Source organism: Arthrobacter sp. 'calajunan' (assembly GCF_046940185.1).
GTDB lineage: Bacteria > Actinomycetota > Actinomycetes > Actinomycetales > Micrococcaceae > Glutamicibacter > Glutamicibacter soli.
Genome location: NZ_JBKZDY010000005.1, coordinates 1 through 57,671 on the forward strand (window position 1 = coordinate 1; position 57,671 = coordinate 57,671).

45 protein-coding genes and 3 tRNA genes (1 of these 48 running past the window's edge) are annotated in these 57,671 nt (G+C 66.2%); 19 read left to right on the plus strand and 29 right to left on the minus strand.

Annotated elements, in window-relative coordinates; genetic code table 11:
* Nucleotides 1–68: 68 nt before the first annotated feature.
* From mnmA to RF641_RS09135, 3 genes are read right to left on the minus strand one after another with little or no spacing between them, the layout of a single operon-like run.
* On the minus strand, nucleotides 69–1,205 hold the full coding sequence (gene mnmA, locus RF641_RS09125; protein ID WP_113606479.1) for a tRNA 2-thiouridine(34) synthase MnmA: 1,137 nt from the start codon (nucleotides 1,203–1,205) through the stop codon (nucleotides 69–71).
* The gene (locus RF641_RS09130; RefSeq protein ID WP_424573024.1) at nucleotides 1,202–2,437 is read right to left on the minus strand and encodes a cysteine desulfurase family protein; all 1,236 of its coding nucleotides are present in this window, start codon (nucleotides 2,435–2,437) and stop codon (nucleotides 1,202–1,204) included. The genes mnmA and RF641_RS09130 overlap by 4 nt, the downstream gene beginning before the upstream one ends.
* Before the next feature lie 29 nt (nucleotides 2,438–2,466).
* On the minus strand, nucleotides 2,467–3,273 hold the full coding sequence (locus RF641_RS09135) for a hypothetical protein (protein ID WP_424573025.1): 807 nt from the start codon (nucleotides 3,271–3,273) through the stop codon (nucleotides 2,467–2,469).
* A gap of 115 nt (nucleotides 3,274–3,388) precedes the next feature.
* On the opposite strand from RF641_RS09135, the gene folP reads away from it, so the two are divergent.
* Both folP and RF641_RS09145 read left to right on the plus strand, forming a co-directional pair.
* Nucleotides 3,389–4,315 carry a dihydropteroate synthase gene (gene folP, locus RF641_RS09140; RefSeq protein ID WP_053798425.1) on the plus strand — a complete coding sequence of 309 codons (927 nt, stop codon included), beginning with the start codon at nucleotides 3,389–3,391 and terminating at the stop codon, nucleotides 4,313–4,315.
* 17 nt (nucleotides 4,316–4,332) lie between these two features.
* Nucleotides 4,333–5,070: a dihydrofolate reductase family protein gene (locus RF641_RS09145; protein WP_053798426.1), complete on the plus strand. Its 738-nt coding sequence runs from the start codon at nucleotides 4,333–4,335 to the stop codon at nucleotides 5,068–5,070.
* On the opposite strand, the gene RF641_RS09150 is transcribed toward RF641_RS09145, so the two are convergent.
* A complete protein-coding gene (locus RF641_RS09150; protein WP_424573026.1) occupies nucleotides 5,067–5,966 on the minus strand; it encodes a diacylglycerol/lipid kinase family protein in 900 nt (299 codons plus the stop codon). The two genes, RF641_RS09145 and RF641_RS09150, sit on opposite strands and share 4 nt — an antisense overlap.
* 115 nt (nucleotides 5,967–6,081) lie before the next feature.
* Between RF641_RS09150 and RF641_RS09155 the strand changes: the two genes are divergently transcribed.
* From RF641_RS09155 to RF641_RS09165, 3 genes are all read left to right on the plus strand, one after another.
* Nucleotides 6,082–6,981, plus strand: a complete 900-nt coding sequence (locus tag RF641_RS09155) for a J domain-containing protein (RefSeq protein WP_160309085.1) — start codon at nucleotides 6,082–6,084, stop codon at nucleotides 6,979–6,981.
* A gap of 42 nt (nucleotides 6,982–7,023) precedes the next feature.
* On the plus strand, nucleotides 7,024–7,485 hold the full coding sequence (locus RF641_RS09160; protein WP_424573027.1) for a tRNA (cytidine(34)-2'-O)-methyltransferase: 462 nt from the start codon (nucleotides 7,024–7,026) through the stop codon (nucleotides 7,483–7,485).
* A gap of 121 nt (nucleotides 7,486–7,606) precedes the next feature.
* On the plus strand, nucleotides 7,607–8,212 hold the full coding sequence (locus RF641_RS09165) for an anti-sigma factor domain-containing protein (RefSeq protein ID WP_424573028.1): 606 nt from the start codon (nucleotides 7,607–7,609) through the stop codon (nucleotides 8,210–8,212).
* Between the two features lie 82 nt (nucleotides 8,213–8,294).
* On the opposite strand, the gene RF641_RS09170 is transcribed toward RF641_RS09165, so the two are convergent.
* From RF641_RS09170 to RF641_RS09185, 4 genes are all read right to left on the minus strand, one after another.
* Entirely contained in the window at nucleotides 8,295–9,056 is a 762-nt protein-coding gene (locus RF641_RS09170) for a PIG-L deacetylase family protein (RefSeq protein WP_047119528.1), read from the minus strand.
* Nucleotides 9,053–9,997, minus strand: a complete 945-nt coding sequence (locus RF641_RS09175) for an electron transfer flavoprotein subunit alpha/FixB family protein (RefSeq protein ID WP_047119529.1) — start codon at nucleotides 9,995–9,997, stop codon at nucleotides 9,053–9,055. Before RF641_RS09175 ends, RF641_RS09170 begins: the two co-directional genes overlap by 4 nt.
* Before the next feature lie 13 nt (nucleotides 9,998–10,010).
* Nucleotides 10,011–10,832, minus strand: coding sequence for an electron transfer flavoprotein subunit beta/FixA family protein (locus tag RF641_RS09180; RefSeq protein WP_424573029.1), 822 nt, complete (start codon nucleotides 10,830–10,832; stop codon nucleotides 10,011–10,013).
* Nucleotides 10,833–11,031: 199 nt separating this feature from the next.
* The gene (locus tag RF641_RS09185) at nucleotides 11,032–12,579 is read right to left on the minus strand and encodes a S1C family serine protease (protein ID WP_047119530.1); all 1,548 of its coding nucleotides are present in this window, start codon (nucleotides 12,577–12,579) and stop codon (nucleotides 11,032–11,034) included.
* 240 nt (nucleotides 12,580–12,819) lie between these two features.
* On the opposite strand from RF641_RS09185, the gene RF641_RS09190 reads away from it, so the two are divergent.
* On the plus strand, nucleotides 12,820–14,877 hold the full coding sequence (locus RF641_RS09190) for a TPM domain-containing protein (RefSeq protein ID WP_424573030.1): 2,058 nt from the start codon (nucleotides 12,820–12,822) through the stop codon (nucleotides 14,875–14,877).
* Between the two features lie 74 nt (nucleotides 14,878–14,951).
* Nucleotides 14,952–15,683, plus strand: coding sequence for a PspA/IM30 family protein (locus tag RF641_RS09195; RefSeq protein ID WP_047119532.1), 732 nt, complete (start codon nucleotides 14,952–14,954; stop codon nucleotides 15,681–15,683).
* Nucleotides 15,684–15,864: 181 nt separating this feature from the next.
* Here RF641_RS09195 and RF641_RS09200 read toward each other — a convergent pair.
* The 5 genes from RF641_RS09200 to RF641_RS09220 form a co-directional block, all read right to left on the minus strand.
* Nucleotides 15,865–15,941 (minus strand) — tRNA-Met (locus tag RF641_RS09200).
* A 184-nt stretch (nucleotides 15,942–16,125) separates the two neighbouring features.
* Nucleotides 16,126–16,202, minus strand: a tRNA-Met gene (locus tag RF641_RS09205).
* A gap of 843 nt (nucleotides 16,203–17,045) precedes the next feature.
* A tRNA-Met gene (locus tag RF641_RS09210) sits at nucleotides 17,046–17,119 on the minus strand.
* Between the two features lie 64 nt (nucleotides 17,120–17,183).
* Nucleotides 17,184–20,144 carry a UPF0182 family protein gene (locus RF641_RS09215; protein ID WP_424573031.1) on the minus strand — a complete coding sequence of 987 codons (2,961 nt, stop codon included), beginning with the start codon at nucleotides 20,142–20,144 and terminating at the stop codon, nucleotides 17,184–17,186.
* A 212-nt stretch (nucleotides 20,145–20,356) separates the two neighbouring features.
* Nucleotides 20,357–21,472: a YlbL family protein gene (locus RF641_RS09220; RefSeq protein ID WP_120989207.1), complete on the minus strand. Its 1,116-nt coding sequence runs from the start codon at nucleotides 21,470–21,472 to the stop codon at nucleotides 20,357–20,359.
* 177 nt (nucleotides 21,473–21,649) lie between these two features.
* Between RF641_RS09220 and RF641_RS09225 the strand changes: the two genes are divergently transcribed.
* On the plus strand, nucleotides 21,650–23,092 hold the full coding sequence (locus tag RF641_RS09225) for a zinc-dependent metalloprotease (RefSeq protein ID WP_424573032.1): 1,443 nt from the start codon (nucleotides 21,650–21,652) through the stop codon (nucleotides 23,090–23,092).
* A gap of 107 nt (nucleotides 23,093–23,199) precedes the next feature.
* Here the strand turns inward: RF641_RS09225 and RF641_RS09230 are convergent, their stop codons facing one another.
* The 3 genes from RF641_RS09230 to nudC form a co-directional block, all read right to left on the minus strand.
* On the minus strand, nucleotides 23,200–23,811 hold the full coding sequence (locus tag RF641_RS09230) for a M48 family metallopeptidase (protein WP_424573033.1): 612 nt from the start codon (nucleotides 23,809–23,811) through the stop codon (nucleotides 23,200–23,202).
* Between the two features lie 121 nt (nucleotides 23,812–23,932).
* Nucleotides 23,933–26,056: an ATP-dependent DNA helicase UvrD2 gene (locus RF641_RS09235; protein WP_113606487.1), complete on the minus strand. Its 2,124-nt coding sequence runs from the start codon at nucleotides 26,054–26,056 to the stop codon at nucleotides 23,933–23,935.
* On the minus strand, nucleotides 26,056–26,910 hold the full coding sequence (gene nudC, locus RF641_RS09240) for an NAD(+) diphosphatase (protein ID WP_052772419.1): 855 nt from the start codon (nucleotides 26,908–26,910) through the stop codon (nucleotides 26,056–26,058). Before nudC ends, RF641_RS09235 begins: the two co-directional genes overlap by 1 nt.
* 228 nt (nucleotides 26,911–27,138) lie before the next feature.
* Between nudC and RF641_RS09245 the strand changes: the two genes are divergently transcribed.
* Nucleotides 27,139–28,491 (plus strand): phosphotransferase, encoded by a 1,353-nt coding sequence (locus RF641_RS09245; protein WP_368733662.1) that lies wholly within the window; start codon nucleotides 27,139–27,141, stop codon nucleotides 28,489–28,491.
* Between the two features lie 3 nt (nucleotides 28,492–28,494).
* Here the strand turns inward: RF641_RS09245 and RF641_RS09250 are convergent, their stop codons facing one another.
* The 3 genes from RF641_RS09250 to RF641_RS09260 are packed head-to-tail and all read right to left on the minus strand — an operon-like array spanning nucleotide 28,495 to nucleotide 35,422.
* Nucleotides 28,495–31,839 (minus strand): ATP-dependent helicase, encoded by a 3,345-nt coding sequence (locus tag RF641_RS09250; protein ID WP_113606488.1) that lies wholly within the window; start codon nucleotides 31,837–31,839, stop codon nucleotides 28,495–28,497.
* Nucleotides 31,836–35,030 carry an ATP-dependent helicase gene (locus tag RF641_RS09255; protein ID WP_424573034.1) on the minus strand — a complete coding sequence of 1,065 codons (3,195 nt, stop codon included), beginning with the start codon at nucleotides 35,028–35,030 and terminating at the stop codon, nucleotides 31,836–31,838. Before RF641_RS09255 ends, RF641_RS09250 begins: the two co-directional genes overlap by 4 nt.
* A gap of 2 nt (nucleotides 35,031–35,032) precedes the next feature.
* Nucleotides 35,033–35,422, minus strand: coding sequence for an MGMT family protein (locus tag RF641_RS09260; RefSeq protein ID WP_047119539.1), 390 nt, complete (start codon nucleotides 35,420–35,422; stop codon nucleotides 35,033–35,035).
* 87 nt (nucleotides 35,423–35,509) lie between these two features.
* On the opposite strand from RF641_RS09260, the gene RF641_RS09265 reads away from it, so the two are divergent.
* The 4 genes from RF641_RS09265 (at nucleotide 35,510) to RF641_RS09280 (ending at nucleotide 39,075) form a co-directional block, all read left to right on the plus strand.
* Complete coding sequence (locus RF641_RS09265; protein WP_047119540.1) at nucleotides 35,510–36,193, plus strand: 3'-5' exonuclease; 684 nt, start codon at nucleotides 35,510–35,512, stop codon at nucleotides 36,191–36,193.
* Nucleotides 36,194–36,451: 258 nt separating this feature from the next.
* Nucleotides 36,452–37,444: a methionine ABC transporter ATP-binding protein gene (locus tag RF641_RS09270; protein WP_424573035.1), complete on the plus strand. Its 993-nt coding sequence runs from the start codon at nucleotides 36,452–36,454 to the stop codon at nucleotides 37,442–37,444.
* A gap of 4 nt (nucleotides 37,445–37,448) precedes the next feature.
* Nucleotides 37,449–38,114, plus strand: a complete 666-nt coding sequence (locus RF641_RS09275) for a methionine ABC transporter permease (protein WP_047119542.1) — start codon at nucleotides 37,449–37,451, stop codon at nucleotides 38,112–38,114.
* A gap of 106 nt (nucleotides 38,115–38,220) precedes the next feature.
* Complete coding sequence (locus RF641_RS09280; RefSeq protein WP_047119543.1) at nucleotides 38,221–39,075, plus strand: MetQ/NlpA family ABC transporter substrate-binding protein; 855 nt, start codon at nucleotides 38,221–38,223, stop codon at nucleotides 39,073–39,075.
* Nucleotides 39,076–39,422: 347 nt separating this feature from the next.
* On the opposite strand, the gene RF641_RS09285 is transcribed toward RF641_RS09280, so the two are convergent.
* The 9 genes from RF641_RS09285 to hemE form a co-directional block, all read right to left on the minus strand.
* Nucleotides 39,423–40,967, minus strand: coding sequence for an amino acid permease (locus RF641_RS09285; protein ID WP_424573036.1), 1,545 nt, complete (start codon nucleotides 40,965–40,967; stop codon nucleotides 39,423–39,425).
* A gap of 390 nt (nucleotides 40,968–41,357) precedes the next feature.
* The gene (hemL, locus tag RF641_RS09290) at nucleotides 41,358–42,665 is read right to left on the minus strand and encodes a glutamate-1-semialdehyde 2,1-aminomutase (protein WP_053798441.1); all 1,308 of its coding nucleotides are present in this window, start codon (nucleotides 42,663–42,665) and stop codon (nucleotides 41,358–41,360) included.
* Between the two features lie 5 nt (nucleotides 42,666–42,670).
* Nucleotides 42,671–43,654, minus strand: a complete 984-nt coding sequence (gene hemB / locus RF641_RS09295) for a porphobilinogen synthase (protein WP_047119546.1) — start codon at nucleotides 43,652–43,654, stop codon at nucleotides 42,671–42,673.
* A gap of 66 nt (nucleotides 43,655–43,720) precedes the next feature.
* A complete protein-coding gene (locus RF641_RS09300) occupies nucleotides 43,721–44,512 on the minus strand; it encodes a uroporphyrinogen-III synthase (protein WP_424573037.1) in 792 nt (263 codons plus the stop codon).
* A gap of 7 nt (nucleotides 44,513–44,519) precedes the next feature.
* Nucleotides 44,520–45,494: a hydroxymethylbilane synthase gene (hemC, locus tag RF641_RS09305; RefSeq protein WP_424573038.1), complete on the minus strand. Its 975-nt coding sequence runs from the start codon at nucleotides 45,492–45,494 to the stop codon at nucleotides 44,520–44,522.
* Nucleotides 45,491–46,696 (minus strand): ferrochelatase, encoded by a 1,206-nt coding sequence (locus RF641_RS09310; protein ID WP_424573039.1) that lies wholly within the window; start codon nucleotides 46,694–46,696, stop codon nucleotides 45,491–45,493. Before RF641_RS09310 ends, hemC begins: the two co-directional genes overlap by 4 nt.
* Complete coding sequence (gene hemQ, locus RF641_RS09315) at nucleotides 46,693–47,379, minus strand: hydrogen peroxide-dependent heme synthase (protein ID WP_047120809.1); 687 nt, start codon at nucleotides 47,377–47,379, stop codon at nucleotides 46,693–46,695. The genes RF641_RS09310 and hemQ overlap by 4 nt, the downstream gene beginning before the upstream one ends.
* A gap of 133 nt (nucleotides 47,380–47,512) precedes the next feature.
* The gene (gene hemG, locus RF641_RS09320) at nucleotides 47,513–49,099 is read right to left on the minus strand and encodes a protoporphyrinogen oxidase (protein ID WP_181728015.1); all 1,587 of its coding nucleotides are present in this window, start codon (nucleotides 49,097–49,099) and stop codon (nucleotides 47,513–47,515) included.
* A gap of 116 nt (nucleotides 49,100–49,215) precedes the next feature.
* Nucleotides 49,216–50,271 carry a uroporphyrinogen decarboxylase gene (hemE, locus tag RF641_RS09325; RefSeq protein ID WP_047119549.1) on the minus strand — a complete coding sequence of 352 codons (1,056 nt, stop codon included), beginning with the start codon at nucleotides 50,269–50,271 and terminating at the stop codon, nucleotides 49,216–49,218.
* Between the two features lie 145 nt (nucleotides 50,272–50,416).
* Here hemE and RF641_RS09330 point away from each other — a divergent pair, with 145 nt between their 5' ends.
* The 6 genes from RF641_RS09330 to RF641_RS09355 all read left to right on the plus strand — a co-directional run bounded on the left by RF641_RS09330 (nucleotide 50,417) and on the right by RF641_RS09355 (nucleotide 57,319).
* On the plus strand, nucleotides 50,417–51,730 hold the full coding sequence (locus tag RF641_RS09330; RefSeq protein WP_047119550.1) for a glutamyl-tRNA reductase: 1,314 nt from the start codon (nucleotides 50,417–50,419) through the stop codon (nucleotides 51,728–51,730).
* A 182-nt stretch (nucleotides 51,731–51,912) separates the two neighbouring features.
* Complete coding sequence (locus tag RF641_RS09335) at nucleotides 51,913–52,494, plus strand: TetR/AcrR family transcriptional regulator (protein WP_235359926.1); 582 nt, start codon at nucleotides 51,913–51,915, stop codon at nucleotides 52,492–52,494.
* A gap of 66 nt (nucleotides 52,495–52,560) precedes the next feature.
* Complete coding sequence (locus RF641_RS09340; protein WP_053798445.1) at nucleotides 52,561–52,782, plus strand: DUF3107 domain-containing protein; 222 nt, start codon at nucleotides 52,561–52,563, stop codon at nucleotides 52,780–52,782.
* A 172-nt stretch (nucleotides 52,783–52,954) separates the two neighbouring features.
* On the plus strand, nucleotides 52,955–54,421 hold the full coding sequence (locus RF641_RS09345) for an RNB domain-containing ribonuclease (RefSeq protein WP_424573040.1): 1,467 nt from the start codon (nucleotides 52,955–52,957) through the stop codon (nucleotides 54,419–54,421).
* A 259-nt stretch (nucleotides 54,422–54,680) separates the two neighbouring features.
* A complete protein-coding gene (locus tag RF641_RS09350; RefSeq protein WP_424573041.1) occupies nucleotides 54,681–56,324 on the plus strand; it encodes a DEAD/DEAH box helicase in 1,644 nt (547 codons plus the stop codon).
* 152 nt (nucleotides 56,325–56,476) lie between these two features.
* On the plus strand, nucleotides 56,477–57,319 hold the full coding sequence (locus RF641_RS09355) for a DNA-methyltransferase (RefSeq protein ID WP_424573139.1): 843 nt from the start codon (nucleotides 56,477–56,479) through the stop codon (nucleotides 57,317–57,319).
* On the opposite strand, the gene RF641_RS09360 is transcribed toward RF641_RS09355, so the two are convergent.
* Nucleotides 57,316–57,671: the final stretch of a PHP domain-containing protein gene (locus tag RF641_RS09360; RefSeq protein WP_424573042.1), read on the minus strand. 496 nt of this gene lie beyond the right edge of the window; the window shows 356 of its 852 coding nt (coding positions 497–852); the start codon falls outside the window, past its right edge; its stop codon occupies nucleotides 57,316–57,318. The two genes, RF641_RS09355 and RF641_RS09360, sit on opposite strands and share 4 nt — an antisense overlap.

Sequence of the window (57,671 nt, forward strand, 5' to 3'; positions counted from 1 at the left end):
GCGCGAAACCCGTTGAGGTTTCGCGCAGGCCGGGGCCATCGCTCGTGAAGCGCAATCCTTGGGGCGCGTTATCCGACCTTCGCCGGATCCCAGGCGCTGGAGCGGGCGGAGTCGATGGTCGCCTGGCCCAGCACTCGGCTGCCCTGGTAGACGACCATGGTCTGGCCCGGGGCGACGCCGCGCATTCCTTCGGGCAGGTTGACCACCAGTTCGTCGCGGCCCTCGGCCGAGCGTTCCATGTGGGCCACCGCGGCGACCGGGTCGCCGTGGGCGCGCACCTGCACCATGCAGTCGAATTCGGCGCCGCTGGCCACTTCCCCGATGGGCAGTCCGGCCCAGGAGATGCGGATGCCGCGCAGCTGGTCCACGGCCAGCAGGGCCTCCGGGCCGACGATGACCTTGTTTTCCTTCGGGCGGATCTCCAGCACGAAGCGCGGCTTGCCGTCCGCAGCCGGGCGGCCCAGGCGCAGCCCCTTGCGCTGCCCGACGGTGAAGGCCTGGGCTCCGGCGTGCTCGCCGAGCTCGTTGCCCTCGTGGTCGACGATCGCGCCGGGCTTCATCTCGATGCGTTCGGCCAGCCAGCCGCGGGTGTCGCCGTCGGGGATGAAGCAGATGTCGTAGCTGTCCGGCTTGTTCGCCACGGTCAGGCCGCGGGCGGCCGCCTCGGCGCGCACCTCGGCCTTGGACGGGGTTTCGGCCAGCGGGAACATGCAGTGCTCCAGCTGCTCGTGGGTCAGCACACCCAGCACATAGGACTGGTCCTTGGCCCAGTCGGCGGCGCGGTGCAGTTCCGGATTGCCCTGCTCGTCGCGCAGCACCTTGGCGTAGTGGCCGGTGCAGACCGCGTCGAAGCCCAGGGCCAGCGCCTTTTCCAGCAGGGCGGCGAACTTGATCTTCTCATTGCAGCGCATGCACGGGTTCGGGGTGCGGCCTGCCTCGTACTCCGAAACGAAGTCGTCCACCACGTCCTCGGCGAAACGGTCGGAGAAATCCCACACGTAGAACGGGATGCCCAGCTTGTCGCAGGCGCGCCAGGCGTCGTTGGAGTCCTCCACCGTGCAGCAGCCGCGCGAGCCGGTGCGCAGGGTTCCGGGCATGCGCGAGAGGGCCAGGTGCACGCCGACCACGTCGTGGCCGGCCTCGACCGCACGGGCCGCGGCGACCGCCGAGTCCACGCCGCCGGACATTGCTGCTAGTACCTTCATCGCGTAAAACCCGTTCCTGCCGTGTGGATGCTGCTTTCATCGGCTGCCATTCCAGCCTTCCTCGCCCGCTCATAGGCCTGCGGCAAGGCTTCCAATAATGCGTCAACGTCTGCCCGGGTGGATCTATGCCCCAGTGTGAAACGTTGCACACTGCGCGCCGACCGGGCATCCCGGCCCATGGCCAGCAGCACATGGGAGGGCTGCGGGACCCCGGCTGTGCACGCCGATCCGGTGGAGGAGGCGATCCCCAGCATGTCCAGCACGAACAGCAGTGAATCCCCCTCGCATTCGGGGAAGGTGAAGTGCAGGTTCCCCGGTAGCCGGGCGCCCCGGTTCTCCGCGTCGCGCGGGCCGTTGAGCACCGCCTCGGGGACCAGCTGCGAAATCCGCTGCACCGCGTATTCGCGCAACCCGCTCAGCCGCGCGGCTTCCTCGGCGAGGTGCTCCGCGACTTCCGTGGCGGCCGCGGCGAAGCCTGCCGCGGCGGCCGCGTTCAGCGTTCCCGAACGCATTTTCCGTTCATGTCCTCCGCCATGCTGGACCGGCATCAGGGTCACGTCGCGGCGCACCAGCAGTCCGCCGATGCCCACCGGGCCTCCGATCTTGTGGGCGCTGATGGACATGGCCGCCAGCTTCGAGGCCGCGAAGTCGGTGGGCACCGCGCCGAAAGCCTGCACCGCGTCGCTGTGCGCGGGGATCCCGTACCCGGCCAGCAGGGCCGCGAATTCAGGGACCGGCTGCACGGTGCCGACCTCGTTGTTGGCCCACATGATGGTGCCCAGCGCGATGCGTTCGTGGTGCTCATCGAGCAGGGCGCGCACGCCGTCCAGGTCCAGCACGCCGTCGGCGTCCACCGGCATCCAGCACAGTTCGGCCTGCTCGTGCTCTGCCAGCCAGGTGACGGTGTCCAGCACCGCATGGTGCTCGATCCCGGATACCAGGATCATCCGCGCCGCGGGGGTGGAGTCCACGCGGTTCCAGAACAGGCCCTTGATCGCCAGGTTGTCTGATTCGGTGCCGCCGGAGGTGAAGATCAGCTCGCTGGAATGCGCGCCGGCCGCGGCCGCGATCGCGATGCGCGCATCATCGACCACGCGGTTGGCGCGACGGCCAGCCGCATGCAGGGACGAGGGGTTGCCGGTGGCAGCAAACTGGGCGGTGATGGCGGCCAGCGCCGCCGGGGTCATGTCCGTGGTTGCCGCGTGGTCCAGGTATACGGCGGAAGTATTCATATCCCTTCCATGGTACGAGCTTCGCGCACCTAGTTTGAATGGCCGATCCGTGTGAATTGCCCGACCTCGATGGCTTCGAGGCCCGGATCCTTCAAGATCGCCTCGATCAGCGCGGTGGGCCCGCCGACCAACGTGCAGTCATCATAGGGCTCGGTGGACAGCATCCACGAACGGTCCTCGGGGAACACCAGCGCGGGGCGCTGGCGCTGCTCCCCCGCCGCGGTTTTCGCCCACAGCGGGTCGCTCAGGAACGCCGCGTCGGCCTGGAAGAGGTGGTAGTTGCGGTAGCCGCCGCCCAGGTCCAGCGGACCGGGGGCCAGATCCTGAGCCGCGAAGGCGGGCTTCTGCGCCTCGGCGAGCGCGGCGGCATGGGCCGCGGCATTCTGCTCGTCGTTCAGCGCAGGATCCGGTTCCATCTCGATCTGGATGCGTTCCCCGCCCTCGATGAAGGCATAGCCCGCCCAGAGGCCCAGCACGAAGTCCTGCTTCCCGCTGGCCTGGATCAGCTGCAGGGCCAGGTCCTTCCACTGGTTCGCCGGCAGTTCGTCCAGCGGCAGGTCGGTGTCGACCCAGGCGTCCTCGGCAACCGGGTTGCCCTGGGCGTCCAGTCCGGCCACGGTTTCAAACAGGTCCGCAGCGGTCAGCACGTGGTGGCGGCTGGCGGCCACGGTGGACCAGCGCACCTGCCGGTCCTCCTCGTCCAGCGCCGGATGCAGGATGCGGGCATAGCGTTCATAGCCGACCGGCACCTGGGCGGTGACCGTCAGCGGGTCGGCATCGGCGCAGGCGTCGATGATCCATTGGCCGTATTCAGCGGATACATGGGAAAACTGCATGTCCTAAGACTACCGAGCCGAACGCCTGCCACCACGGGTTTTGCCCGGTGCAGTGATATGAATGATGAAGTAGGTCCGAACCCGTCAGCCAGCCACTTCAAGGGAGCCGCCACCGATGTACTTGCCAGATCTGCTGGTCCCGGTTCACCAGTTCGCCCGCCGGAGCATCGATTTCTCGCGCCGGATCGCGGTGATGGCGGTGATTAACCGCACTCCGGATTCCTTCTACGACGCCGGGTCGACGTTCGGGCTGGACGAGGCGGTGGCGGCGGCGCTGCGCGCGGTGGAGGCCGGGGCGGACTGGGTGGACATCGGCGGGGTGCCGTTTTCCCCGGGACCGGAACTGCCCTGGCGGGAGGAGGCGGAGCGCGTGGTCCCGGTCATCCGCGAGGTGCGCCGCCACAGCGACGTGGTGATTTCCGCCGACACCTTCCACCCTCTGGTCGCGCAGGCGGCCATCGACGCCGGCGCCGACGTCATCAACGACACCACCGGCCTGGCCTACCCCGAGCTGGCCAAGGTGGTGGCCGAGAACGACGTGCACCTGGTGCTGACCCATTCGCTGGCCAAGCCCCGCACCACCTACCCCCGCCCGCACTACGACGACGTGCTAGCCGAGGTGCGCCGCTACCTGCAGGACAAGGTTCAGCTGGCCAAGGACGTCGGCATCAAGGATTCGAAGCTCATCGTCGACCCCGGGCACGACCTGAACAAGAACACCCGCCATACTCTCGATCTGACCGCCGGTTTCCAGGCCATCGCCGAACTGGGCTACCCGGCTCTGGCGGCGGTGTCCAACAAGGACTTCATCGGGGAGACCCTGGACCTGCCGAAGTCCGAGCGCATGCTCGGTTCCATGGTCGCGGCCACGATGTGCGCCATGGGCGGGGCGCGGATCCTGCGGATGCACAACATCCCGGAATCCGTGCAGACCGTGCGCCTGATCGAAGCCGCCCAGGGCTGGCGCCAGCCGGTGCGGCAGATCCACAATATGGGAGACGTCAATCCCCCGGCGCATCCCGAACGCAAAGCCAGCGCCTAGAGCATCCGAGGAGATCCATGCGAGCCCTGCTGCCCCAGCCCATTGACCACGTCGACGACGAGTATCTGCTCTCCCGCTACGCCAGCACCCGGCGGCCGTTCGTCCGCTTCAACTTCGTCTCCAGCGTCGACGGCAGCGCGCAGCTCGGCGGGCTGTCGGCAGCGCTCGGCTCCGACGGGGACCAAAGGATCTTCAACCTCCTGCGCCGTCCGGCGCAGGTGGTGCTGGTCGGCTCCGGCACGGTCCACGCCGAGGGGTACGCCGGCCCGCTGGTCTCCGACGCGGACCAGGCCTGGCGCACCGCCCGCGGGCTGGGCGCCCACCCGGTGCTCGCCATCGTGTCCTACCATCTGTCCATCGCCCCGGACGCCGAGGTGCTGACGTCCTCGCCCGGGCCGGTGCTGCTCTACACCTGCGAGCAGGTCACCGGGCAGCAGCGCGACAGCTATCCGGAGCATGTCCAGCTGGTCCAGGTCGCGGACAACGGCCAGGGCCCGGACCCGGCGCAGATCGTCGCCGACCTCGATTCGCGGGGCCTGCAGGCCATCCATGCCGAGGGCGGACCACACATCTTCGGGCAATTCGTCGCCGCCGGCCAGGTCGATTCCCTGTGCGTGAGCTACTCCCCGGTCCTGGCCGCCGGCGCGGGGTCGCGCATCGCCCGCTCGCAGAGCGAGCAGCAGCGCAGCCTGACGCTGCATACCCTGCTGGAGGAAGACTCGATGCTGTTCGCGGAGTACCGCGCCGACCGCTAGCGCATCAGGTGCAGTGCGCCGGGAGCAACCCGCACGCTGAATGCTCCGCGGCCCAGCAGTTCACCGTCGGCGTAGCAGTCTTCCGAGGTCTCCACGCGGAATGCCTTCGCCCTGACGGCGACCCGGAACGGATGGTTTCTCCCGGCAAGTATCCGCGGTACATGCCTGAGCACCGGGGCGATCCGCTCGCCGCGCACCAGCGACAGGTCCGCCAGCCCGTCGTCGAATTCGGCCGAAGCGAACAACGTGATGCCGCCGCCCAGCGAACGGATATTGGCGATGCTCGCGGCCAACGCCGGTCCCCGGTACTCCAGCCCGCCGGTGTCGACCTCGGTGCAGAAGGCCTTGAGCTTCGGGATGCATAGCAGCAGCGCGGCGACATAGCGCAGCGAACCCAGCCGGCGCGGCAGCCGGTTGGCGCGGGCGTTGACCGTTGCCTCGAATCCCCAGGAGATCGCTCCGACAGTCAGCCGCACGATCTGCGGGGCCTCGTCGAATTCGACTTCCAACAGGTCGACCGGGTGCGCTGCAGCGCTCCCGGCGATGAATGCGGCGACCCGGTCCATCGACTGCGCCGGATTGGCGTCCCGGAGCATGCGCCAGGTATCGTTGCCGCTGCCCGCCGGGATGATCCCGAGCGGAATCCCGGTTCGTGCCAGGACCTGCACCACGTGGTGGATCAGCCCGTCACCGCCCACGACCACCACTGCGTCCGCGGACTTCAGCTGCGCGGCGATCCGCGCCGTCGGCTGGGAGGAGACGTCGAGCAGGTGCGCCACGGTGCCCGCATCCGCCAGCCGTCCGGCCAACTGCCTGGCGCGGCGCCATCCCAGTCCCCTGCCCGAGACGGAGTGGAAAACGATCTGAAGGCGCTCGAAGCGTTGCTGGGTGGCCATGCCTATAGACAATACTCAGCGAACGTACAGTTTCGAAAAGCATTGGCCACAGGTCTTTCGATACCATAGAGAGGGTCGGCGACAATGCGCCGCCTCGAAAGGAACTTGCCTGACTATGAGCTCGCCGAGCCCCCATGAAATCCTTGGCGTATCCCGCACGGCAAGCATGGAAGAAATCAAGGTTGCCTACCGCAGGGCTGCCCGTGCCACGCATCCGGACTTGGGCGGGAGCGAAGACGCCTTCAAGGAAGTCCAGCGCGCGTTCCAGCAACTCAGCGACCAGCAGTCCGATGACTCCTTCGAGCGCAGCTTCCAGGCGCCGGGCCAGGCGCCGCGGGCAGGCTTCAGCGCCCGCCAGTACGACGAGCGGCTGCGCACCACGCCGCAGCAGCCCAAGGCCCAGCTGCCCACCGAGTACGTTCCGCCGCTGGACGATGTCAACTTCACCACCCTGGACTCCAAGCGATCCGCGCAGCGGATGCACGGGGAACCGCGCAAGCGTGGACTGTTCAGTTCCCGTTCGAGGCTGCAACGCGAAGCCACGACCATCAGTCTGCTGAGCAGAAACGTGCTCAACGTGCTCCCGGCGGCACGCCTGGTCAACGGGCTGCGCTCCCCCAACGGCGGCCACTACGACCACGTGCTGACCGCCGGATACCGGATGGCAGTGATCAACACGATGACCCTGCCTGAGGGCTACTACGCCTTCGACGGCTCGGTGCTGCGGCACGGCAACAAGATGACCCAGCCCCCGGAAATCCAGATCTCAGGCATGCAGCGGGCCTTCATGCAGATGAACGTCGCCGCCTACACGCTGGTCCTGGCTTCCAACGGGAACCACCACGAACCGGTGATCGAGTACCACCGCAATGCCCAGCCTTCGCTCGCCAGCTCCGCCAACGTGCTCAATGCGGCGGGTCTGGTGCGCGAGCTCAAGCTGTTCCTCGGCTCCGGGCCCTCTCCGAATGTCGTGGACCGCGAAGTCCTCGCCCGGCTGATCGGCGGCATGTACTAGGCCGATGAATCGATCTGCGCTCGCACCCCTTAAACTGGAAGTGTGTTTCGTATCGTTTTCAATGCCCCAGAAATTCCCGGCAACTCGGGCAATGCCATCCGACTATCTGCCATCACCGGTGCAGAACTGCATCTGGTCAAACCCCTAGGATTCAACTTCGAGGACGCGAACCTGCGTCGCGCCGGCCTGGACTACCACGATCTGGCGTTCGTGACCGTGCACGAAAATCTCGAGGCCGTCTTCGAAGCTCTCGGGGAAGGCAGGGTCTTCGCTTACACCTCCGAAGGCCAGACCATCTACAGCGATATCAGCTACGAGCCGAGCGACATCCTGCTCTTCGGCAAGGAATCGGTGGGCCTGAGCGCCGAGGACAAGAAGCATCCCCGCGTCACCGACCTGGTCAAGCTTCCCATGCTCCCGGGCCGCCGCTCGCTGAATCTGGCTAATGCTGCGTCCATCGTGGCCTTCGAGGCGTGGCGCCAGCACGGCTTTGCCGGAGCATAAAGTACCAGCGAAGTACGGCCACGTATACAGGTTTACCCAATCTTTATAAAGTAGGCTCGATATGTGCCTGCGGATCAGCAGGTATTGAACTTTGACCACAACCCCGGGAGAAACCAAGACAATGAACGGTAGCCATTCCCAGCACCGCGACGAGCCCCAGGACGACGACCTGGGTCTAGACCTGGTTGACCAAGTGGCCAGCAGTTCACGCGCCGAGAGGAGCTCCAAGCCGAAGCGCTGGATCCTCGGTGTTGTCGGCGTCGTGATCGTTGCGGTTCTCGCTCTCGTGGTCTTCTCGCTGCTCAGCGGCGGCCCCAAGGCGTCCAAGGCTGCGAAGGCCGACGACGCGGTGACGCAGACCATCCAGCTCAAGAACGGCGGCCAGGCCGTCCTCAGCTCCTCCGAATCGGAAGACGCCATCGGCGTGGAACTGACCAGCCTGCCGGGTCTTGCCGACGGCCAGCAGTATGTCGTGTGGGCCGTCCATGAGGAAACCGGTGTTTCCGTTGTCGCCTCGTCCACCGGAGACGACGTCGATGCGGGATTGACCCCGGCCAGCGATGTCCTGGCCATACACATCACTGTCGAAGGATCCGCGATTCCTTCGGCTCCGTCGGAGGACACCGAGGCTTCGGTGGACCTGCCGCTGGATCCGGCCGCCTCCGAGGTTCCGGACGCCCAGGACAACGGCGCCGGCGGCGCCAACGCCCCGGGCGCGGACGACTAGACGCCGTCCAAGACCGCAAAACGCGAGGCGCGTTCCCTTTCGGGAACGCGCCTCGCGTTTTGTGCTTTGATGATCTCCGACGCTAGAAGCCCGAAATCGTGTCGTCCGCGTTCACGGCGACCAGGTGGAAGGATTCGGCCAGCGCTTCGGCTGGCAGCCCCCCGCGTTCGGCATTCGTCCGGCACTGGTGCTCCACGAAGCGTTCCATGGAGGCGACGTCGGGATGCTGGGTGAAATGAGCCCGCAGCGCATCCATCTTCTGCTCGAAGAACTTCGTGATGTCCACGAAACCGTTTTCCCTCTCGCGCGGAGCCCCGTAGAGCCACAGCCAAGGCACCTTGTACGCGTTCAGGCCCTCGTCGCTCACCAGTTCCGGGTAGGCGAAGGGGTTCTCCACAGCCGGGTAGATCGCCCGGGTGACCGCTTCGCCGCAGGCCAGGTGATCCGGATGCGAGCGCTGGATGCGGTCCCAGTTGCGTTCGGGGTGCATGGCCATCACGATGGTGGGGCGCACCTGGCGGATCAGGCGCACCACCTTGCGGATGACCTCATGGGTGGGCTCCAGAAAGCCGTCGCGCTCACCGAGGAAGTGCACGGTGCTCACGCCGACCTTCGAGGCTGCCACGGTCTGCTCCAGGTGGCGCAGGCGCGCGGTCTCCTGCGGGTCGCGTTCGTCGAATCCGCCAGCGTCCCCGTCGGTCATGATGCAGTACTGCACCTCGACACCGGCCGCAGTGAGCGCGGCGATGGTTCCGGCCGCGCCGAAGTCCAGGTCGTCCGGGTGGGCGGCGAAGGCCAGAACCCGTTCGGTTTGGGCAGTGATGAATTGGGTTGTATCGATCATGCTCGGCGGCGCCTGATCTCCGCGGCGGCCTGCGGCAGCACCTTGGCCAGATCCCCGACGATCCCCAGATCCGCGATGTCGAAGACCGGCGCGTCGACGTCCTTGTTCACTGCGATGATGTACTTGCTAGTCTGCATTCCGGCCTTCTGCTGGATCGCCCCGGAGATTCCGGCAGAGATATACAGCTGCGGCGACACGGTGACGCCCGTCTGGCCCACCTGCGCGTCATGGGAAATCCACCCGGCGTCGGTCGCGGCGCGCGAAGCGCCGATGGCGGCGCCCAGCGCGTCGGCAAGGTCTTCCAGGGGACCGAAGTCGCCGTCGACGCCGCGCCCGCCGGCAACCACCACGCGGGCTTCGCTCAGCGACGGACGTTCCGAGGCGACCTTCTCCTCCACGGCCACGATGCTCACCTTCGGCGCTGCCGCGTCGCCGAGGACCAGATCCGTGACCTGCACGGTGCCTGCGGAGCCTGCCGGTGCGTCCTCAATGCTGTTGGGCTTGACGGCGGCGATCAGCACGCCGGTGGTGGACTTCGCGCTGGCGGTGTAGCTTCCGGCGAGCTCATCCTTGGTGGCGATCAGTTCGGCGGATACGTCGATCACGTCGGTGACGATGGCGGCATTGCGGCGTACCGCGATGCGTGCGCCGAGTTCGCGGCTGAAGCTGTCGTTGCCCAGCAGCACCAGGTCCGCATCGGTGTGCTGCAGTGCGGCATCCAGCACTGCCAGCTCATGCTCGCCGAATCCCCGCCCCGGATTGGCCGCCTGCAAGGCGGTGCCGATGCCGTAGCCCGCGATGGCCTCGCGGGCCTCGGCGGAAATCTCGGTGGCGGCGGCCACCACAGCGGTCCCGAAGCGCGAGGCCAAGGTCAGCAGCTCGCGCTGCGCCTTGCCGGGTGCGGCGCTGAGGTCGGTGAAAAATACAAGTGCAGAAGACATGTTCAATAGGTCCTTAGATCAGCTTCTGTGCGGCCAGGAAGTCGACCAGGGCAATGCCTGCTTCGCCGCTGTCATGGATAATGGTGCCGGCTGGCCGGGCCGGGCGCTGCTCGGCGGCCAGCACCGAGGTGGTGGAGCCCTCAGCCCCGACTTCCTGCGCAGCCAGGCCGATACCGGCCAAATCGACTTCCTCGATGCTTTTCTTCTTCGCGGCCATGATGCCCTTGAAGTTCGGGTAGCGCGGGTCGTTGGCCTGATCGGTGACCGACAGTACGGCAGGAAGGCCTGCCTTGAGGGTCACACGCTGATTCAGGTGCTCGCGGTCGACGGTCAGCTCGCGGGCCGAGGCATCGAAGGCCACCGAGGCGGCATGGGTCAGCTGGGCGAAGCCGAGCAGTTCGGCGAGCTGCGCCGGAACCACCGAGGTTTCGGCGTCGGTGGATGCCATGCCGGTGACCACGAGATCCACATTGGGCACGTGGCGCACCAACGCCGCCAGGGCTTTGGAGGTAGCCACGGCGTCCGAACCGCGGAGCGCTGCGTCATTCAGGTGGAGCCCCGAGGAGGCGCCCATCTGCAGCGCCTTCTTGACCGAATTCACCGAGCTGCCTGCTCCCATGGTCGCCGCGATGACCTGGTGACCCGCCGCGAACCCTCCGTTGTCCTCTACGAGGGCCAGCGCCGCCTCCACGGCGTACTCGTCCAGTTCCGAAAGAACCGACTCCGACCGGTCCAGCCGCAGGGATTCCTGGTCGATATGCCGGTCAAACTGGACATCTGGGACATGTTTGACCAAGACCACGATGGTCAGTGGCGTAGTGCTCGCGTCGCTCATTCGCGCCTTCCTCGAAGTATAAGGAATCCGGCCGCGCAGGGCATCTGGCGCCGGAAGTTTTCATCTGCCTCTATCGTATCCACCAACGGCCACCCCGTTGCCGTTTATCGCTCAGAGAACAACACGTGACGCGGTTGGTTAATCACCAGACCGCGTCACGTGTCTCACAATGACAATATGACGACTCTTGGAGTCATATTTAGTTGCTGCTCAACGAACCCACAGTGGCCGTTGCGGTATTCTCCTGCCCGTTGCGCAGGTACGTGATCTTCGCTTCGCCACCGGCCGGCACCTCGCGGACCGCTGCCGTGACGGTCTGCGAGTCGCGGACCGCTCGGCCGTTGACCGAGGTGATCACGTCCCCGGACTTCAGCCCGGCCTTGTCCGCAGCCGAACCCTTGGTGACATCGACGATGGTCGCGCCTACCGAAAAGGAGGTGGTCGCGGCGCCGGATGAATCCTTGGCTCCTGCCGTAGCCTGGACGGTGGCCCCCAGCAAACCGTGGGTGGCGGTGCCGTTGGCGATCAGGTCGTTCGCAATGCGCTTGGCGTAATCGATCGGAATGGCGAAGCCCACGCCGATGGAACCGGAGTCCTCGGTGCCGCCGGCCGAGGCGATGGCGACATTGACGCCGATGATTTCGCCCTTGGAGTTGACCAGCGCACCACCCGAGTTGCCGTGGTTGATGGCCGCGTCGGTCTGGATGACGTTGACGTAGATGGTGCCGGCCGAGCGCTGCTGCTGTTCTTCGCCGGGGAACTGGAAGTTGAATTGGCTTCCGTTGTCGCCGTTGCTTTCAGGCGCGGTGTTCTCAGGCACTGCCGAGGATGCGATGGAAATCGTGCGGTTCAGTGTCGAGATGATGCCGTCGGTCACCGTGCCGCTCAATCCCAGAGGTGCGCCGATGGCCACCGAGGTGTCGCCGACGTTCAGGTCCGCGGAACTACCGAGGGTTGCCGGTACCAGGTTGCTGGCATCGATCTTGATCACAGCCAGATCCGACATCGGGTCGGTGCCGACGACCTTCGCGCTGTAGACCTGTCCGTCATTGGTCTGCACCGAAATGTCGGGGTCAGCCACCTTGCCGCCCAGCGTCACCACGTGGGTGTTCGTGAGGATGTGGCCTTCATTGTCCAGGATGATGCCCGAACCCGATCCGCTGGAACCGCCACCGGAAACTTCGATGGTCACCACGCTGGGGCTGGCCTTGGCGGCTGCCGCAGTGACTTCGGTGACGGAGTTGGGATTGTTGATCACGACCCCCGCCTGCGGGGCTGGGGTGGTGGTGCCGTTGCCGCTTCCCGTGTCCGAGAGGAAGTAGGTCGTTCCCGCAGCGGCCAGGCCGCCGACCAGGGCCGCGGCGACCATGCCGGAAACCAGAGTGGTGCCGGCGAAGGTCTTCTTGCCCGATGGCTTGCGTTCAGGCGGCACCGGGTAGTTCACGTGCTGCGAGTCCGAGGCGGAGTACCCCGAACCATAGGCGGCGCTCGACGTGTTCTCCGAGGCATTCGAGTAGTTGTATGAGCTTCCTGCCCCGGCGTGCTGGTACTCCGAAGTTGCGTCCTCGCTGTGGTTGGAGCGCGGGTAGGCGGCGGTCGGCTGATCGGTGCCCTGGGGGTTCTGGCCGACCCGGGGAAGGTTGACTGTCGGCTCAGACGATGCCGGCACATTGACATCGGGATTGCTTCCCGAGTGTGCAGAGCCACCAGCAGTGTTGTCGCGTGGCTCGTTCGGGTTCTGGCTCATTGTTCCGTCTCTTTCGACTCTAGGATCTCTTGAATTCGATTATTCCGTTGCGTTCTGTGGCATGAAACTGCGCAAACTTAGCACGCCCTGTGAGTAACTATTCTGGAAGCGGAATGTCGTAGACGTGCTTCACTGGGGCAAATAGAATCAAATCGAAGTGTGAATACGGCTTCCTGTATTTACCAAATCGGGGTTTCACCCTTGGTTTTAGTTCGACATAGCAGTTCAGGTGGGGAAAGCATGAGTAGCAAAGCTCGGCGCATAGTGGCCGGAGCACTATTGGCCTCGGTGGCCGCGGTGGGTTTGACATCGCCGGCCATGGCGGAATCTCCGGTCACGATACCTCCCGGCGACTTCGTTGTTGACAATTCAAACGTACTTGGTTCAGATGTGTCGCAGCTGGAAGACCAGATTTCGCAGCTGCGCAAGGACACTGGTTACAGCCTATTCGCTATCTATGTCGATGAGTTCACTAATCCAGAGAATCCCCAAGACTGGGCTAAGGAAGTCTTCAACAAGAAGAACATGGGCACGAACGATGTCATCTTGGTGGTCGGCACCGAGTCACGCCAAGCATTCCTGGGTAGTTCCAACAACAGCCCGGTGAACGAGTACCGGCAAGAGATCTTCTCGAATGACGTTCTGCCTGCCTTGAGCGACGACGATTGGCTGGGTGTTGCAGAGGGCGCCATTGCGGGTATTGAGAATGTCGACAGCGGAGCCATCGCCGGAAGCGGTTCTTCCAATTCTTCCTCCGGCTTCAGCTTCTTCTGGGTCATGATCGTCATCGCCGGTGGCGCTGTCGTCGCCTTCATGGTGTTGAGCCGCCGCGGAAAGTCGAAGTCAGCGCAGCTACCAACAGGACAGCGCCCCGGATCCTCCGGCGTACCGCAACAGCAGCTGGTTCCACTGGATCAGCTGCGCCGGCAAGCTGACCAGCTGCTCGTCGCTGCAGATGACTCAATCCGCTCCTCCGAACAGGAGCTGGGATTCGCCGAAGCCCAATACGGCAAAGAGTCCATCGAGGTGTTCACCCAGGACCTGGCCCAAGCCAAGCAGCACCTGTCCGAATCGTTCCGTCTTCAGCAGCAGCTGGATGACGACATCCCGGACACCGAACAAGACCAGCGTTCATGGCTCGGCGAAATTATCAATCGCTGCGGGCAGGTCAATGAGACGCTGCAGAAGCATGCCGAGGATTTCAAGAAACTGCGCCAGTTGGAGCAGAACGCAGAAACCCGGATCACCGAAGTTGCCGCCGAGCAGGAACCGCTGAATCAGCAGCTCTCTGCCCGGGTTGCGATCCTCGAACAGCTCACCGACAAGTACGACCAGTCCGCGGTTTCGCAAATCCTGGACAATGCCAAGCAGGCCTCTGACCGTTTGAGCTTCGCCGCCTCGGCGCTGAAACAGGCTTCCGAGCAGCTGGGCAGCGACCGCGCGAACGCCGCGCTGCTGATCCAGAACGCCGAGGAAGCTCAGGACCAGGCAGAAGTCCTGCTTGAAGCCATCAACAAGTCGGCGACGGCTCTAAGCCAGGCAGAATCGGATTTGGAATCCGCGGTAGCGCTCGCCTCGCGGGATGTAGCCCAGGCGCAGGCGTTGGTGAACAACGGTTCCCAGCCTGCTTTGGCCGGTCCCGTTGCCGGCGTGCTCAGCGCCTTGAACAACATCAAGCAGTCGATAGGTAGCAAGCACAACCCACTGGCCCTCATTGCCCAGCTTGATCAGGCAAGCAAGCCGCTGGCGACGTCGCTGGCCAATCTGCGCAACCAGGCAGAGCAGGAGCAAGCCGCACGCGAGCAGCTGCAGAGCCTGCTGCATACGGCCGAATCGCGGATCAACGGCACCGAGGACTACATTCGTGCCCGCCGCGGCGGCGTCCGCTCCTCGGCGCGCACCCGGCTTTCCGAAGCGCAGCGCGCCTACGACGACGCTCGTTCGCAGGCCAACCGTAATCCGTCCGCGGCAGTTGCGTCAGCACAGCGCGCGATCCAGCTGGCCGACCAGGCCGCAAGCATGGCTGAACAGGACGTCAACGGTTTCGGCGGCGGGGACGTCTTCGGCGGCGGCTACGGAGGCCGTGGCCGCGGACGCGGCGGAATGTTCGACGGCATCGGCGGTGCCGTGCTCGGTGGCATCCTCATTGATTCGATCCTCCACGGCGGCCACGGCGGCGGCAACAACGGCGACGGCGGCATGTTCGGTGGCGGTGGTTTCGGCGGCTTCGGTGGAGGCGGCGGAGGCTTCGGCGGAGGGGACGGCGGCGGCTTCGGCGGAAGCGGCGGCAGCTTCTAGCCCGTCGGCCAAGTGTTTTTCAAAGTGTGCACGACCCGATTTCATAATCATCAATCAGACAGGACGAGGCAACCATGACCAAACAGTCAATCTTCGGACGTATCTCCCAGCTGGCGAAGGCCAACATCAATGCACTGCTTGATTCCGCAGAAGATCCCCAGAAGATGATGGATCAGATGGTTCGGGACTATAACGACAACATCGCCGAAGCCGAACAGGCGATTGCCCAGACCATCGGCAACCTGCGGATGATCGAAGACGATTACAAGGAAGACCAGCAAGCCGCAGCAGACTGGGGCAACAAGGCCTTAGCTGCTTCCAACAAGGCTGATGAGTTCCGCAGCGCAGGAAACGCCGCCGATGCGGCCAAGTTCGACAACTTGGCCAAGGTGGCCATCCAGCGCCAGATGCAGTCTGAATCGGAGATGAAGACTGCTGAGCCGACGATCTCTTCCCAGCGTGAAATCGTCGAGAAGCTGAAGACCGGCCTGAACCAGATGAAGGAAAAGCGTACCGAGCTCTCCAGCAAGCGCGATGAGCTGGTCGCCCGTTCCAAGGCCGCTCACGCCCAGAACCAGGTCAATGAGGCGGTCAAGGCCGTCAACATCATGGATCCGTCCAGCGAGATCGGTCGCTTCGAAGAAAAGGTCCGTCGCGAAGAGGCTCGGGTCCGCGGTGCGGCAGAGCTAGCGTCCTCCAGCCTGGATGCACAGTTTGAGTCCTTGGAGGATCTCGGTGAGCAGACCGAGGTCGAGGCCCGCTTGGCAGCGTTGAAGGCCAAGCAGACCGGCCAGCTGGAAGGCTAGACGCCTGCCGGCGTGATCGCCGGAAAGGGGCTCGAGCCCTGGCAAGACATTTTCATTGTCTTGCCAGGCTCGAGCCCCTTTCCCGTTTTAGCCAACCGGCGCAGTGCGACCCTGCCGGCACGTGTCCGGTGAACTTTGCCGGGAAAACAAAATGGAGACCCTTTCGGATCTCCATTCGCCTTGGTGGCGGGGAGAGGATTTGAACCTCTGACCTCCGGGTTATGAGCCCGGCGAGCTACCGAACTGCTCCACCCCGCGTCGGTAAATACAACATTACCAATGCGTAACCATTTACGCGAATCCGGGACCCGTGTCGTCCATCACCATGCAACTCGGAGGACACTCCCCTGTGGAATATTCCAGGACATCGACTTCGGCCGGGTTCGATACCGCCAGCCCGGAAATGAAAAAAGACGGAAGCTTTCGCTTCCGTCTTTTGCCTTGGTGGCGGGGAGAGGATTTGAACCTCTGACCTCCGGGTTATGAGCCCGGCGAGCTACCGAACTGCTCCACCCCGCGTCGGTAAATACAACATTACCAACAGGGAAACCGAATCGCGAATCGAGCGACGGTGGCTTTCATCACCCGACAGCCTTCAGGTGTCCATCGGGCTCACGCCGGCAATATGATGTCGCAGATTCTGGCGGAAAAGTGTGCGGCGATACAACCAGTGACCCGGCCGCCGGCGGCCACTGTCCCTCCCGTCCATCATGGAAAACAGCCGGAGCGAGGCCATGAGTCGAGTCAACCGAAACCGTATGGCAAGGGCCGCTGTTGACAGAAGTCCTCGAAAAGGGCCTCAGGGCAACTGTGAGCAGGACGTCGGGGCGCATTCCTCTGGTGGGCCTGATCACCCCTACGCCTCCGACCCCCTGACGCTGCTCCTTCGCCCTGCAGAACGGCGCCGGGGAGCCTCACGGCCGCCTCCGCACCCCGTAGCGCGCAGTCGGCCAAAGGCTGCGCTTGTGCGCTGCCAGTAAGTGATACCGCTACTCCCCTGCATTCCGGATGGAATTCATTGCGGAGTTCTTCCAGCTAGCCTCGGCCGCTCAATGGCTCGGCGGATAACAGCGTCTTACGTGGGAAATGAGCAGGGCGCGATTCGCGGTATGGATTGATTTGCTGAACCTTGCGCAGACTACTGAAAGCCGAAGCCGCATTGAACCCGATCCTAACCCGCCCGCCCTGGAGATGCACCGGGCCGGAAGACTGCGCTCCATTGGTATTGAGCTGCGCGAAGCGCCCCGAGCACGGCCACCGGCACCTCGGAAAAATCCGCCTCCTTGACGTGGGCATCGCGCGAACCCACCGCTCGGAAATGCAAAAAGACGGAAGCTTAAGCTTCCGTCTTTTTGGCTTTCGTGGCGGGGAGAGGATTTGAACCTCTGACCTCCGGGTTATGAGCCCGGCGAGCTACCGAACTGCTCCACCCCGCGATGACTAGTCAATTATTGCATCATCGCGGAGTGAAACGCAAATCGGGCATTCGTGCCAACTGGATTAACCGTTGTTCCCGTCGGTAGGGGCAGGCGATTCAGTTCCCTGTTCGCTGCCCTGTTCCGGGGCCGGGGTCTCGGATTTCTCAGGGGTTCCGTTGATAGCTGCATCGGCCTCGATGGCCTTCTGCAGTGCGGCTTCCAGATCCTTCTGCGACTTGCCGTAGGCGGCGAAGTCGTTCTTGGCCAAGGCTTCTTGTCCGGCCTTGATCGCAGCGTTCGCGGCGTTCAGAGCATCAGAGAGCTTCTGGGCGTCGGTCTGCGTCGGCTTCGATCCATTGTCGCCGTCACTTGGCTTCTCACCAGGCTTGGCGCCGGTTTCACCGGTCACAGCGCCCGAGTCGCCACCGAACACCTGGTCAAGTGCTTCGGCAAGCGTATCGGCGAAGCCGACCTGGTCACCGAAGGCCACCAGCACCTTGCGCAGCGTCGGGTAACTCGTGGCACCCGAGGACTGGACGTAGACCGGCTGCACGTAGAGGATACCGCCGCCAACAGGCAGCGACAGCAGGTTGCCGTTCTTGACTTCCGAGGCACCCTGGCGAAGCAGGTTGAGCTCCTGGGTCACCTTGGTGTTCGTGTCGAAGTTCTGCTGGGCCTGGCCCGGACCCGGCACTGCCGTGTCCGTCGGAAGTTCCAGCAGCCTGAGCTTGCCGTAGTCCTCGGCCTTGACGCCCGCCTTGGTTCCAGCATCCGCATTGGCTGCGAGGAAGCCGAACATCACGTTGCGCTGCTGGCCGCTGGCCGAGCTGGCCGGGATGAACGTCGAAGTCAGCGAGAACGATGCCTCGTCCTGCGTTGGCATCTTCAGCGACATGTAGAACGGAGGCTGCTTGACCTTTGTGTTCGCGGTCGTCGGGTCGTCCGGGACGGCCCAGGCATCGTTGGCCTCGTAGAAGGTTCCGGGATCGTCAACGTGGTAGGTCGAAAGGACCTCGCGCTGCACCTTGAACATGTCCTCCGGATAGCGAACGTGCTCCATCAGTTCCGCAGACATGTCCGACATCGGGCTGATGGTGTTCGGGAAGACGCTCTGCCAGGACTTCAACAGCGGATCCTCGTCATCCCAGGCGTACAGCTTCACCGAGCCGTCGTAGGCGTCAACCGTGGCCTTGACCGAGTTGCGCAGGTAGTTCACGCGTCCGTTGAGCGCATCGATGTCCTGGGCGTTGGTCAGGGAATCCGTGACCGCGGAGGACAGCTGCTGCTGCTGGGAGTACGGGAAGTTGTTCGACGTGGTGTAGCCGTCGATGATCCACTGCACGCGACCGTCGACGATCGCCGGGTAGGCGTTCGAATCCAAGGTCAGGTACGGTGCGACCTTGCTGACGCGCTCACGCGGATCGCGGTCGTAGAGGATCTGCGAATCGGCGTTAACGTCCTGCGAAAGCAACAGGTCGGTGGAGGCGAACTTCAGCGAGTAGACGATGCGATTGAACATGTTGCCCACGTTCGGTCCGCCGTCGCCGGTGAAGGTGTAGCGGGTGTCTTGGGAGTCGCCGCTGGTGCTCGGACGGTCCAGCTCGCGGTCGTCCCAGCCCTCGTCCGGGCCGCCGACGATCGAGTACTGCGGCGAGTTCTCGCCGAAGTAGATGCGGGGCTCGTAGTCCTTGTCGCTGGCCAGGGTGCCGCTGGTCGGGATGCCACCAAGCATGAAGTCCGGGCGGCCGCCGGCCGCGACGCGGTTGCCGTAGGCGGCCACCAGGCCGTAGCCGTGGGTGTAGGAGATGTGCTGGTTGACCCAGGTGTCGGTCGGCGAAACATTCACTTCGCGGGCCGCAATCACGGTGTCCTCCACCTTGCCGTCGACCTTGTAGCGGTCCACGTTCAGGGTGTCGGCGAAGGTGTAGTAGCCGCGGAACTGCTGCAGCTGCGCGAAGGCGGCGGACACCAGGTTCGGATCCAGCAGGCGGATATTCGCGGTGGTCGCGGTTTCCTCGGCCAGCGCGTTCTTCTCGGTGGTCACGGTCGCGTCGTACTGGGTGACCTCGATGTCGTCCAGGCCGTAGGCCTGTCGGGTCATCTCGATGTTGCGCTCGATGTACGGGCTTTCCAGCGCACGCTGGGAAGGCACGACCTGGAACTGCTGCACCATGTACGGGTAGACGCCGCTGGCGACGATCATGGTGATCACCAGCATGGCGGTGCCGATCAGCGGCAGGCGCCAGCGGCCGGTGATGGCGGCGATCACGAAGGTAATGGCAATCAGCACGGCGACGATCGCCAGGATCATCTGGGCCGGGATCACCGCATGCACGTCGCGGTACAGTGCACCGGCCACGCGGCCGGACTGGTCGGTCAGGGTTTCGTACTGCCCGATCCAGAAGTTCACGGCTTGCAGCAGCAGGAAGATCGCCACCACGATCGCGGTGTGCACACGCGCGGCCTTGCCGATGGTGATGCCGCCGCGTTCCTCAACGCGGATGCCGCCGTACAGGTAGTGGGTCAGCAGACCGGCCACACCGCTGAGCAGGACTACCGAAATCAGGAATCCGTTGAGCAGCGCGATGAACGGCAGCGAGAACATGAAGAAAGACAGATCCATGTTGAACTGCGGATCGGTGCTGCCCCACGGGGTGCGGTTGAGGAACAGCAGGATGGTCTTCCACTGGCCGGCGACAGCCACGGCGGCGAAGATGCCGACCACCAGCGGGATGCCGATCATCAGGAAACGGCGCACCGGCTCCAGCTGGCTCTGGTAGCGCGACATCGAGTCTGCGCGCCCGCCGTCCGGCGCGTACACCGGACGGTGCTTGTAGGCGCTGCGCATGGAGAACCACATCGGGACGGCCATGAGGAGCAGAGCGATCAGGAAGATCACCACCTTGGCGATGCGTTCGGTCCAATAGACCTCGGAGTAGCCCAGCTGATTGAACCACAGGATATCTGCGTAGAAATTGGACAGGAAAACGAACACCGCGACCAGGATGACCACCGCGAAGATGGTCAGAGTCAGCGGCGACACCTTCTTGCCAGAGGGCCTGGACGGTTGCTGCGGTTGGCGGGGCCGCGGTGGGCCCCCGGACGGTGTATCCGATCCGTATGACACTATTTATTCCTTACCTTGTGTCCCAGACGCTGCTTTCACGTCAGAACTCATGTACCTAATCCACGTGCGAGCGATACGCACCAGTCTTGCTGCCTACACCACATTCTTCCCGTGATGCGCAGCTAAATCTATTCGCAGGTCGCCATGCTGGCCGGATCTGCGCCGCCGGCGACCTTTTCAAGGACTTCGCGAGCTTCGTGCAACGTCGATACCTTGACAACATCTAAGCCGTCGGGAACTCGCCCGACGACTTCCGAGCAGTTCTCCGCCGGGGCCAGGAACACCGTCGCCCCTTCTTTCTTGGCGGAGACCATTTTCTGGGCGATGCCGCCGATGGGACCGACGTTGCCGGCCTGGTCGATGCTTCCCGTTCCGGAAATATGGTGGTCCCCGGCCAGGGATCCCTCGGTGAGCCGGTCGATGATCGCCAAGGCGAACATCATGCCGGCACTGGGGCCGCCGATGTTCTCGACTCCGAACTTCACGTCGATCGGGAAATCATGGGTGGTGTTCAGCAGCACGCCCAGCTGCCGGTTGCCCGTGTCCCCCAGCGTCGTGGAAACTTCCACGTCCATCTGCCTGGCATTGTCCTTGCCGCCGGGGCGCTGGATGGTCATCGTTGCCGGCGCCTCGCCGTGCTTGTCCAGGTCAGCCTTCAGCTGCTCAAGCGACGTGATGTCCTTGCCCTCGAACTTCAGCAGCCGGTCCCCTTCCTTGAGGACCGACTGGTTCGTCTCGGTGGCGAAGCCTGCAACATCCAGCCACGTCTTGAAGTCGTAGCCCAGCTCGGTCAGCGCAGCGGCCACCGACTGGTCCTGCGAGGAAACCATCTGCATGTCGTTCTGCTCAGACTGCTCATCGGTAGTCACGCCGCGCGGGATGACGGTTTCCTCGGGGGCGATGTCTTTCGTCGGGTTGAACAGCGCCTCAAGCACCACCGGGATGGTCACCCGGTTGGTGCCGCCGCCCTGGACGAACACCGTGAGCATGTCCAGTGTGCTTTCGGACTCATAGGACTTGGCGCCCTCGATGGTGATCAGTTCGGTGCCGTCGACTTCGCCAAGGGTGTTGAGCACCGGCCCCGGCGAGCGGATCACGAAGTTCGTGGGCAGGAACATCATCACGCCGATGAGCAGCAGGGCTACCATTCCGGCGCTGGTGCGTCGCACTCCCGGGGAACCCTTGCCAGGCGCGCCGGTGGGAGCCGGGTCGCTGGCTGAAATGACTGGTTCCTGTTCGTACACGTACCCTGCTCCTGACCGAAGTTTGATGCAGCAATGCCAAGAATGGCAAGGCTACTGTTAACCCTACTGAAGCGATGCTGTGAAATTCATGAGGAAGCGTGCATAATCTATGTGCCGAAAGCGAACTGGGGCCGTTCCGACTGCGAGCTCCCAGCCGCAGGCGGTAGCTTTAAGTACATGGCACAGAACCCCCCGAATAACCGCCCCGACGGTAACGACGACGAAAACAACCCGCAGGATCCATTCTCTGCGATGTTTGGTCAGCTCTTCGGCAGCGGATTCGACCCAAACAATCTTCCACCTCAGTTGAGGGACGCGCTGGGAGCCCAGGGCGACCCTGCGGCAATGCAGAAAATGATGCAGCAGGCGCAAGCCATGATGTCGGCCATGATGAGCAGCAATGCCTCATCCGGTCCGGTGAACTGGAAACTCGCCTCGGACACTGCCCTGCAGGCCTATGCCAGCGACGACCCCGAGGTGTCGGTCGCACGCCAGAGCGCGATCACCGATGCCTCCTACTTGGCAGACCTCTGGCTGAACAACGCCACCGCCTTCGAGACGGGTTCCGCCCCGATCGAGTCCTGGACCCGCAAGCGCTGGTACGACAAGACGCTGGGCACCTGGAAGAAGATCACCGAGCCGGTGGCGGAATCCGTGGCGCAGGCGATCACCAGCGCCATGAAGGACCAGATCCCCGAGGAGATGAAGGGCATGCTCGGCAACGCCGACGGCATGTTCCGCAACCTCGGCGCCAGCATGTTCGGCATGCAGCTCGGCTCCGCTCTGGGCGAGCTGGCCAAGGACGTGCTCGGCGGCACCGATATCGGCCTGCCGCTGGCCGGCACCACCCCGGGCATCGTGGCAACCAATGTCGCCGCGTTCGGCGACGGCTTGGAAATTCCAGAGCAGGAAGTGCTGCTCTACGCAGTGCTGCGCGAAAGCGCCCACGCCCGGTTGTTCAACCGCGTGCCCTGGCTGAGCTCCAAGCTCATCGGCGCAGTGGAGTCCTACGCCCGCGGCATCCACATCGACATGTCGCGTATCGAAGAAGCCGTTCGCGGCATCGACCCGTCGAACCCCGAGGCCCTGCAGTCCATGCTCGGCGAGGGTCTGTTCACCCCGCAGCGCACCCAGGCCCAGGACAAGGCCCTGGAAAACCTGGAGCTCACCTTGGCCCTGATCGAAGGCTGGGTCGACCATGTAGTCTCCGAAGCGGCCCAGAACCTGCCGTTCGCAGGCCACCTGCGCGAGACCATGCGCCGCCGCCGCGCTTCGGGCGGCCCGGCAGAGTCCACGTTCGCCGCACTGGTCGGCTTGGAACTGCGCCCGCGCAAGCTGCGCGAGGCAGCCGCTTTGTGGGAGCACCTGTTCGAGGAACGCGGCATCGAAGGACGCGACGCGATCTGGGACCATCCTGACCTGATGCCTACCCAGACGGACCTGAGCGATCCCGCCGGATTCACCAAGCGCCGCGAAGAGGCAGCTGATGAATTCGACGAGTTCGACGTGGCCTTGGGCAAGCTGCTCGACGGCGAATTCGACGGCATCGGCCCGCTCGCCGAGACGCCGAAGGACGAGAAGGACAAGAACGACGAAGATCCGCAGGATCCCAAGGCATAACCGCCTGGCGGAGACCAGCTGACAGGCGCGGGCACCGAACTTCCCGGTTCGGTGCCCGCACTCTTTTTAGTGAGCCCCGGATTCGACGAGCGATCGTGCGGGAACGACTATTCGTCCTCGTCGCCGTCGAATCCCCCGGCCTCGGCTGCGCCCTGCCCGTTTTCTGCTGCGTGTGCCCGGAACCCTGCGCTGAATCCTGCCAGGAACTGGTCCGCCTCGGCGCGGCGCTCGAACCTGTCCAGCAGCGCCTGGAACTTGGCCCCGTGCCCGTCCTTGGGCGCCATCAGGTGCGCGAGTTCGTGCACCAGCACGTAGTCCTGCACCCACTGCGGGGTGTGGAGCAGCTTCGAGGACAGCCGAACTGTCTTTTGATACACGCTGGCCGAACCCCAGCGCTTGTTCTGGTTGTTTACCCAGCGCACCGAGACGGGCTGGGCCAAGCCGCCGAAATAGCGCCGATCCAGCTGCTCAGCCCGGGCTTCGAGACTCGCATCGCTGGTGGCTTCGGCCCGCTGCACACGATTCCGGCGATATTTCTTGACCATCTCATCGACCAGCATCTGTTCGGAGCGTTCATCCAGCGCCGCAGGCACCTGGACGACAAGACGGTCCTCCCTCCACTGGGACGAGATCGTCTTCCGTCGTTTGGCCGAACGCACGATGCGCACCGGAATCTCGTCCGGGGCGAGGAAGTCCACGGTTTTTGGCAAGGCTGGCATGGGTGCGTTCCCTTCAGAGCTGGGGCAGGAAACCGGGGCCCGGAATCGGGCCCCGGACTGCGGTTCAGGACAGGCTGCGGGTATCACGGCTGCGCCGTCGCCGGCGCGGGCTGTGCAGAGCCTAGCCGAGGTGGTCGGAGAGCACTTCCAGCACTGCCTGGCCGTAGCGCTCCAGCTTGGTGCGGCCCACGCCGGAGATCTTGCCCAGCGCCTGCTCGGAGGTCGGCCGGTGCTCGGAGATCGCCATCAGCGTCGCATCGGTGAAGATCACGAAGGCGGGAACCGAGTTCGTGCTGGCGACCTGCGAGCGCCACGCCCGAAGCGCTTCGAAGAGGGCTTCGTCGTAGGTGGCCGGGCACGAGGAGCAGCGCTTGAGCTTGCGCTCCTTGGCGCTGGTGAGGAATGAACCGCAGGTGCTGCACACCGCCGGGGTCACTTTCTGCTCGCGGCGCTTGACCGGGGCCTGCTGCCGGCTACTGGCCTGGCGGACCGACTTGATGCCGTCCAGGAACCTCGACGGGTAGCGGTGGGCCCGGCCGCCGGGGGTCCGGGCCAGCGACCAGGACAGGTACAAGCGGATCCGTGCACGGGTGATGCCGACATACAGCAACCGGCGCTCTTCGTCGTATCCGGCCTGGTCCTTGGCATAGGTGATCGGGACCAGTCCGTCGCTCAGACCGGCCAGGAACACCACGTCCCATTCCAGGCCCTTGGCGGCATGGAAGGACGCAAGCGTCACGCCGTCAAGGGTCGGTGCGTGCTGGATCGCCGCCCGTTCTTCGAGCTCGCGGACCACATCGTGCAAGGTCGCCTTCTCCCCCTGCGCCTTGCGGCCCTCGACGAGTTCATCGGCCAGGCGCACCAGGGCCGACAGGGATTCCCAGCGCTGCCGCACGGCGCCGGTGCCGCCGCTGGGCGCGTTGGCTGAATAACCGTGGGAGGAAAGCACGTCGCGGACCAGCTGTGCCACGTCGTCACCCTGCGAGACGTTCAGCGCGGCGCGCAGGGCGAGCATTCCCTCCTTGACCTCGCGGCGTGAGAAGAAGCGTTCGGCTCCGCGCATGACGTACGGAATCGAGTGGGCGGTCAGCGCCTGCTCGAAGGCCTGCGACTGCCCGTTGGTGCGGTAGAGCACCGCGATCTCTGAGATGTCCTGGCCCTGCTTGACCAGCATCTTGATCCGCTGGGCGACCTCGTCGGCTTCGTTCTCGTCGTCGGTGGCCTCGAAGAACTCGGGTTCTGGCCCGTGGTCGCGCTGGGCAATGAGTTCTAGCGGCTCCGGCCAGGTGACGGTGCGGTCGGGCACCGCGGTCTCGATGCGGCGGGTGGCAAGCACCTTGTTGGCCAGGGACACGATTTCAGGGGTGGAACGGTAGTCGCGCACGAGCTTGACGACCTTGGCTTCCGGGAAGCGGGTGCCGAAGTTCAGCAGGTAGTCCGGGCGCGCTCCGGTGAAGGAGTAGATGGTCTGCGAGGCATCGCCGACCACGCACAGCTCGTCGCGCGCGCCGAGCCACAGGTCAAGCAGCCGTTGCTGCAGCGGCGAGACGTCCTGGTACTCGTCGACCACAAAGTGGCGGTATTGCAGGCGCACGCTCGCCGCGACTTTTTCGTCTTCTTCAAGGATGGCGCTGGTCAGCAGCAGCACGTCTTCGAAGTCGATGACGCTGCGGTCGTCCTTGAGTTCCTCGTAGGTCTGGAAGATCCTGGCCATGCTTACCGGGGCCAGGCCGTTGGGCATTTCGCGGCTTTCAACGATTTTGGCGTAGCTTTCCGGGGAATGCATGGAAACCTTGGCCCATTCAACCTCGGCGGCCAGGTCGCGCACCATGGCCCGGTCGCTGGAGATGCGCAACCTGCGCGCGGCCTCGGCGATCAGCGGAGCCTTGTGCTCCACCAGGTTCGGCAGCGTTCCGCCGATGGACTGGGGCCAGAAGTACTGCAGCTGGCGCAGCGCGGCGGCGTGGAAAGTGCGTGCCTGGACCCCGGCGGCCCCGAGCTGGCGCAGCCGGGTGCGCATCTCCGAGGCGGCGCGCGTGGTGAAGGTCAGGGCCAGCACGCTAGTCGGGTTGTAGATGCCCGAATGGACGCCGTGGGCGATGCGGTGCGTGATGGCCCGGGTTTTTCCGGTGCCGGCACCAGCCAGGATGCACAGCGGCCCGCGCAGGGTTTCGGCGGCTTGCCGCTGTTCGGCGTCGAGGCCTGCCAGCAGGTCGTGCAGTGGAGGGTTGTCGTACGAGCTCACTACTTGGATGCCTCCGGAAGGTCCTCGCCGTACCAGGACTTGATCAGTGCATGGGCGATGGACGCACCGCGGGGAATCTGCAAGCTGCCGGCACGTAGCTCGGCGGCAAGCTGTTCACGGGTGAACCAGCGCAGGTCCTGGATTTCAGCGCCGTCCGGGACCAGTTCGGTGCTCAGCGCTTCACCGGTGAAGCCGAGCATGAGCGAACGCGGCAGCGGCCAGGGCTGGGAGCCGCGGTAGGCCACGTCCCCCACCTGGACGCCGGATTCCTCGAAGATTTCACGCCGTACCGCGGATTCCAGCGACTCTCCGGCTTCCACGAAACCTGCCAGCACCGAGTACATGTGCGTTCGAAACGCCGCGTTGGCCCCGAGCAGGATGCGGTCCTCGGCGTCGATGATTGCGGCGATGACCGCCGGATCGGTGCGCGGGAACAGCTCATGGTCGTTCGCCATGCAGCGCTGCCCCCAGCCGAAGGTGGCCGACCGGGTTTCCGACCCGCAGCGAGGGCAGAACTTCTCGGTACGGATCCAGTTCGCGATGGCCTGGGATTCGACGAAAAGCTCGGCCTCGATGTCGTCAAGGACCGTGAATGCCTCGCGCAGGCTAATCCACTGCGCGCGTTCAATCTGCGGGTAGTGCTCCGCCTGGACGATGGCCAGCACGTAGGTGCTCGTTCCGTGGGTTCCGAGGTACACCTGGCGGTCCTGGGCCTGCGGGGTATAGTCGGGGCCGTCGAGGAACAGCAGCCCGTCGCCGGTGACGGCGGCACCGGTTTCGGAAAGCAGCATGACCCGGGTTGATGCTTCGGCAAGCGCGCGGGGCAGCTTCTCCGGATCGTCCTGTTCGGTCAAAGGTCGTTGAATCTGTGACCGGGAAAAGCTCAAACCACTAATCGGTGAACGGTAAATGTCTGCCAGCGCCATACTTCTAACCTAGTGCACTTCGAGCAGCGGGGACCGCGGCAGCAATACGCTGTGGAAATAATTGACAATGATCTTCATCGCAACACCCGAATTTCGCTGGGAAACGGCCTATCTTCCGTGCGTCATTCAACGATGCAGAAAGGAATCTCGCATACGGTGGACATTGTGAAACGCTCTGCCATGGAACTCGCCGCTATTGCCACCGCTGCTGTACCCGGGTTGTCCCCGGTGGGCTTTGCCGCGCTATCCGATGATGCAGAAGATTTCGATTCAGCTCTGCTCATCGACGCACAGAAGCACCGTTGGCGCGTGCGTTCGCCGCGCCATGACGAAGCGAGCATGAGGCTTGAAGCCGAACTGTCGGCATTGCGCGCCTTCTCCGCGAAGGTCCGCGCTTCCCTGCCGTTCGCGCTGCCCAGCGTTGCCGGCACGGTGCGCCAGGGTTCGCTGCGCACCTTCGTCTACAAGGATCTCCCGGGCCGTGTCCCGAGCCTGGACGAACTGGTTGACGAGGGAAGCCGCTTGGCGACGGCCCTGGGCCAGTGCATGGCGGCGATCCACCAGATCCCGGACGAGTCTGTAGAGATCGCGGGGCTTCCGACCTACACCGCCGACGAGGTGCGCCAGCGCAAGCTCAACGAGCTGGATACAGCCGCCGCTACCGGCAAGGTCCCCAGCCGGCTGCTGCGCCGCTGGGAACACGCCATGGAAGACGTTGCACTGTGGCGCTTCAACGCGGCGGTAGTGCACGGCGATTTCGATGAAGAGCAGATCCAGATTTCCCAGTCGCGCATTTCTGCGGTCAAGGGTTGGACCGACCTGCATGTGGGGGATCCCGCCGATGACTTCGCGTGGCTGTCAGCCATCGAGGACCAGAACTTCAGCGAGCGCGTATTCGCCGCCTATGTGGAGGCCCGTGGCAAGTCCGCCGACCCGCACATCATGCGCCGCGCCGCGCTGGCCGCCGAGTTCGCCTTGGCCCAGTGGCTGGTCAAGTCGCTGGACAGCAAGGATGCCGAGCGCATCGCCGAAGCCGAGGAGATGCTCCAGGAGCTGGACCGGAATATCGCCGAATACGGCGGGCAGCCGCTGTCCGTCGTCGAGGCCCCGCGTCCGCTCAGCACCCCGGCACCAACCCCGGCCGCAAGCCCGGCGCAGCCGACCCCTGCAACCGAACGTCCGGTCATGGTGCCGAAGTCTTCGGCGCCGACCATCAATTCGTCGAAGGTCACCGCATTGGGTGGCAATTCTCCTGCAGCCGCTCCTGCCGCAGGGCAGGACAGCTCCGACTCGAACGGCCCGGAGTCGAGCACCCTGGACAATTCCAAGGAGCAGTCCACCGCAGCGCCTGGCCTGAAGGACGAGGGACAGAAGCCCGCCGATGATTCCAAGACCGGCACCGCCGCGCAGGAAACCGGGAACCAGGCTGGTTCCGCGGCACCCGACGGCGCAGCTCCGGCGAAGGAATCGTCCCCCTCCGACACGGATGGAAACGACTCCGCCAAGTGACGCTTACGGGGTGCCGGCCGGCTCCCCTTCTTCCAGCTGCTCGAACGCAGTGGTGATCATTTCCTCGAGCTCCTGTTCGCCGGACAGGTGCTCCGCATGGATCGTCACGCCCGCGGCAACATAGTAGAACGCGGCCTTGATCTGGTCCAGCGGAATGCCGTGGAGCCTGGACCAGCCCAGCCGGTAAACGGCCAGCTGGACCAGCTTGCTCTTCAAGTCCTTGCCCGAGGGCACCCGTCCGGTCTTCCAGTCGAGCATCAGCCAGGTTCCGTCCTCCAGGCGGAACACCGCGTCGATTCGGCCGCGCACTGCCACCGGGCCCACGCGCGTTTCCAGCGGCACTTCAACATAGGCAGGCTGAAGCTGCGCCCATTCGCTGGCGAGGAACGCCTCCTTCATGGTTGCCAAGTCCAGCGCGTCGTCCAGATAGCTGTCGGCCGGCTCCATGATGTCGCCCAAGTCCAGCATCGAGGTCTTCTCGTAGTACTCCTCGATCCAGGCATGGAACGCGGTGCCGCGGCGGGCCGCCAGGCCCGGGCGGCGAGGCACCGGCCGGCGCAGGTTCTCCAGCACCTCGACGGGGTCTTCGGCCAGTTCGACGAAGAGCGAGGCGCGCACGTGTTCCGGCGCTTCGATGCCGCGTTCCCGGTTGGCCAGGAATTCACGCTGGGCGAGAAGGCGCCGCGCTTCCTCGGCCCAGGCTCGACCCACGTCGGTGCTGATCTCGCGGCCGGTGCCCGGCGACAGGACGTCATCTGCAAGTTCCTGGAGCACCTCACGCCGCGAATACGGGTGCGGGCTCTTGGCCACGCCGCCGCGGATCTCGGGCCCGGCCAGCGGGTCATAGGGCCAATCGGCCTCCAGCGGCGTCATGCGGCTGGGGTTTTGCTCCGGCGCATCCTCGTCCTTCACCCACACGCCGATCTCAGCCCGCGGGTGCTCCCCCTCGGCCAGCGGCATCAGCGCGCTGAAGAACAACGATGGGTCGGTCGGCTTGGTCCGGCTGTTGGTCCAGATGCTGCTGCTGCAGATCAGCAGGGTCTTGGCGCGGGTCACCGCCACGTAGGCCAAGCGCCGTTCCTCGGCGATGTGGTGGTCTTCCACATCGGAGGTGAACATGGATTCGGCTTCGAGCAGCTCCTTGAGCGAGGACTGGTCGGTGTCCCATTGCGGCAGATCCCTGGCATCGCCGCGCAGCGGCCACGGGACCGCCTTGTCGCCGCTGGTCCAGCGGTCTGACTTCGATCCCGGGAACACCCCGTCGTTCATCGACATGACCGCCACGGTGTCCCATTCAAGGCCCTTGGAGGCATGCACGGTGAGCAGCTGCACCGCCTTCGGGTCTGCGTCCTCGCCCGGCAGCGGCAGGCCCTTTTCCTTTTCGGCTGCCTGTTCCAGCCACATCAGGAATCCGGCCAGTTCCACTCGCGGGGCGTTGCGGCAGTATTCGCGGACCACGTCAGCGAAGGCATCGAGGTTCGCCCGGGACTTGTCGCGGTCGACCCACGGACGGGCGGCGACCTCGATGTCCAGGTTCATGGATCGTTCGACCTCGCGGATCAGCGTGTCCAGGTCGTCGTTGGCCAGCAGCCGCAGCCCGGCCAGCTCCTCGCGCAGCCGGACCAGCCGGGCCCGGCCCTCGGCGCTGAGCTGGCGTCCGTCGCCGCTGGTCCAGTGCTCCGGCGGCAGGTAGTCCAGGGCTTCCACCAGGCTGGCGCCGTCGTTGAGCTCCGCGCGGACGGCTTCCAGCGCAGGCTCGGATTCCGTCCCCGTCTCGTTCTGGATCTCCTGCGGGTTCAGTCCGCGTGCCCGGCGGCGTTCAAGCTGCCGGGACCAGTCCGCGAAGGCAGTCAGGTCCGCGGGGCCCAGCCGCCAGCGCGCGCCGGCCAGCAGCCGCATGAGCTTGTCCGAGCGCAGCGGATCCACCAGCACGTGCAGGCAAGCGACCAAATCGGTCAGTTCCGGGGTGCTGAGCAGCCCGGAAAGGCCCACGAACTGGTAGGCGATGCCGCGCTCGTCGAGCACCTCGGCCATGGAGGCGAGCTGCCCGCGGTTGCGCGAAAGCACGGCGCTGGTGAGCACGGTGCCATCGGCGGCGACGAAGCCTTCGCCCTGGATCAGGTCGGCAATGGCTTCGGCTTCCTGGCGCACGGTGGCGCAGCGGTTGAGCACCACCCGCCCGGGCAGCGCGAAGGCCGAGGGCTCCAGCGGCTTCACTGCCACCGGCCCGGTGGACTGCTGCGCCCCGCCGCCGGTGATGGCGTTGGCGGCCTCCAGCACGTTGACGGTGTTGCGCCAGGCGATGGTCAGGTGGTTGACGTGGGCCAGTTCGCGGCCGTTGGGACGGTGGATCGGGAACTTCTCCGGGAAGCGGAACAGCTGCCCGGCGCTGGCTCCGCGGAAGCCGTAGATCGACTGGTTGGGGTCGCCCACCGCGGTCACCGGGTGGCCCTGGCCGTAGAGTTCGGAGAACAGCACCATTTGGGCGTGCGAGGTGTCCTGGAACTCGTCCAGCAGCACCACCTTGTGCGTCGTGCGTTCGGCGAGCGCCGCGGCGGGAACCTGCTGGGCGATGGTCGCTGCGTGGGCGACCAGGTCGCCGTAGTCCATGACGCCGAGCTTCTTCTTCTGCGCCGCGTAGTCCTCGGCCAGCTGCGCGATGGTGGCGCGGGAGGCCAGCTTGTCGATGAGCTTGAGGGCGGCCTGCGTGGGCGCCTTGTTCTTCTCCGGGTCCATCGGCAAGGTGCGCAGCCGGGCCACCAGGTCGTCGATCCAGCCGTGCGCCTCGGGCGCGGTGAGCAGGTGCTCGGCCGCTTCGGAGCTGAAGGACACGATGGCGTCGATCAGCGTGCTGGTGGCGCTGTTCAGGTGGCGGTAGTCCCCCGTATAGCTTTCAAGCACCGTGTGGGCCAGCTGCCAGGACTGCGCGGCGCCCAGCAGCACGGTGTCCTCCTCCAGTCCGAGGCGCAGCCCGTGGTCCTGGACCAGGGTGTTGGCGTAGGAGTGGTAGGTGGATACCGCGGGGTCCAGGAAGTCCCGGGTGGTTTCCTCGCTGAGCAGTCCGGTGGCCACCAGCTGGGCGATCTTTGCGCGGATGCGCACCGACAGCTCGCCGGCGGCCTTGCGGGTGAAGGTCACTCCGAGGATTTCCTCCGGGCGCACCAGCTGGTTGGCGACCAGCCAGACCACCTTGTCAGCCATGGTCTTGGTCTTGCCGGATCCGGCGCCGGCGATAACCAGCATGGGCTCCAGCGGGGCGCTGATGATCTGCGCCTGCTGCTTGGTGGGCGGGAACTTCTCCCCCAGCGCCTCGGAGAGCTCCTGCGGGGTGTACTTGATCATGCTCATGGTTCGGTGACCTGTCGTCCTTCGTTGCACAGCGGACAGATTTCGGGAAGGGTGCAGCTGCCCAGCAGGCCTGCGGATCCAGCCACATGCCGGGTGGTGAATTCGGTGTGGCCCATCAGCTCGGCGGCTTCCAGGATGAGTTTGCGGGCCCAGTCTTCCTGGCCCAGCGCCGGCTGGTCGCGCAATGCGGGGCTTTTGGCGGAGGTGCCCACGTAGACCAGGGTCGCCCCGGCGGGGTCGTCCGAGAGCCCGGCAGTCTGCTCGTGCTCCTGCAGGGCACCGAGCTGGATGGCGGTCTGGTAGACGCCCAGCTGGGCGTGCTCCAGCACGTCGTTCTTGCTCGGCGCCGAGGCACCGGTCTTCAGGTCCACCACGGTGACCCTGCCGTTGGCATCGGCCTCGACGCGGTCGATGATGCCGCGGATCTGCACCGGATCCCCGCCGGTGGGGACCTCCACGTTGAAGGGCAGCTCGCGGGCCACGAGCCGGCGGCCTTCCTGGCGGGAGGCCACGCAATACTGGGCGAACTTCTTGAGCATCGAGTTGGCCCGGTCGAAGTCCCGCTGGCCTTCCCAGTTCTCCGGCTTCTCCAGCTCCGGCCAGCGCTCCTCCAGGATCCGCTCGTATTCCGAGCTGCTGGCCTCGGGGTGTTCCTCCGCGATGGAGTGGATCAAGGTTCCCAGGGAGGCTGCGAAGTCGTGGGCCGCGGTGCCTCCGGCGCTTTGCACAAACCAGTTCAGCGGCGACTTGACCAGGGTCTCGACCTTGGAGGGCGAGATCCTGCGCGGCTGGCCTTCCGGGATGACCGGCCCATGGCTGCTCAACGGCAGCATGCCCCACCAGGAGGAGGGGTGCGCCCCGCGGACGGTGCGCGGCTGCGCCGCCAGCCCGGAGAGCACCTGGGCTGCATCCCGGTACAGGTCGTCGGCGATGACCTGCGGCGGTGGGGCGATCGCCCCGAGCTGCGCGGCCTTGGCGCGTTCTGCGGTATTGCGCAGCTCCGCCACCAGGGCGGGTAGCGCGCGGATGCGCGGCACCGGGGTCGGGGCGCGGCCCTCATCCCCCGGCGGATCCACCAGGTCCATGAAGGAGGAAGGCTGGGAGTCCTCGTTGTCCACGGCGGTGCAGATCAGCTGGGAGCTGGCGCGGGAGACCGCGTTGCTGAAGCTGCGCAGCTCGTCGCTGCGGATCTGGCGGACCAGGTGTGTGGGGGTCCGGGTGGCCAGGAACCCGATGCCGTGCTCCACCACGTCGGCCAGCGCGTTCGAGCCCAGCAGTTCGCCGCGCAGCCGCAGGTTGGGCCAGGATCCTTCCTGCAGCCCCGGGATGAAGACGATGGGCCACTGCTTGCCGGCGGCTGCCGCGGTGGTCAGCACCGTGACGTGCTGGCCTCCGGAGCCGCGGCTGGCCAGCGAGTCCATGGGCAGCTCCTGGTGCAGGATGTGCTCGATGAACTGCTCCACGCTTGCTCCGGGCAGCTGGTCGACGAATCGCTCGGCGGCTTGGAACAGGGACAGCACCGCATCCAGGTCATGGTCGGCCCGGCGTGCGGTGGTTCCGGCGCCCAGGGCTTCCTCCCGCCAGGCCTTGGCGCGCCCGGAGGCTTCCCACATGACCCACAGGGCAGTTTCCGGGGTAGCGGTGCCGGAGGCAAGCTCCTCGCGCAGCGCGGTGTACATCTTCAGCAGACGCTGCAGCCCGAAGGCCGGCTTGCCCAGGTCCGCGGCGAGCTCCGGCTCCGTGAGGCAGGCTTCGAGCAGCTCCTGGCTGGAGCGCCGACCGCCGCGGGACGACTCCTGCTGGCGCAGCAGCTGGCGCAGCCGGCGGATTTCCAGCGCGGTGCTCATGCCGTAGCGCGAGAGCAGCAGGTTCTGCATCAGCAGCGGATCCTCGCCCGCCCCGTCGGCGAACGCCAGGTCCAGCAGGTCCAGCAGCGGGCGGACCGCGGATTCGTCCTTGAGCGGGATTTCGGCCGGGGGCACCTGCACGGCGATCCCCTGGCCTTCCAGGAAGCGGCTGAGCGAACGCACTTGGGAACCGTTGCGCACCACGATGGCGATGTCCGAGAGGTCCTTGCCTTCGAAGAGGTTCAGCTGCACGATGCGCTGGGCGATGAAGCGCTCTTCCAGGGTGGAGTTCTCGAAGGTGAGCGCCTGCGCGGCCCCGGCGCCGGCGGCCGCCACCGGCTCCACGGCGCGGCCACGGGTTCCGGTGGCCACCGGGATGCGGCGCACGATGCGGCGCCAGGCCTCGGTGATTTCAGGGCCCATCCGGTAGCCGGTGCCCAGTTCGAGGATCTGCGCGTCGTCGGCGCTGGTGTAGCGGGCGGAGAAGCGGTGCAGCTGGTCTGCGCGGGCGCCGCGGAATCCCTGGACCACGCTGTCCGGCGCAGCGAAGGCCAGCAGCGGGCGGTCGCGGCCCAGCAGCGCCAGCAGCCGGTGCTGGGACAGGGTGGCTTCCTGCAGGTCGTCAACCAGGATCAGCGCCAGCCGGTCCTGCTCGGCGTGCAGGAAGTCGGGGTTCTCCTCCAGCAGCTGCGCGGCGCGGGTGATCAGCCCCGCCGGGTCGAAGGCTTCGGCATTGCCCAAATCCAGCAGGTCGCGGTACTCCTGGTAGAACCGGGCGGCGGCAAGCCATTCCGGGCGGGCGGCGGCCTGCCCGTAGTCGGCGATGTCCGCCGGGTCCAGGCCCAGTTCCGAGACGCGGTCGAAGAATTCGCGCAGCTCCTTGCGGAAGCCCCGGGTTTCCACCGCCAGCTTCAGGTCGGCAGGCCAGCCTGGGCCCGGGGTCAGGCCCTGGGCGTGGCCTTCGAGCAGGTTGCCGATGAGGGTGTCCTGCTCGGGGCCCGAGAGCAGCCGCGGGGCGCGCTCGACGAAGGGCAGCAGCCCCTCGACCCGGGCACGGCGGATCAGGTCGAACGCGTAGGCGGACCAGGTGCGGACCACCGGTTCGGTGAAGGTGCGCTGGGCGCGGCGGCTGAGCTCGTCGCGGATAGCCGCGGCGCTCAGCCGGGTGGGCGCGATGACCAGCAGCGAGAGCGGGTCCAGACCGTCGTCCAGGCGGGCCACCGCGGTGTCGATGAGCGCGGTGGTCTTGCCGGTGCCGGGGGCACCGGCGACCAGCATGGGGGTTCGTGCGCCGGCCAGGGTTTCCAGCAGCGGGGCCGATTCCTCGGCGGGTACGTCGTGCATACTCATAGTTGATCATCCGCCTCGGACATTTTCGGGTTGCCCAGCGCCGCGCGCAGCGCGTCGATGCGCTCCCACTGGGCGGGGTCGGGTTTCCACCGTTTGCGGTTCATGTCGATCCGCCGGCCGGGAGACGCGAGCTCCTCTGCGGCCCAGTGCCCGGAGGCTTCGGCCATCAGCGCCCCGGTGATCGTTCCGTCGGAGCGCAGGATCCGCCACCACGGCGTGCCCTCCGGGGCGGCCCCCATGGCCTTGCCCGCCTGCCGGGCGGAGCCGCTGCCCAGCAGCTCGGCCACGTCCCCGTAGCTCAGGACCGCACCGCGCGGGACCAGCTGGGCCAGTTCGTGGACGGCATCGGGGTAGGCCAGTGATTCTTCGCGCTCGGCTGGGGTCATGACTCCATTGTGCCAAGCCGTCCGGCGTGCTCCACATCCGGTGCGTCCAAGACCCGACATGTCCGCGCCGGGCTGTAGCGTTGAACCATGACTGAATGGCAGAACGGCCTCGCCGTAGGCTTTGACTTGGAAACTACCGGCGTTGACACCGCCACCGCGCGCATCGTCACCGCCTCGGTGGTGCTGCTCGATGCGCAGGAGAATATCGTCAACCAACGCGAGTGGCTGGTTGATCCGGGGATCGAGATCCCCGAGGCGGCCACCGCCGTGCACGGAATCTCTACCGAGAAGGCCCGTGCCGAAGGCATTCCGGCGGCGCAGGCGGTACGCGAGATCCTGGGCCTGCTCGCCTTCGCCTCCGAGCAGGCTCCGCTGATCGCCTTCAATGCCGCCTACGATTTCTCCGTCCTGCATGCCGAGGCGCTGCGCTACAACATGCCGCCGTTCATTCCCGGCAACGTGATCGATCCGTTCATCATCGACAAGCAGGTCGACAAATGGCGCAAAGGCAAGCGGACTCTGGGCGCCGCCTGCGAGCATTACGGCGTGGTGCTGGAAAACGCGCACACCTCATTCGCCGACGCCGTCGCCTGCGTGGCGGTGGCCAGGGCGATCGCGGAGAAATACCCGCAGCTCCAGGTCGACCCGCAGGTGCTCCACGGCTGGCAGATCGGCTGGGCGCGCGAACAGGCCGAAAGCTTCCAAACCTACCTGCGCAAGACCAAGCCCGAGGCGCTTGTCGACGGCGCATGGCCCATCAAGGATGATTAATACGCCGTGCCGCGGCCGAGTTGCGACGCCAAGGTAATGCAATTCACAGAGAGCTCGGGCTCGCTGGGCACGCTGTGAAACAGGGCATTCGTTCATTTATCGCGGCCATCGCGCGAAGTATATTCGACGCTGGGTCGCTGAATGCCGGATATTAAGTACGATGACCCAATGCAGGGGGTTATTCGGGCGATTTTGTTCGATAGTGGTTGAATGGAGGGTACTCTCTACACCCTTTGAGAATCTGAAGGAACACGCCTAGTGATCACAGTTAGTGACCTGCGCAAGGTCTACCGCCAGGGAAGCAACGACGTTGTCGCCCTGGGCGGGGTCAGCCTTGAAGTCCCTACCGGGAAAATTCATGGCATCGTCGGACATTCCGGAGCTGGTAAATCCACCCTCGTCCGCTGCCTGACCTTGCTCGACCAGCCTACTTCCGGAACCGTGTCGGTAAACGGCAAGGAGCTGACCAACGTCAGCGCGGACGAGCTGCGCGATGCGCGCCGCCGGATCGGCATGGTTTTCCAGCACGCTAACCTCTTCGATTCCCGCACCACCGAGCAGAACGTCGGCTACCCGCTGGAGCTGACCGGCACTCCCAAGAAGGAGATCGCCGCCAAGGTCGCCGAGCTGCTGGAACTTGTGGGCCTGGCCAAGTTCGCCAAGGCTTATCCGTCGCAGCTCTCCGGCGGCCAGCGCCAGCGTGTGGGCATCGCCCGCGCCCTGGCCACCGATCCGGATGTCCTGCTGTGCGACGAGCCCACCAGCGCCCTGGATCCGAAGACCACCGACGAGATCCTGGAACTGGTCAAGAAGCTGCGCGACCGCCTGAACATCACGGTGCTGATCATCACCCATGAGATGCACGTCGTGAAGCAGGCCTGCGATTCGGTGTCGCTGCTTGAGGGCGGCTTCATTGTCGAGCACGGCGATATCGCCTCGGTGATCACCAACGCCGAGGGCCGCCTGGCCCACACGCTGCTGCCGCTGCCAGGGGACGCGCCGCGTTCGGCCGGCGCCGGCACGATCCTCGACCTCCTGTACACCGGAGACCAGGCCACCGAGCCGGTCATTTCAGCGGTTTCCCGCACCTTCAACATCGACGTCAACGTCCTGGCCGGTTCGGTTGAACAGCTCAGCGACCAGCAGTACGCGCACCTGCGCATCCAGCTGCCGGTCGATGCGGACGTCGAGGCGATCACCAATTATCTGAAGTCGAACGGCATTGCCGTCACCGTGAAGGGAATCAAGTAAGCCCATGGATTTCCTCACCCCTACCGTCCAGAAGGCCATGCTGACCGCGACCTGGGAAACCATCGAGATGGTGCTCATTTCCGGCGTCGTCACCGTGGTCATCGGCCTGCTGCTCGGCATCCTGCTGCACGTCACCGGCAAGGGCGGGCTGATGCCCGTGCGCTGGCTGAACGTCGTGCTCTCCGGGATCATCGTGAATATCACCCGCTCGATCCCGTTCGCCATCCTGATGGTGGCGCTGATTCCGTTCGCGGTCATTGTCGTGGGAACCTCGCTGGGCCCCATCGCGGCCTCGGTCTCGTTGACCATCGGCACCATCCCGTTCTTCGCCCGCCTGGTCGAGACCGCCCTGCGCGACGTCTCCTCCGGCAAGGTCGACGCCGCCCTGGTCATGGGCTCCACCAAGATGCAGGTCATCCGCAAGGTCATGGTGCCCGAAGCGATGCCCGGCATCGTCGCGGCCGTCACCACGACAGTGGTCACGCTGATCGGCTACTCGGCCATGGCCGGTCTGGTCGGCGGCGGTGGCTTGGGCCGCATGGCCTACACCTACGGCTATACCCGCTACAACCCTGAGATCATGCTCATGACGATCATCATCATCGTGGTCATGGTGCAGGTTGTCCAGATCATCGGCGATGTGATCGCCCGCAAGGTCGACCACCGCTAGAAACGTCCATCGGTCCATCCGACGGACGCCCGGAAGCCAGCGGCTTCTCCGGGCAAAAATCACTCGCACACGCCGTTCCCGGCACGTCAAACTAAGGAAACACGCAATGCGCAAAAAGCTCGCTCTTGCACTGACCGGTGTCGCAGCAATCTTCGCCCTCTCCGCCTGCGGCGGCAGCGATGCACCTGCCGCCGACGCCTCGGCACAGCCGCTGGATCCGGCGAACCCGGTAGTCCTCAAGGTCGGTGCCAGCCCGGTTCCGCAGGCCCAGATCCTGACCTACATCGACGAGAACCTGGCCAAGGACGCAGGCATCGACCTGGATGTCGTGGAAATCGACGACTACGTCACCCCGAACACTTCCCTGGACGATAAGTCGCTGGACGCCAACTACTTCCAGACCGAGAAGTACCTGGCCACCGAGGTTGCCGAGAAGGGCTATAAGTTCGCCCACGGCGCCGGCATCCACGTTGAGCCGATGACCGTCTTCTCGAAGAAGTTCGACAAGCCGGAAGACGTTACCGAGGGCGCCAGCGTGGTGCTGAACAACGACCCGGTCAACCAGCTGCGCGGCATGCGCGTGCTGGAGTCCGCAGGCCTGCTGGCCGGTCTGGAAGACACCGACTCGGTGCTGACCGTGCAGGACGACAAGGCCAAGAATCCCAAGGGCCTGAAGCTCGACGAGGTAAGCGCCGAGCAGGTTCCGCAGTACTACACCAAGGACAACTCGGTCGACATCGCCGTGATCAACGGCAACTTCATCGTCCAGGCCAAGCTGAACAAGGACGAAATTCTGGCCCAGGAATCCGGCGAGAACAACCCGAACGCCAACTTCCTGACCTGGCGTGAAGGCGAAGAGACCCCGGCCATCGCAAAGCTCGAAGAGCTGCTGCACTCGGACGAGGTCCGCACCTACATCAAGGACACCTGGACCGACGGAAGCGTCATCCCGGCCTTCTAGTCTCCACGGCACCGTATGAATTGCACGGCCGCCCATCCTCAGCGACTCTCGTCATTGAACCGGATGGGCGGCCGTTCTTATTTTGCATCCGCTGATTCCCAGCCCGCCAGACCAGCCCCCTCGCAGTCGGTGACGGCACCGCGGCCGCGCTCCCCCGGGCATTTCCGTGACTGGGCCACGAAGCGGACACCAAAAGGCACAGGCGCCCAGAGGATCCTCACGGATGCCAGCGCACCAACACAAAACACCGATGCATTCTTCCTCGCCTGGATCACAGGGACGGCGGAATACATCGGTGCTTTCACAAGCCCGAGGGGTCGGGCAATACCAGCGGCACGGCCAGCGGGTTACACGGCTACCGGGCTGATGCCGCCGAACTGCCTTCGAGTTCTGGCCCACGCGGAGGCAGTGTTCTCGGCGACGTCCTCATCGTTCAGCCGCGAATGGCCTCGGCCGTAGGCGAAGTAGATGACCACGCCAATGACCAGCCACACGACAAAATACATCCAGGTTTCAATGGCCAAGTTGAGCATCAGGTAGGTGCACAGCAAAGCCGAAACGATCGGGATCACCGGGCCAAAGGGAACACGGAACGCGGGCTTCAGGTCCGGGCGCTTGCGGCGCAGCACCAGGATACCCAGGCTGACCATCACGAAGGCGGACAGCGTACCGATGTTGATCATCTCTTCAAGCACATCCACGCGCGTGAAGCCAGCGGCCAGGGCCACCAGGGTGCCGCAGACGACCGTGATGCGCACCGGGGTGCCGCGCTTGGCGCTGACCTTGGACAGCGAATGCGGCAGCAGCCCGTCGCGGCTGATGGCGAGCACCACACGCGTCAGGCCCATCAGCAGCACCATCACCACGGTGGTCAACCCGATGAGCGAGCCGACGGCGATGATGGAGGCCGCGCCGTCGTTGCCTACCGCTGCGAAGGCCGTGGCCAAAGTCGGATTCTCGACGGCTGCAAGATCCTTGTAGGAGACCATTCCGGTCAGCGCGAAGGACACGCCGATGTAGAGCAGGGTGGTGAGCGCAAGGCCCGCGAAGATGCCGCGCGGCAGCGTCTTGTTCGGGTTCTTGACCTCTTCGGCGCTGGTGGCGACGACATCGAAGCCGACGAAGGCGAAGAAGACCAAGGCGGCGCCTGCCAGCACTCCCGCCACGCCGTACTGGGCCGGTGCGGCTCCCGTGGCAAAGGAGAAGAGCGACTGCTGGAGCACGTCGGCGGTGCCGTTCCCGGCGGACGGAACTGCTTCGGGGACAAACGGGGTGATGTTGTCCGCGTTGAAGTAGAACAGCCCGGCGGCGATCACGAAGAGCACCACGGCGATCTTGATGACGGTGAACACGTTCCCCACGGTCGCCGACAACTTGGTCCCCAAAACGAGCAGCACCGTGAACAGCGCAACAATCAGCAACGGCCCCCAGCTCATGGTCACGGGACCCAGGTCGATGGTCGCAGAGAGATGGATCCCGGCGAACTGGAACACTTCAGTGAGGTAGATACCCCAATATTTGGCGATGACCGCTGCCGCGGTGAACAGTTCGAGGATCAGGTTCCATCCGATGATCCAGGCAATGAACTCGCCCATGGTGGCGTAGGAAAAGACATACGCGGAACCTGCGACGGGAATCGCCGTCGCGAATTCCGCGTAACACATGATCGCCATGGCACAGGTTAGTGCGGCGATGACAAAAGATACCGTGACGGCGGGGCCGGCAAAGTTGGCTGCCGCCCGCGCGCCCACGGAAAAGATTCCCGCACCTACCGATACTGCGACACCCATGATCATCAGATCCCAGGTGTTCAGGGTCCTTTTCAGCTGACGCTCGGGCCCTGCGGCGTCCGCCAGGAAACTCTCAACTGGCTTGGTACGAAATAGGCTCACTTTGATCCCTTGTGAGATGAAATGCGAAAAACTTACCGCCCAAGCTTAGCTGTGCAACATGGGAGCCATTTTTCGCATTTTCCCAGATCAGAACGCAACAAGGCATCATCTTCAGCAGCCCGGGAGTTGTGAGGCCGCCGAACATTGTTCAACAATAACCGGGCTGACGTGGGTCGATTTCGCGGTCCACGCCGCTCGGAGCACTCAACGCCGGCGGGCAGGTCTGCGTCAAGCCCCGGCGCCTTGGAGCAAAGCCCTGTGACTCAGGACTCGCGGATTGGGAAGACGAAACCCACATTTAACGCAGCAGGCTCCCCGCCCATTGGCACGACACATGGTGTCGGGCAGATGTCCGGGGAGCCTGCGATGCCCGTTGCCGGGACGAATAACCTAGGCCGTGGCGGCCGCCGCGGCCTTGGCAGCTGCCGGCAAGGCCGAGACGATCTTGTCCAGCGCCGCGTCGTCGTGCGCGGCGGAGACGAACCAGGCTTCGAACACGCTTGGCGGCAGGTAGACGCCCGAGTCCAGCATGGAGTGGAAGAACGGCGCGTAGCGGAACGCTTCCTGCTTCTGGGCGTCGGCGTAGTTGTGCACGCCGGTGGCGGAGGTGCCGAAGGCGACCGAGAACAGGGTGCCGGCGCGCTGGATCGAGTGGTCCAGGCCCTCGGCGTTGAAGGCCGAGGTGATGGCGTCCTGCAGGGCGGCGGACTGCTTGGCCAGGAACGCGTAGACCTCGTCGGTGGCGTTCTCCAGCTGGGCGATGCCGGCGGCCATGGCCACCGGGTTGCCTGACAGGGTTCCGGCCTGGTAGACCGGGCCCAGCGGGGCCAGGTAGTCCATGACCTCGGCGCGGCCGCCCAGGGCGGCGGTCGGCAGGCCGCCGCCGATGACCTTGCCGAAGGTGTACAGGTCGGCGTTCCAGCCTTCCACGCGTCCGGTCAGGCCCCAGTAGCCGGCATCCGAGGCGCGGAAGCCGGTGAGCACCTCATCCAGGATCAGCAGGGCGCCGTGCTGGGCGGTGGTGTCCTTGAGGAACTTGTTGAAGCCCTCCTCCGGGGTCACCACACCCATGTTGCACGGTGCGGATTCGGTGATCACCGCGGCGATGTTGCTTCCGTGCTCGGCGAAGGCGGCTTGAACGGCGGCGCGGTCGTTGTACGGCAGCACCAGGGTTTCGGCGGCGGTGGCGGCGGTGACGCCGGCGGATCCCGGCAGGGCCAGGGTGGCGACGCCCGAACCGGCATCGGCCAGCAGGCCGTCCAGGTGGCCGTGGTAGCAGCCGGAGAACTTGATGATCAGTTCGCGGCCGGTGAAGCCGCGGGCCAGGCGCACGGCGGTCATGGTGGCCTCGGTGCCGGTGGACACCATGCGCAGGCGCTCCACGCCGCCCATGCGGTTCTTGATCAGCTGGCCGAGCTTCGCCTCGTCCGGGGTGGAGGCGCCGAAGGACAGGCCGCGGTCCACCGCTGCGTGTACTGCCGCCTGGATCTGCGGGTGGGCGTGGCCCAGCAGCGCCGGACCCCACGAGCAGACCAGGTCCACGTATTCCTTGCCGTCCGCGTCGGTCAAGTAGGCGCCCTTGGCGCCGACCATGAACGGCGGGATGCCGCCGACCGAGCCGAAGGCGCGCACCGGGGAGTTCACGCCGCCGGGCATGACCTCGCGGGCCTCGGCAAAAAGCTTTTCAGAGTTCGACATGCGTCTTACTTACCTTCCTTGAGCCAGCCGGCAACTTCGGCTGCGTAGTATGTGAGGATCTGTTCGGCGCCTGCCCGCTTGATGGACAGCAGGGATTCGAGCACCGAGGCCCTGCGGTCGATCCAGCCGTTGGCGCTGGCGGCCTCGATCATCGAGTACTCGCCGGAAATCTGGTAGGCGGAAACCGGCACCGGGGAAATCTCCGCCACGTCGCGCACGATGTCCAGGTAGCTCATGGCCGGCTTGACCATGATCATGTCGGCGCCCTCGGCGATGTCCAGCTCGGCTTCCAGGATGGCTTCGCGGCGGTTGGCGGCGTCCATCTGGTAGGTGCGGCGGTCGCCCTTCAGCTGGGAGTCCACGGCTTCGCGGAAGGGGCCGTAGAAGGCGCTGGCGTACTTGGCGCTGTAGGCGAGGATTGCGGTGTCCAGGTGGCCTTCGGCGTCCAGGGCCTCGCGGATCGCGCCGATCTGGCCGTCCATCATGCCCGACGGGCCGAGCATGTGGGCGCCGGCCTGGGCCTGCGCGACAGCCATCTGGCCGTAGATCTCCAAGGTGGCGTCGTTGTCCACGGCGCCGTCGGCGTCCAGCACGCCGCAGTGGCCGTGCGAGGTGAACTCGTCCAGGCACACGTCGGACATGACCACCAGGTCGTCGCCGACCTCGGCGCGCACCGCGGCGATGCCGCGGTTCAGGATGCCCTGCGGGTCGATGCCCGCCGAGCCGTTCTCATCGCGTTCGGCCGGAATGCCGAAGAGCATGATGCCGCCCAGGCCCAGCTTGACCGCATCCGCCGCGGCGGCCTTGAGGCTGTCCATGGTGTGCTGGTAGACGCCGGGCATCGAGGTGATCTCGTTGGGCTCGCTCAGTCCCTCGCGCACGAACGCCGGCAGGATCAGCTGGCGTGCGGACAGCTCGTTTTCGGCAACCAGCGCGCGGATGGCCGGGTTCTGCCGCAGGCGGCGTGGTCGATGCTGAGGGAAACCCATGGCTTCGTATCTCCAGTTCTACTCTTGCTTCTTGAAAAGTCTTGCGCGGTCGTGCGCCGGCGCGGCCTAGCCGATTCCCAGCACGCTGCGCGCTGCCCTGGCCAGTCCGGCCGGTCCGGGGTCCTGCGCGGTGCCGTGCACCGGCAGCCCTGCGGCTTCCAGCGCGCGGGCGGTGGGCTGGCCGATGGCCAGCGTGTGGACGCGCGCAGGCAACCGGCCTCCGGCCAGCTGCGCGAAGCGCCGCACGATGCTCGGGGCGCTGAACACCACTAAATCCAGTTCTTCCAGTTTCGCACCGATAAGCGCTGGATCAAGGCATGTGACGTGTTCCGGCGCGGGCGGGCCGGGCACCGGGCGGCCCTGGGTGCCGGCATCCACGGTGCGGTAGGCGATGACCTCGTCCACCTGCACCGGCAGTCCGGCCAGGAAATCGCCCAGCGTGCTGCTGGCCAGATCCCCGTGCGGGTAGCAGATGCGCGCCCCGGCCGGCGGGGCCCACTGCGCGGCCATGCCCGCGGCGGACTGCACCTCGGGCTGGAAATCGGTCTCCAGGCCCAGCAGTTCGCTGGCCGATTGGGCCGTTTTCGCTCCGACGACCGCGAGCTTCAGGGATCGCGGCAACGGCCGCCCGTCCAGCAGCTCGCGCAGCACCGCCACGGTGGTGGCACTGGTGAGCACCAGCCAGTCGTAGGATCCGGCCCGCAGCGCCGCCGCCATGGACGACAGCGCCGCGGTGTCCTGCGGCCAGATGGCGTCGATCAGCCGGGAGCACCAGGAGGTGATGCCCAGCTTCTCGAATTCCCGCACGGTGGCCGCGGCGCGGGCCGCATCGCGCAGGATCAGAGCCTGGTAGACCATGGGCCGGTCAGGCCAGCCCTGCGACGACCGCCGCGCCGTCGGCCAGCATGCCGTTGGCCAGCCCGCGGCCCAGCGCCTGGGCGTCGGCGACGTCGGCCAGCGGGGCCTTGGCGCTGCGGCGCATGACCTCGGAGCCGTCGGGGTTGCAGGCCACGGCGTCCAGCACCAGCTCGCCGTCCTGCACGCTGGCCAGCGCGCCGATCGGCGCGGCGCAGCCGGCCTCCAGCTGGTTGAGCAGTGCGCGTTCGGCTTCCACCTGCAAACGGGTGTGCAGGTCATCGAAGCGGGCCAGCGCCTGGTCCAGTTCCGCATGGCCGGTGCCCGCGGTGCGGGTCTCCAGCGCCAGCGCGCCCTGGCCGGGGGCCGGGAGCATGATGGACGGATCCAGGTACTCGGTGATGTGCTGCTCCAGGCCCAGGCGGCGCATGCCGGCAGCGGCAAGGATCACCGCATCCAGGTCGCCCTGGGTGGCCCGGCCCACGCTGCCGTCGTCGTGGGTGTCCCCCACGCCCTTGACCCGGCCGAGCCGGGTGGGCACGTTGCCGCGGATGTCCACGATCACCAGATCCTGGCGGTAGGCGCGCAGCTGCGCGGCGCGTCGCGGGGATCCGGTGCCGATCTTCGCGCCTTCAGGCAGCTGATCCAGGGTCATTCCGTCGCGGCCGCACAGCGCGTCGCGCACGTCCTCGCGCGGCGGGATGGCGGCGAGCACCAGGCCCTCGGGCTGCACGGTGGGCAGGTCCTTGAGCGAGTGCACCGCCAGGTCGCAGCCACCGTCCAGCAGGTGCTGGCGCAGCGCGGCGGCGAACACCCCGGTGCCGCCCAGGTTGGCCAGCGAACCGGTCACCACATCGCCCTCGGTCTTCACCAGCACGGTATCGACTTCAAGGCCGGACAGCTGCGCCAGCTGGTCGGCAGCCCATCCGGTCTGCGTGGTGGCCAGCGCGCTGCCCCGGGTTCCTACGCGGAAGGACTGGGTCATGGCTGCGGCACTCCTACCTCTGAATCCACCGCGCCGATGGTCGGGCGCAGGGTGCCGTCCAGGGCAAGCTTTTCGCAGCAGCCAGGGCGGCAGACGTCGAACCAGGGGCCCAGCGCGGTTTCGGACAGGCGCCCTTCGCGCAGCGGCTTGCCGTCGGGGCCGGCCAGCCGCTCCTCAACCAGGTCCACCAGGCCCGAGACGAAGGCGCGGTGCGTGCCCGGGGTGGGCACGCGGGCGAAAGCCAGCCCCAGTTCGGCGCAGGTGTCCTTGGCCTCGGTGTCCAGGTCCCAGAGCACCTCCATGTGGTCGGAGATGAAGCCGATCGGCACCACCACCACGCCCGCCACGCCGGCTGCGGCGTCCTCTTCCAGCGCGTCGTTGATATCCGGTTCAAGCCACGGGGTGTGCGGGGATCCGGAGCGGGACTGGTAGACCAGGGAATGCTCCAGGCCGGCGGCCTCGGGCACGTTGGCCAGGATGTGCTCGGCCACTGCGCGGTGCTGGGCGGTGTACAGGTTCTCGTCCAGCGTGCTCCGGATGGCTTCGGGACCTGCGGCGTTCGCATCGCTCAGGGGGATCGAGTGCGTGACGAACACGATCTTGATCTTCCCCTCCGGTTTCCCGGCGGCGGCCAGCTGCTCGCGCACCGAGGCCAGAGAGCCGGGAAGCTCCTGGATGAATGGCTGCACAAAGGCCGGGGTGTCGAAGAACTGGCGCAGCTTGTCGACTTCCACCACCCCTTCAAGCCCCGTGGCGCGCAGGCCCATGCCCAAATCCTCGCGGTACTGGCGGCAGGCCGAGTAGCCCGAGTAGGCGCCGGTGCCCATGAGCAGCACGGTGCGGTGCCCGTCGGCGGCGATCTGCTCCAACGTGTCGTTCACGAACGGGTGCCAGTTGCGGTTGCCCCAGTAGATCGGCACGGTGATGCCGCGGGCGGCGAACTCGGCTTCCAGCGCGGCCTTCAGCGCGCGGTTCTGCGCGTTGATCGGCGAGACGCCGCCGTTGGTGCGGTAGTGCACCGCGACCTCTTCCAGGCGCTCGTCCGGGATGCCGCGCCCGCCGGTGACGTTGCGCAGGAACGGGATGACGTCGTCCTGTCCCTCTGGCCCGCCGAAGGAGGCGAGCAGCACCGCGTCATAGGCCTTCGGGATCATGCGCCCGTTCCGGTCGTAGCCGGTGCGCGGGTCGAAAGACTGGCTCACTGGAGCACCTCGAGGGCTTCGGCGGCCGAGATGCGGCGGCCGGTGTAGAACGGGGTTTCCTCGCGCACGTGGTGGCGGGCCTCGGTGTAGCGCAGGTGGCGCATCATGTCGACCAGGTCGATCATGTCGTCGGCTTCCAGGCAGATCTGCCACTCGTAGTCGCTGAATGCGAAGGCCGCCACGGTGTTGGCCAGCACGTCAGGGAATTCGCGGCCCAGGATGCCGTGGTCGCGCAGCATCTTGCCGCGGACCGCCGGGTCCATGGTGTACCAGTCGGTGGAGCGGACAAACGGGTAGACCGTCATCCATTCCTTGGCCGCCACGCCGCGGGCGAAGGCCGGTGAGTGGTCCTTGGCGAACTCCGCCTCGCGGTGCACCGCCATGGTGGAGTAGACGATCTCGGTGCCGGCCAGCAGCGCCGAGCGGCGGATCTTGCGCATCGAGGCCTGCAGCAGCGCCGCGGACGGGCCGTGGACCCAGATCATGATGTCCGCGTCTTCGCGCATGGCCGAGACGTCGTAGATGCCGCGCACGACGGCTCCCTCGGCGGCCAGCTGCTCGGTCAGCGCATCGAATTCGGCGGCAGCGGCGTCGGTGCGCTGGACTGCGTCCGAGCGCTTGAAGATGGTCCACAGGGTGTAGAAGAAGGTCGGGTTCTCCCCGGCGTTTTCACGTTCGCGGATAACGGGCGAATTATGCTCCGGTGCGTTGCTCACTGGTGTTTCTCCTTGGATCTGCTGATCTGGGTTGGGTCTGCAAGTTTGTCGGCGCGCCGCCGGCCCGCGGGTCTTCGGCGCTGGTCGTCGGCTCCGGGGCTCAGCGGGCGCTGATGGCCACCGCGCGGCGGGCCTGGGCGATGACGCGGGCCAGGCCGGTGCCGGCCAGCCAGGCGCCCACCACGTCCACGCCGTCCAGGTCGTCAAGAGCCTGCTGAACCTGGGCGCGGCGCTGCGCCGCGGCGCCGCCCTGCAGCGGCACCATGTCGTTGAAGCGGGACACCGCGCTGCCGAGCACGTCTTCCTGCTGCAATTGAACACCGAGAATCTTTGAGGCGTCTTTGACCGCCTGCGCGATGAGCTGCGCGTCATCGCCGGATTCGACGATCGGCTCATGCTCGCCGATGCGGCCGAAGGACAGGCGCACCACATGCGTGCCCGGCCCTGCCTGCTCGGCCAGCCACGGCCATTTGGCGGTCGCGTGGGTCAGGGCCTTGGCCACCAGCGGGGCGCCGCGTGAGACCAGCACGCCGGATCCGCGCGGGGCCTCGTCCAGCTCCGGCTTGTCCACCACCAGGGTGGCCAGCGCGATGGCGTTGGCTTCGGACCGGCCCTCGATCTGCTGGTCGGCCGGAAGCAGCGGGTTCAGCAGGCCCAGGGCTGGTTCGGCAGGGGTCGCGATGACCACGCGGTCGGCCTTCAGCTCCTGGCCCAGGGTGTGCACGGTGTACGGCTGCTCGGCCTGCGGCTGGCGGCTGATCGCGGTGACCGGCGAGTTGCGCACCAGCGACACCCCGGCGGCCTGCAGCTGGCCGGCCAGCGCCTCGATCATGGTGTACATGCCGCCGTCCAGCCCTGCCACGCGGGATCCGGCCGGAGCCGAGGACTGCAGCTGGGCCACGGCGCGGGCCAGCGAACCGGTGGACTGCATGGCCGCGCGCAGGCCCGGTGCGGCCGCATCGATGTCGATCTGCGCCGGGTCGGTGGAGTAGACGCCGTTGACCACGGGAGCCACCAGCTCGTCGAGCACAGCTTGGCCCATGCGCGAGCGCACCACCTCGGCCAGCGACAGCGGCTCGGTGGCCCACTTCTTGCTCATCGGGGTGATCAGGTCCGCTGCGGCGCGCACGGTGGCGGCGCGGCCGATGAGGTGGCGCACCTCGTCGGTGCGCACGTGGCCGGGGATGCCCATCAGCGAGGTGGCAGGCAGCGGGTTGGCCAGGATCTTCTCCCCCTCGCCCTGGATCAGCCAGGCGCTGGCCCCGGAGGTGGCGGCGATGGAGCCGGACAGGTCCAGCTCGTCCAGGTAGGAGCCGACAGTCCCGCCGCGCACGGCGAAGGACTCGGCTCCGGCATCCAGCTGCAGCCCGGCGACCTCGGCGCGGCGCACGCACCCGCCGAAGCCGTCCGCGGCTTCCAGCACGGTGACACGGTGCCCGGTCTGGCGCAGGTCGCGCGCGGCCACCAGGCCGGCGACGCCGCCGCCGATGACCACCGCATGCGGGGCCGGGTCGGCCGCGTCCTTGGCGGCGCGCTTGTGGGCCTGCGCTTCGGTGGCGCTGCGCACCTTCTCCAGCAGCCGCAGCGCATGGGCGGCGGCGTCGGAGGCGATGACGCGGCGTGCCTTGGGCGTCTCAGCCCGGGTTGAAGCTTCTGCCACGTTCTCGCTGCGCTGATCCTTGCTCACGTACCGATGCACCTTCTGCCTTTGAATCGTTTGCTGCGGTGCGCGCGCCCGGGGTCGTCCCCCGAGGCGCCCGCCACCGCGATGACGCCTGTCATTCCCAGCTTAGTCCTGCCGGACTACAGGGAGTGGATGAGCTCCACCACACGGGTGAGCACACTCGGATCCGTGGTCGGCGGGACGCCGTGCCCCAGGTTCACCACGTGTCCGCGCGCCGCCTTGCCGCTGGCGACGACCTCGCGTACATGCGCTTCGAGGACTTCCCACGGGGCGGAGAGCAACGCCGGGTCGATGTTGCCCTGTACCGAGACATCCTGGCCCAGGCGCTCGATGGCGGTGGGCAGCGGGATGCGGTAGTCGACACCCACGGCGTCCACGCCGGCGTCGCGCATGGCGGTCAGCAGCTCGCCCGTGCCGGTGCCGAAGTGGATCAGCGGCACACCCAGATCGCGCACGAAGTCCAGCGACCGGGCGGAGTACGGGGCGGCGAACTTCTGGTAGTCCGGCAGCGACAGCGAACCGGCCCAGGAGTCGAACAGTTGGGCGGCGGAGGCTCCGGCCTCGACCTGCGCGCGCAGGAATTTGCCCGATGCGTCGGCGGCCCACTTCATCAGCGCGTCCCAGACCTCCGGCTCGGAGTGCATCATGGTGCGCGGGCCCAGATGGTCGCGGCTCGGCTTGCCCTCGACCATGTAGGCTGCCACGGTGAACGGGGCGCCGGCGAAGCCGATCAGCGGGGTGCTGCCCAGCTCGGCGACGGTCAGGGCCACGGCCTGGCGGATGGGCTCCAGGGCTTCGTCGGTCAGCTCAGGCAGGGCCGCGACCTGCTCGGCGGTGCGGATCGGGGTGTCGAGCACCGGGCCGACACCCGGGACGATGTCCACGCCGATGCCTGCCAGACGCAGCGGGATGACGATGTCGGAGAAGAAGATTCCCGCGTCGACCTTGTGGCGACGCACCGGCTGGAGAGTAATCTCACTTGCCATCGCCGGGTCGAGGCACGAGTCCAGCATGCTCACGCCTTCGCGCAGCTTCAGATACTCGGGCAGCGAACGCCCTGCCTGGCGCATGAACCACACCGGGTGGTGCGAGGGCTCGCGGCCGGTCAAGGCCTGAATCAATGCGGAATCTTGGGTACGTCCATCGATCATCGGATGGTTCTGCGACAGAGTCATGCTTCAATTCTGCCAACTCTTGCCTTGAAATCCCATTTGGCCGGACACTTGCTCACTCTGCGCTGAAATTAAGCGCCTAACGGGGGATGGCCTTAGGTAGACCTGCGTTGTTTAACCGGCCCGTTGAGCTTAACCTAGGGACATTGTGGTTTTCTTATCTCTTGTCGCATCGCATTCGCAGCTCGACCTTGAGACCGTGGCACAAATCAGCGCCTCGGCCAGCGGGCTCGCTGCTGCCTCCGTCAACGGTTCGGCAGCTATCAACGGCGCCGTCGTGCTGGCCACCTGCAACCGCTTCGAGGTCTACGCGGACGTGGAGCACGTCGAGGATGCCACCGAGCACCTCGTTGCCCATCTCGCAGCCACCACCGAGCTCAGCGCCGACTTCCTGGCCCGCCAGCTGACCGCGCTGGAAGGCGACCCGGTCATTGAGCACCTCTTCTCCGTGGGCGCAGGCCTGGACTCCGCCGTCGTGGGCGAACGCGAAATCGCCGGACAGGTCCGCCGCGCGCTGGCGCAGGCGCAGCAGGAGAAAACCACTACCAGCAACCTCACCCGGCTGTTCCAGAACGCCACCCGCGCCGCCAAGGACGTCGGCAGCAACACCAACCTGGGCACCCAGGGCAAGTCAGTGGTCGCGGTCGCCCTGGACCTGGCCGAGGAACTCACCGACGAGGCAACCGCCTGGGCCGACCAGAACGTCGTGCTCTTCGGCACCGGCTCCTACGCCGGCGCCACCATGGCGCTGCTGAAGGAACGCGGCGTGGAACGCATCTCGGTGTACTCCAGCTCCGGACGCGCCGCCGAATTCACCGGCAAGCGCGGCGGCTTCCCGCTGACCGACGAGCTGCTCCCCCAGGCCCTGCGCGAAGCCGACATCATCGTCGGCTGCTCCGGCGGCGGACAGCGCCTGGACCGCGCGGCCCTGGAGGAAGTGCGCGTGAAGAACCATCCGCTGATCGCCATCGACATGGCGCTCACCCACGACTTCGATCCGGCGCTGGTCGAGATGGCCGACGTCGAGCTGATCACCCTGGAGTCGGTGCGCATGGCTGCCCCGACCGACCAGGCCTTGGCGGTGCACGCCGCCAGCCGCATCGTGAAGACCGCCGCCAGGGAATTCGCCGCCGCCCAGCGCGAGCGCGAAGCTGACTTCGCTATCGTGGCCCTGCGCCAGCACACCAAGGCGGTGCTCGACGCCGAGGTGGCCCGGGTCCGCGCCCAGCACGGCTGCACCGCCGCCGCGGATGAGGTCGAACTGGCCATGCGCCGCATGATGCGCCAGCTGCTGCACATTCCCACCGTCCGCGCCCGGGAGCTCGCCTCCGAGGGACGCACCGCGGACTACGTCACCGCGCTTCAGACGCTTTACGGCCTTGAACTGGGCGAACCCCAGGCGCAGGCCAGCGCCCCGGCGCCTGCCGTCTGCCCCGTGGAGACCTCCGCGCGCACCGCGTAGCCGCACCCTTAATTTTCTCGCGAAGTTACCTTTCCACCGCGATGCGTGGAATACTACTTGCAAGTAGGCTCCAGGGTCATCTGCAAAATCCACGATGACGTGGGCGGAGCCTTGCAGTAGCTGGAAAGGTCGAGGTCGACATGGCTGAAGTGGAATCGCTCAAGGGACATCGCACGCAGCGAATGCCAAGGGAAGCACGGCGACGCCAGCTCCTGCAGGCGGCCCACGAGGTCTTCGTCGGCAACGGGTACCACGGCGCCTCCATGGACGACATCGCCGATGTGGCCAAGGTTTCCAAACCCGTGTTGTACCAGCACTTCCCCGGCAAGCGCGAACTCTACCTGGCGCTGCTTGACTCGCATCTGGAGGACTTCAGCCGCCGGCTGGACGAGGCCATCCAGTCCACGGACGACAACCGGCAGCGCGTGTTCGCCACCATCAACACCTACTACCAGTACATCAAGAGCGAGTCCCAGGCCTACCGCCTGATCTTCGAATCCGACGTGCTCTCCGACCCGCTGATCGCCGCGCGCATCGAGGAATTCAACAACAACCTGTCCACCTCCATCTCCAAGGTCGTGGTCAAGGACACCGACCTGAACGAGGCCGAAGGGCTGCTCGCCGGGCGCGCGCTGGCCGGCCTGTCCCAGGTTTCGGCGCGCTACTGGGCCACCAGCGACGACTCGGTGGATCAGCAGACCGCCGTCGACCTGATCTCGCGTTTAGCTTGGCGCGGAATTTCCCAGTTCCCCAAGGAAAAGTAGCTAGATTAGTGGCTGAGGGACCCTTCTTGTAGGGGCACACATTTTTCGAGAGGATCAACGACAATCATGGAAATCCGGATTGGCATTCAGAACGTAGCCCGCGAAGTCGTACTCGAGTCGGAACTGAGCAATGCAGAAGTCAACGAGAAGGTTGCTGCGGCCATTGCCGGCGGTTCGGTGCTGTCCCTGACCGACCCCAAGGGCCGCGAGGTTCTCGTGCCGGCCGCAGGCATCGCCTACGTCGAGGTAGGCCCGGAGGAAGTCCGCCGCGTCGGCTTCGCCCAGTAATTGGCTTTCGGCGGCGCACCACGCCGCCAGCGCCTCGGCCGGCCCCCGCATCCCGCGGGGCCGGCCTTTGCGTTTGAACCCCCGGTCCTAGGTTCACCCCGGCTCCGGCGTGTAGGTTGAGGTAGTACCATCCCGGCAAAGCGTTCAACTTGGAACAGGCAGGCGGCGTACCGTGACCGATCAACGAATCCACGCACCGCGGCAGGTGGCCGCCAGCGACCTGCGCGACCTGCTGCTCGCACTGGAAAGCGAGTTCGAGGTCCCCGGCGAATTCGACGAGCAAACGCTGCAGGCCGCCCAGCAGGCAGTCGCCGATCTGCCGGAGCCCGACGCGGACGATACCGACCTGCCGTTCTTCACCATCGATCCCCCGGGCGCCACCGACCTGGACCAGGCCATGTACCTGGAACGCAAGGGCACCGGCTACCTGGTGCACTATGCCATCGCCGACGTGCCGGCGTTCGTCCGGCTCGGCGGCCTGCTCGACATGGTCTCCCGCGAGCGCGGGCAGACCTTCTACCTGCCGCAGCGCAAGATCACGCTGTACCCGCCGCTGATTTCCGAGGACCGCGGCTCGCTGCTGCCCGACGTGCCCCGGCCCGCCTTCCACTGGCGCATCGCCCTGGACGCCGACGGGGCCCTGGGCGAGGTGCAGCTGACCCGCTCGCAGATCCGCTCCCGCGCGCAGCTGGACTACGAAACCGCCCAGCGGCGCCTCGACTCGGGCGAGGACAACGGACAGCTGCAGCTGCTCGCGGAGATCGGCCAGGCCCGGCTGGTGCAGGAACGGCTGCGCGGAGGCGCCTCCCTGAACCTGCCCGACCAGGAAATCGTTCCGGAGGGCGGCGGGTACAAGCTGGTCAGCCGCACCCCGTTGCCGCTGGAGGAATTCAACGCGCAGATCTCGCTGCTCACCGGCATCGCCGCGGCCCGTCTGATGCTCAAGGCCGGCACCGGGATCCTGCGCACCATGCCGCCGCCTGACCCGCGGGACCTGAAGGCCTTCAGGCAGCAGACCCGGCTGCTGGGCAGCCCCTGGCCCGAGGACATCAGCTACGGCGAGTACCTGCACACCCTTGATGTCAGCGACCCGCGCCAGCTGGTCATCATGCACCGCGCCGCCTCGCTCTTCCGCGGCGCCGACTACCAGGTCATCGCCGGCCAGCCGGAATCCGACCTGGTCCAGGCCGCCCTAGCCGCGCCCTACGCGCACACCACCGCCCCGCTGCGCCGCCTGGTGGATCGCTTCGTGCTGCTGACCTGCCATCTGCTCAGCACCGGGCAGCCGCTGCCCGATGAACTCGACCAGGCGCTGCCCTTGCTGCCGGAGCTGATGCGGACCAGCTCCGCGGCCGCCAACAAGGTGGCCCGGGCCGCGGTGGACCTGCTGGAGGCCTACACCCTGCAGCACCGCATCGGCGAGCAATTCCAGGCCATTGTGCTCACCGCCGCGCAGGGCGCGGCCAACGGGGAGAACAACAACGGCAAGCCGCGGCCCGGGCAGCTGCAGCTGGTCACCGAACCGGTCACCGGCAGCTTCAGCGGCAGCGCGGAAGCCGGCACGCTGGTGAGCGTGAAGCTGGTGGAAGCCGACCCGCGCACCCGCCGGATCCACTTCGAAACGGTGCCCCGCGGCTGACGAACCGCTGAAATCCGGCCAAACAAGTTATGCTGGTCAGTATTACTACTGAGGATGCCCGATCGCACAGCGCTGAAAGTACGACCAGTTACCTGATGACTTCCCAGCGGTCATCATTCCGCAGGACCCCCACGCGGGGCTCCCGCGTGTATCGAGCGATCGGCTCCGCTGGACCCGCCTCCCTTCGGGCGCACCCCCTGGATTTGCAGGGCAGGTCGACCCCGCCGGGAGGCCAACATGAAATGAGACTGAAGACATCGTGAGCGACACGACGCTAACGGCACCAGCTGCCGACACCCCCCAAGAGGACAGCACCCCCGAAGCGGCGAAGCAGAGCTTTGCCGAGCTGGACGTGCGCGAGGACATCGTCGCCTCGCTGCTCGAAGCGGGCATCGAATACCCCTTCCCCATCCAGGCGCTGACCCTTCCGGTGGCCCTAGGCGGCAATGACATCATCGGCCAGGCCAAGACCGGCACCGGCAAGACCTTGGGCTTCGGCATCCCCGCCCTGCAGCGTGTCATCCGCGAGGGCGACGCCGGCTACGGGGACCTGCAGTTCCCCGGCGCCCCGCAGGCCCTGATCGTGGCCCCGACCCGCGAACTGGCCATCCAGGTCGGCGCCGATTTGGCCCAGGCCTCCAAGCACTCGAACATCTCCATCACCACCATCTACGGCGGCCGCCCCTACGAGGAGCAGATCGCAGCCCTGAAGCCCGGCACCGACGTCGTCGTGGGCACCCCCGGACGCCTGATCGACCTGAACCGCCAGCGCGTGCTGAACCTGAAGCAGATCAAGACCGTGGTGCTGGACGAGGCCGACGAGATGCTCGACCTCGGATTCCTGCCCGACGTGGAGCGCATCCTCGCCGCCCTGCCGCCGGTACGCCAGGCAATGCTCTTCTCCGCCACCATGCCGGGCGCCGTGATCACCATGGCCCGCCGCTACATGTCCCGCCCGACGCACATCCGCGCCCAGGACCCGGACGACGACGGCTCGCTGACCAAGCGCAACATCCGCCAGCTGGTCTACCGCGCGCACAACCTGGACAAGGACGAGATGGTCGCGCGCCTGCTGCAGGCCGAGGGCCGCGGCAAAACCATCATCTTCACCCAGACCAAGCGCTCGGCTGCCAAGCTGGCCGACGAGCTGATCGACCGCGGCTTCAACGCCGGTTCGCTGCACGGCGACCTGGGCCAGGGCGCCCGCGAGCAGGCGCTGAAGGCCTTCCGCTCCGGCAAGGTGGAGATCCTGGTCGCCACCGACGTCGCCGCCCGCGGCATCGACGTGGACGACGTCACCCACGTCGTCAACCTGCAGTGCCCGGATGACGAGAACACCTACCTGCACCGCGTGGGCCGCACCGGCCGCGCCGGCAACACCGGCACCGCGGTGACCTTCGTGGATTGGGATTCGGTGCCGCGCTGGTCGCTGATCAACAAGGCCCTGGGCCTGAGCGTGCCCGAGCCGGTGGAAACCTACTCCTCCTCGCCGCATTTCTTCACCGACCTGAACATCCCCAAGGGCACCAAGGGCCGGTTGCCGCGCGCCAAGAAGTCAGCCGCCGCCGAAGGCGACGGCTCTCCGCGCGAGTCCTCCCGCGAGCCCCGAGAGAACCGCGAACGCACCCCGCGCCGCCGCAGCGGTTCGCGCACCCGCACCCGCACCGTGAACGGGCAGACCCAGGAGCGCGGCGCGCGGCAGGATTCCGGCGCCGAGGACCAGGCCGGTGCACGCCACGGCCACTCCAAGGGCCGCCAGGACCGTCCGGGCCGCGAAGCCGAGCGCCATCGCGAATCCCGCGTCTCCGGCGAGGAAGGCGCAGCGCAGGGCACCTCGAAGCCCCGCCGCCGCCGTCCGCGCCGCCGCACCGGCGGAAGCAGCGAGGCAGGCTTGCAGGACTAGTCCTGCCAGCCCCCGCCCGCAGCACTCCGAAAGGATTCAGTACCCAGGTGCTCGCACAACCTGAAGATTCAACCCTGTCCGCGGCCGCGGCGCACTCCGGTTCCCCGGTGAGCGCCCCGGCCGCGGGCAACACCGTGTTCCACGGCGACAACATGTCGGTGCTGGCAAACCTGCCCGATGAAAGCTTCACGCTGATCTACGTGGATCCGCCCTTCAACACCGGGCGCAAGCAGACCCGCGCCGAACGCACCATGGTCCGCGCCGACGAAGGCGAAGGCACCCACGTGGGGTTCAAGGGCCGCAGCTACACGGCGGAAATCGGCCAGTCGCGCTCCTACCACGACAGCTTCGAGGACTACCTCAGCTTCATCGAGCCGCGCCTGCTGGAGGCCTACCGGCTGCTGGCCGAGGACGGCACCCTCTACGTCCACCTGGACTACCGGGAGGTGCACTACGTCAAGGTGCTGCTGGATACGATCTTCGGCCGCGAGTGCTTCCTGAACGAACTGATCTGGGCCTACGACTACGGGGCCCGGGCCAAGAGCCGCTGGCCTGCCAAGCACGACACCATCCTGGTGTACGTGAAGAACCCGAAGAATTACCACTTCGATTCGGCGGAAGTCGACCGCGAGCCCTATATGGCGCCCGGCCTGGTGACGCCGGAAAAGCGGGAGAAGGGCAAGCTGCCCACCGACGTGTGGTGGCATACCATCGTCTCCCCCACCGGCAAGGAGAAGACCGGCTACCCCACCCAGAAGCCCGAGGGCATCCTGCGGCGCATCGTCGCGGCCTCTTCGCGGCCCGGCGACTGGGTGCTTGACTTCTTCGCAGGCTCCGGCACCACCGGTGCGGTGGCCGCGAAGATGGAACGCCGCTTCGTGCTGATCGACCAGAACACTCAGGCGATCGAGGTCATGCACGCCCGGCTGCCCGAAAACACGGTGTTCGCCACCCTGGACGGCTCCCCGGCCCCGGTGCCGCGCCCCGTCGACTAGGACTGCAGCTGCGCGCTGGTTCCGGTGCCCTGCGCCAGGATGCGCTCCAGCATGGCCGGCTCGGTGAGATTCTCGCCGAGCCGGTTCAGTTTTCCGGTGCCGTGGTAGTCCGAGGATCCGGTGACAATCAAGTCGTGCTCCGACGCCAGCGCCAGCAGCTGCTCCTTGCCCTCGGCGCTGTTGTCCCGGTGGTAGACCTCCACCCCGCCCAGCCCGGCCTCGATCATTTCGTGGACCGTCGATTCGGGCACCACCCGTCCGCGCAGCGCTGCCTTCGGGTGGGCGAACACCGGCACGCCGCCGGCCTCGCGCACCAGGCGCACCGCCGCGGCGGGGTTGATGGCAGGATGCG

Bases quoted from the DNA above. Each gene is read 5' to 3' on its own strand.
- mnmA (WP_113606479.1), bottom strand. From the start codon at position 1,205: ATGAAGGTACTAGCAGCAATGTCCGGCGGCGTGGACTCGGCGGTCGCC.
- RF641_RS09130 (WP_424573024.1), bottom strand. From the start codon at position 2,437: ATGAATACTTCCGCCGTATACCTGGACCACGCGGCAACCACGGACATG.
- RF641_RS09135 (WP_424573025.1), bottom strand. From the start codon at position 3,273: ATGCAGTTTTCCCATGTATCCGCTGAATACGGCCAATGGATCATCGAC.
- folP (WP_053798425.1), top strand. From the start codon at position 3,389: ATGTACTTGCCAGATCTGCTGGTCCCGGTTCACCAGTTCGCCCGCCGG.
- RF641_RS09145 (WP_053798426.1), top strand. From the start codon at position 4,333: ATGCGAGCCCTGCTGCCCCAGCCCATTGACCACGTCGACGACGAGTAT.
- RF641_RS09150 (WP_424573026.1), bottom strand. From the start codon at position 5,966: ATGGCCACCCAGCAACGCTTCGAGCGCCTTCAGATCGTTTTCCACTCC.
- RF641_RS09155 (WP_160309085.1), top strand. From the start codon at position 6,082: ATGAGCTCGCCGAGCCCCCATGAAATCCTTGGCGTATCCCGCACGGCA.
- RF641_RS09165 (WP_424573028.1), top strand. From the start codon at position 7,607: ATGAACGGTAGCCATTCCCAGCACCGCGACGAGCCCCAGGACGACGAC.
- RF641_RS09170 (WP_047119528.1), bottom strand. From the start codon at position 9,056: ATGATCGATACAACCCAATTCATCACTGCCCAAACCGAACGGGTTCTG.
- RF641_RS09175 (WP_047119529.1), bottom strand. From the start codon at position 9,997: ATGTCTTCTGCACTTGTATTTTTCACCGACCTCAGCGCCGCACCCGGC.
- RF641_RS09180 (WP_424573029.1), bottom strand. From the start codon at position 10,832: ATGAGCGACGCGAGCACTACGCCACTGACCATCGTGGTCTTGGTCAAA.
- RF641_RS09185 (WP_047119530.1), bottom strand. From the start codon at position 12,579: ATGAGCCAGAACCCGAACGAGCCACGCGACAACACTGCTGGTGGCTCT.
- RF641_RS09190 (WP_424573030.1), top strand. From the start codon at position 12,820: ATGAGTAGCAAAGCTCGGCGCATAGTGGCCGGAGCACTATTGGCCTCG.
- RF641_RS09195 (WP_047119532.1), top strand. From the start codon at position 14,952: ATGACCAAACAGTCAATCTTCGGACGTATCTCCCAGCTGGCGAAGGCC.
- RF641_RS09225 (WP_424573032.1), top strand. From the start codon at position 21,650: ATGGCACAGAACCCCCCGAATAACCGCCCCGACGGTAACGACGACGAA.
- RF641_RS09230 (WP_424573033.1), bottom strand. From the start codon at position 23,811: ATGCCAGCCTTGCCAAAAACCGTGGACTTCCTCGCCCCGGACGAGATT.
- RF641_RS09250 (WP_113606488.1), bottom strand. From the start codon at position 31,839: ATGAGCATGATCAAGTACACCCCGCAGGAGCTCTCCGAGGCGCTGGGG.
- RF641_RS09255 (WP_424573034.1), bottom strand. From the start codon at position 35,030: ATGCACGACGTACCCGCCGAGGAATCGGCCCCGCTGCTGGAAACCCTG.
- RF641_RS09260 (WP_047119539.1), bottom strand. From the start codon at position 35,422: ATGACCCCAGCCGAGCGCGAAGAATCACTGGCCTACCCCGATGCCGTC.
- RF641_RS09265 (WP_047119540.1), top strand. From the start codon at position 35,510: ATGACTGAATGGCAGAACGGCCTCGCCGTAGGCTTTGACTTGGAAACT.
- RF641_RS09275 (WP_047119542.1), top strand. From the start codon at position 37,449: ATGGATTTCCTCACCCCTACCGTCCAGAAGGCCATGCTGACCGCGACC.
- RF641_RS09280 (WP_047119543.1), top strand. From the start codon at position 38,221: ATGCGCAAAAAGCTCGCTCTTGCACTGACCGGTGTCGCAGCAATCTTC.
- hemL (WP_053798441.1), bottom strand. From the start codon at position 42,665: ATGTCGAACTCTGAAAAGCTTTTTGCCGAGGCCCGCGAGGTCATGCCC.
- hemB (WP_047119546.1), bottom strand. From the start codon at position 43,654: ATGGGTTTCCCTCAGCATCGACCACGCCGCCTGCGGCAGAACCCGGCC.
- RF641_RS09300 (WP_424573037.1), bottom strand. From the start codon at position 44,512: ATGGTCTACCAGGCTCTGATCCTGCGCGATGCGGCCCGCGCCGCGGCC.
- hemC (WP_424573038.1), bottom strand. From the start codon at position 45,494: ATGACCCAGTCCTTCCGCGTAGGAACCCGGGGCAGCGCGCTGGCCACC.
- hemE (WP_047119549.1), bottom strand. From the start codon at position 50,271: ATGACTCTGTCGCAGAACCATCCGATGATCGATGGACGTACCCAAGAT.
- RF641_RS09335 (WP_235359926.1), top strand. From the start codon at position 51,913: ATGCCAAGGGAAGCACGGCGACGCCAGCTCCTGCAGGCGGCCCACGAG.
- RF641_RS09340 (WP_053798445.1), top strand. From the start codon at position 52,561: ATGGAAATCCGGATTGGCATTCAGAACGTAGCCCGCGAAGTCGTACTC.
- RF641_RS09355 (WP_424573139.1), top strand. From the start codon at position 56,477: ATGTCGGTGCTGGCAAACCTGCCCGATGAAAGCTTCACGCTGATCTAC.